50 protein-coding genes, 3 tRNA genes and 1 pseudogene are annotated in these 42,446 nt (G+C 56.1%); 18 read left to right on the forward strand and 36 right to left on the reverse strand.

Annotated elements, in window-relative coordinates; all coding sequences use genetic code 11:
• The 3 genes from VLY20_03445 to VLY20_03455 all read right to left on the reverse strand — a co-directional run.
• A partial coding sequence (locus VLY20_03445) for an SUMF1/EgtB/PvdO family nonheme iron enzyme (protein ID HUK55694.1) occupies positions 1–609 on the reverse strand: 609 nt, incomplete at its 3' end.
• A gap of 207 nt (positions 610–816) precedes the next feature.
• Positions 817–1,023: a hypothetical protein gene (locus VLY20_03450; protein HUK55695.1), complete on the reverse strand. Its 207-nt coding sequence runs from the start codon at positions 1,021–1,023 to the stop codon at positions 817–819.
• A gap of 94 nt (positions 1,024–1,117) precedes the next feature.
• Entirely contained in the window at positions 1,118–1,369 is a 252-nt protein-coding gene (locus tag VLY20_03455) for a hypothetical protein (protein ID HUK55696.1), read from the reverse strand.
• A 432-nt stretch (positions 1,370–1,801) separates the two neighbouring features.
• Here VLY20_03455 and VLY20_03460 point away from each other — a divergent pair, with 432 nt between their 5' ends.
• Positions 1,802–1,924, forward strand: a complete 123-nt coding sequence (locus VLY20_03460; protein ID HUK55697.1) for a hypothetical protein — start codon at positions 1,802–1,804, stop codon at positions 1,922–1,924.
• Between the two features lie 54 nt (positions 1,925–1,978).
• Here the strand turns inward: VLY20_03460 and VLY20_03465 are convergent, their stop codons facing one another.
• Entirely contained in the window at positions 1,979–2,884 is a 906-nt protein-coding gene (locus VLY20_03465; protein ID HUK55698.1) for an SUMF1/EgtB/PvdO family nonheme iron enzyme, read from the reverse strand.
• A gap of 102 nt (positions 2,885–2,986) precedes the next feature.
• On the opposite strand from VLY20_03465, the gene VLY20_03470 reads away from it, so the two are divergent.
• The gene (locus tag VLY20_03470) at positions 2,987–3,214 is read left to right on the forward strand and encodes a hypothetical protein (GenBank protein ID HUK55699.1); all 228 of its coding nucleotides are present in this window, start codon (positions 2,987–2,989) and stop codon (positions 3,212–3,214) included.
• Positions 3,215–3,238: 24 nt separating this feature from the next.
• Here VLY20_03470 and VLY20_03475 read toward each other — a convergent pair.
• The 5 genes from VLY20_03475 to VLY20_03495 all read right to left on the reverse strand — a co-directional run bounded on the left by VLY20_03475 (position 3,239) and on the right by VLY20_03495 (position 6,128).
• Positions 3,239–3,316 (reverse strand) — tRNA-Glu (locus VLY20_03475).
• Positions 3,317–3,449: 133 nt separating this feature from the next.
• Positions 3,450–3,525 (reverse strand) — tRNA-Lys (locus VLY20_03480).
• A 48-nt stretch (positions 3,526–3,573) separates the two neighbouring features.
• Complete coding sequence (locus tag VLY20_03485; GenBank protein ID HUK55700.1) at positions 3,574–4,881, reverse strand: adenylosuccinate synthase; 1,308 nt, start codon at positions 4,879–4,881, stop codon at positions 3,574–3,576.
• A 129-nt stretch (positions 4,882–5,010) separates the two neighbouring features.
• Positions 5,011–5,086: transfer RNA gene (locus VLY20_03490), tRNA-Ala, on the reverse strand.
• 232 nt (positions 5,087–5,318) lie between these two features.
• Positions 5,319–6,128 carry a carboxypeptidase-like regulatory domain-containing protein gene (locus tag VLY20_03495; GenBank protein HUK55701.1) on the reverse strand — a complete coding sequence of 270 codons (810 nt, stop codon included), beginning with the start codon at positions 6,126–6,128 and terminating at the stop codon, positions 5,319–5,321.
• Positions 6,129–6,531: 403 nt separating this feature from the next.
• Here VLY20_03495 and VLY20_03500 point away from each other — a divergent pair, with 403 nt between their 5' ends.
• Positions 6,532–7,167, forward strand: a complete 636-nt coding sequence (locus tag VLY20_03500; protein HUK55702.1) for a MarC family protein — start codon at positions 6,532–6,534, stop codon at positions 7,165–7,167.
• 65 nt (positions 7,168–7,232) lie between these two features.
• On the opposite strand, the gene folE is transcribed toward VLY20_03500, so the two are convergent.
• From folE to VLY20_03570, 14 genes and pseudogenes are all read right to left on the reverse strand, one after another.
• Entirely contained in the window at positions 7,233–7,850 is a 618-nt protein-coding gene (gene folE / locus VLY20_03505; GenBank protein HUK55703.1) for a GTP cyclohydrolase I FolE, read from the reverse strand.
• A gap of 84 nt (positions 7,851–7,934) precedes the next feature.
• Positions 7,935–8,240 carry a 2Fe-2S iron-sulfur cluster-binding protein gene (locus VLY20_03510; GenBank protein HUK55704.1) on the reverse strand — a complete coding sequence of 102 codons (306 nt, stop codon included), beginning with the start codon at positions 8,238–8,240 and terminating at the stop codon, positions 7,935–7,937.
• 27 nt (positions 8,241–8,267) lie between these two features.
• The gene (nuoF, locus tag VLY20_03515; GenBank protein ID HUK55705.1) at positions 8,268–9,542 is read right to left on the reverse strand and encodes an NADH-quinone oxidoreductase subunit NuoF; all 1,275 of its coding nucleotides are present in this window, start codon (positions 9,540–9,542) and stop codon (positions 8,268–8,270) included.
• Between the two features lie 98 nt (positions 9,543–9,640).
• Positions 9,641–10,135 (reverse strand): urate hydroxylase PuuD, encoded by a 495-nt coding sequence (locus tag VLY20_03520; GenBank protein ID HUK55706.1) that lies wholly within the window; start codon positions 10,133–10,135, stop codon positions 9,641–9,643.
• Between the two features lie 650 nt (positions 10,136–10,785).
• The gene (locus VLY20_03525) at positions 10,786–12,150 is read right to left on the reverse strand and encodes a sigma 54-interacting transcriptional regulator (protein ID HUK55707.1); all 1,365 of its coding nucleotides are present in this window, start codon (positions 12,148–12,150) and stop codon (positions 10,786–10,788) included.
• A gap of 54 nt (positions 12,151–12,204) precedes the next feature.
• Positions 12,205–13,146 (reverse strand): malate dehydrogenase, encoded by a 942-nt coding sequence (gene mdh / locus VLY20_03530; GenBank protein HUK55708.1) that lies wholly within the window; start codon positions 13,144–13,146, stop codon positions 12,205–12,207.
• Positions 13,147–13,362: 216 nt separating this feature from the next.
• Complete coding sequence (locus VLY20_03535) at positions 13,363–13,740, reverse strand: EAL domain-containing protein (GenBank protein HUK55709.1); 378 nt, start codon at positions 13,738–13,740, stop codon at positions 13,363–13,365.
• 11 nt (positions 13,741–13,751) lie between these two features.
• Positions 13,752–14,309 carry an EAL domain-containing protein gene (locus VLY20_03540; protein HUK55710.1) on the reverse strand — a complete coding sequence of 186 codons (558 nt, stop codon included), beginning with the start codon at positions 14,307–14,309 and terminating at the stop codon, positions 13,752–13,754.
• A 22-nt stretch (positions 14,310–14,331) separates the two neighbouring features.
• On the reverse strand, positions 14,332–15,225 hold the full coding sequence (locus VLY20_03545; GenBank protein HUK55711.1) for a diguanylate cyclase: 894 nt from the start codon (positions 15,223–15,225) through the stop codon (positions 14,332–14,334).
• Positions 15,226–15,228: 3 nt separating this feature from the next.
• Positions 15,229–15,738, reverse strand: coding sequence for an FIST C-terminal domain-containing protein (locus tag VLY20_03550; GenBank protein HUK55712.1), 510 nt, complete (start codon positions 15,736–15,738; stop codon positions 15,229–15,231).
• Positions 15,730–16,368, reverse strand: a pseudogene (locus tag VLY20_03555) (FIST N-terminal domain-containing protein). Before VLY20_03555 ends, VLY20_03550 begins: the two are co-directional and overlap by 9 nt.
• 278 nt (positions 16,369–16,646) lie before the next feature.
• The gene (locus VLY20_03560) at positions 16,647–17,324 is read right to left on the reverse strand and encodes a TVP38/TMEM64 family protein (GenBank protein ID HUK55713.1); all 678 of its coding nucleotides are present in this window, start codon (positions 17,322–17,324) and stop codon (positions 16,647–16,649) included.
• Positions 17,325–17,360: 36 nt separating this feature from the next.
• On the reverse strand, positions 17,361–17,789 hold the full coding sequence (locus tag VLY20_03565; GenBank protein HUK55714.1) for a plastocyanin/azurin family copper-binding protein: 429 nt from the start codon (positions 17,787–17,789) through the stop codon (positions 17,361–17,363).
• Positions 17,790–17,909: 120 nt separating this feature from the next.
• Positions 17,910–18,197 (reverse strand): hypothetical protein, encoded by a 288-nt coding sequence (locus tag VLY20_03570; protein HUK55715.1) that lies wholly within the window; start codon positions 18,195–18,197, stop codon positions 17,910–17,912.
• Positions 18,198–18,422: 225 nt separating this feature from the next.
• On the opposite strand from VLY20_03570, the gene VLY20_03575 reads away from it, so the two are divergent.
• Positions 18,423–19,280 (forward strand): fatty acid desaturase, encoded by an 858-nt coding sequence (locus VLY20_03575; protein HUK55716.1) that lies wholly within the window; start codon positions 18,423–18,425, stop codon positions 19,278–19,280.
• Between the two features lie 87 nt (positions 19,281–19,367).
• Here VLY20_03575 and VLY20_03580 read toward each other — a convergent pair whose 3' ends face one another.
• Positions 19,368–19,625, reverse strand: a complete 258-nt coding sequence (locus tag VLY20_03580) for a DUF1844 domain-containing protein (GenBank protein HUK55717.1) — start codon at positions 19,623–19,625, stop codon at positions 19,368–19,370.
• Positions 19,626–20,297: 672 nt separating this feature from the next.
• Here VLY20_03580 and VLY20_03585 point away from each other — a divergent pair.
• From VLY20_03585 to VLY20_03620, 8 genes are all read left to right on the forward strand, one after another.
• Complete coding sequence (locus VLY20_03585) at positions 20,298–20,597, forward strand: cytochrome c (GenBank protein HUK55718.1); 300 nt, start codon at positions 20,298–20,300, stop codon at positions 20,595–20,597.
• 14 nt (positions 20,598–20,611) lie between these two features.
• A complete protein-coding gene (locus VLY20_03590; protein ID HUK55719.1) occupies positions 20,612–22,279 on the forward strand; it encodes an FAD-dependent thymidylate synthase in 1,668 nt (555 codons plus the stop codon).
• Between the two features lie 22 nt (positions 22,280–22,301).
• A complete protein-coding gene (locus tag VLY20_03595; protein ID HUK55720.1) occupies positions 22,302–22,871 on the forward strand; it encodes a DUF1802 family protein in 570 nt (189 codons plus the stop codon).
• Between the two features lie 116 nt (positions 22,872–22,987).
• A complete protein-coding gene (locus VLY20_03600; GenBank protein ID HUK55721.1) occupies positions 22,988–23,581 on the forward strand; it encodes a TetR family transcriptional regulator C-terminal domain-containing protein in 594 nt (197 codons plus the stop codon).
• Positions 23,582–23,651: 70 nt separating this feature from the next.
• A complete protein-coding gene (locus VLY20_03605; GenBank protein HUK55722.1) occupies positions 23,652–23,858 on the forward strand; it encodes a hypothetical protein in 207 nt (68 codons plus the stop codon).
• A gap of 349 nt (positions 23,859–24,207) precedes the next feature.
• Positions 24,208–25,461: an NAD(P)/FAD-dependent oxidoreductase gene (locus VLY20_03610; protein HUK55723.1), complete on the forward strand. Its 1,254-nt coding sequence runs from the start codon at positions 24,208–24,210 to the stop codon at positions 25,459–25,461.
• Between the two features lie 58 nt (positions 25,462–25,519).
• Positions 25,520–26,674 (forward strand): citrate synthase, encoded by a 1,155-nt coding sequence (locus VLY20_03615; GenBank protein ID HUK55724.1) that lies wholly within the window; start codon positions 25,520–25,522, stop codon positions 26,672–26,674.
• Positions 26,675–26,687: 13 nt separating this feature from the next.
• Positions 26,688–27,173: a hypothetical protein gene (locus VLY20_03620; protein ID HUK55725.1), complete on the forward strand. Its 486-nt coding sequence runs from the start codon at positions 26,688–26,690 to the stop codon at positions 27,171–27,173.
• Between the two features lie 104 nt (positions 27,174–27,277).
• Here VLY20_03620 and VLY20_03625 read toward each other — a convergent pair whose 3' ends face one another.
• On the reverse strand, positions 27,278–27,493 hold the full coding sequence (locus VLY20_03625) for a cold-shock protein (GenBank protein ID HUK55726.1): 216 nt from the start codon (positions 27,491–27,493) through the stop codon (positions 27,278–27,280).
• A gap of 204 nt (positions 27,494–27,697) precedes the next feature.
• A complete protein-coding gene (locus VLY20_03630) occupies positions 27,698–29,203 on the reverse strand; it encodes a phosphatidylglycerol lysyltransferase domain-containing protein (protein ID HUK55727.1) in 1,506 nt (501 codons plus the stop codon).
• A 188-nt stretch (positions 29,204–29,391) separates the two neighbouring features.
• Here VLY20_03630 and VLY20_03635 point away from each other — a divergent pair, with 188 nt between their 5' ends.
• Positions 29,392–29,871 (forward strand): nuclear transport factor 2 family protein, encoded by a 480-nt coding sequence (locus VLY20_03635; GenBank protein ID HUK55728.1) that lies wholly within the window; start codon positions 29,392–29,394, stop codon positions 29,869–29,871.
• A gap of 10 nt (positions 29,872–29,881) precedes the next feature.
• Here VLY20_03635 and VLY20_03640 read toward each other — a convergent pair whose 3' ends face one another.
• From VLY20_03640 to VLY20_03655, 4 genes are all read right to left on the reverse strand, one after another.
• Positions 29,882–30,610: a YqgE/AlgH family protein gene (locus VLY20_03640; GenBank protein ID HUK55729.1), complete on the reverse strand. Its 729-nt coding sequence runs from the start codon at positions 30,608–30,610 to the stop codon at positions 29,882–29,884.
• Between the two features lie 8 nt (positions 30,611–30,618).
• Entirely contained in the window at positions 30,619–31,266 is a 648-nt protein-coding gene (locus VLY20_03645) for a dienelactone hydrolase family protein (protein ID HUK55730.1), read from the reverse strand.
• Between the two features lie 195 nt (positions 31,267–31,461).
• Positions 31,462–31,782 carry an RNA-binding protein gene (locus tag VLY20_03650; protein HUK55731.1) on the reverse strand — a complete coding sequence of 107 codons (321 nt, stop codon included), beginning with the start codon at positions 31,780–31,782 and terminating at the stop codon, positions 31,462–31,464.
• Positions 31,783–31,898: 116 nt separating this feature from the next.
• On the reverse strand, positions 31,899–32,498 hold the full coding sequence (locus tag VLY20_03655; protein ID HUK55732.1) for a DUF2231 domain-containing protein: 600 nt from the start codon (positions 32,496–32,498) through the stop codon (positions 31,899–31,901).
• A 123-nt stretch (positions 32,499–32,621) separates the two neighbouring features.
• Between VLY20_03655 and VLY20_03660 the strand changes: the two genes are divergently transcribed.
• Positions 32,622–33,269: a zinc ribbon domain-containing protein gene (locus VLY20_03660; protein HUK55733.1), complete on the forward strand. Its 648-nt coding sequence runs from the start codon at positions 32,622–32,624 to the stop codon at positions 33,267–33,269.
• Between the two features lie 94 nt (positions 33,270–33,363).
• Here VLY20_03660 and VLY20_03665 read toward each other — a convergent pair whose 3' ends face one another.
• The 6 genes from VLY20_03665 to VLY20_03690 form a co-directional block, all read right to left on the reverse strand.
• Positions 33,364–33,549 carry a hypothetical protein gene (locus tag VLY20_03665; GenBank protein ID HUK55734.1) on the reverse strand — a complete coding sequence of 62 codons (186 nt, stop codon included), beginning with the start codon at positions 33,547–33,549 and terminating at the stop codon, positions 33,364–33,366.
• 126 nt (positions 33,550–33,675) lie between these two features.
• Complete coding sequence (locus tag VLY20_03670; GenBank protein HUK55735.1) at positions 33,676–34,161, reverse strand: DUF1499 domain-containing protein; 486 nt, start codon at positions 34,159–34,161, stop codon at positions 33,676–33,678.
• Between the two features lie 67 nt (positions 34,162–34,228).
• A complete protein-coding gene (locus tag VLY20_03675) occupies positions 34,229–35,674 on the reverse strand; it encodes a pitrilysin family protein (GenBank protein ID HUK55736.1) in 1,446 nt (481 codons plus the stop codon).
• Positions 35,675–35,735: 61 nt separating this feature from the next.
• Positions 35,736–37,289, reverse strand: a complete 1,554-nt coding sequence (locus VLY20_03680) for a pitrilysin family protein (GenBank protein ID HUK55737.1) — start codon at positions 37,287–37,289, stop codon at positions 35,736–35,738.
• Position 37,290: 1 nt separating this feature from the next.
• The gene (locus tag VLY20_03685; protein ID HUK55738.1) at positions 37,291–37,938 is read right to left on the reverse strand and encodes an HAD-IA family hydrolase; all 648 of its coding nucleotides are present in this window, start codon (positions 37,936–37,938) and stop codon (positions 37,291–37,293) included.
• Positions 37,935–38,288: a hypothetical protein gene (locus VLY20_03690; protein ID HUK55739.1), complete on the reverse strand. Its 354-nt coding sequence runs from the start codon at positions 38,286–38,288 to the stop codon at positions 37,935–37,937. Before VLY20_03690 ends, VLY20_03685 begins: the two co-directional genes overlap by 4 nt.
• A gap of 85 nt (positions 38,289–38,373) precedes the next feature.
• Between VLY20_03690 and VLY20_03695 the strand changes: the two genes are divergently transcribed.
• From VLY20_03695 to VLY20_03710, 4 genes are all read left to right on the forward strand, one after another.
• Entirely contained in the window at positions 38,374–39,369 is a 996-nt protein-coding gene (locus VLY20_03695) for a ParB N-terminal domain-containing protein (protein HUK55740.1), read from the forward strand.
• Positions 39,370–39,391: 22 nt separating this feature from the next.
• Positions 39,392–40,474, forward strand: a complete 1,083-nt coding sequence (locus tag VLY20_03700; protein ID HUK55741.1) for an AI-2E family transporter — start codon at positions 39,392–39,394, stop codon at positions 40,472–40,474.
• 43 nt (positions 40,475–40,517) lie between these two features.
• Positions 40,518–41,258, forward strand: a complete 741-nt coding sequence (locus tag VLY20_03705; protein HUK55742.1) for an intradiol ring-cleavage dioxygenase — start codon at positions 40,518–40,520, stop codon at positions 41,256–41,258.
• Positions 41,259–41,414: 156 nt separating this feature from the next.
• The gene (locus tag VLY20_03710; GenBank protein HUK55743.1) at positions 41,415–42,320 is read left to right on the forward strand and encodes an NAD-dependent epimerase/dehydratase family protein; all 906 of its coding nucleotides are present in this window, start codon (positions 41,415–41,417) and stop codon (positions 42,318–42,320) included.
• The last annotated feature ends 126 nt before the right edge of the window (positions 42,321–42,446 follow it).

A 42,446-nucleotide genomic window follows, 5' to 3' on the forward strand; every position in this document is an offset into this window, starting at 1 on the left:
GAGGTTGGCGAATTCCGACCTTTCTTCATTTCCCCAAGGCCATTTTCGCTGGTCCGTTCCTTTGGCGGCCTTCTCCCATTCCGCCTCGGTCGGAAGGCGCTTCCCTTTCCATTGACAATACTCTACGGCGTCATCCCAGGACACTCCGACGACCGGGTTCGACGCCTTGATAAAAAGCGGTATGTCTTCCGTCACGCTGGCCGAAAGATACCCGGCCAGCCGGGGTTTCCGGTGCCCGGTGAGTCCGATGAATTGGTAAAACTGCGCAAATGTGACTTCGAACTTGTCGATCGAATACCCGTCTAAAAAAACCCTCCTAACAGGCTTTGCGTCATTGGATCCTTCGTTGCTTCCCATGAAAAATTCGCCCGCCGGAATGAAGACCATCGACTCCAGATCCGGATCGATCTTGGCCTGTTTCACTTCCGCTTCGGCCTTCTGCGATTCTTCCGCCACCTTGGCCAATTTCTTCGCCAACGGAGTGTAGCCCTGATCGGCGCCGGACACATCCGGCTCCGGCGGTCCCGTTTTCTCGCGGATGCCGATCTGGATAATCACCAGGATCGCGAAGACCACGGCCAAGTATAGGCCGATGAAGTATTTATTCATGATAAAGCTCGAACTCGGCGGCGGTTAAAATATCGGCGATCGGGCCATCCCCGGATGGCGGATGGTCGATTCCTTTTTGCTCGGAGTTGAAGCGGCGGAAAAAACGGAGATGATCTAAAACACATGTCCCAACGGGACATGGAAAGCGACACGAGCCTGAAATGACAAAGAAAGGGGGGTGGAGGCGAGTTTAACAATTCGAATTTTTCATCGCCGACGAGCCGTTACGGCGGCCTTGGGATCCGGCATGCCCACTTCACCGTTTGAACCCTCACTCGATGGCCATGCCGTGGATTCGGATCGCTTTTGGCGGCTGACCCTAGACCGGTACAGCATCTGTCCGACAAAGATTCCGGCCATAAACACGGCACCCGTGTAAAACAGGACATAGACGGCATAGAAGAAATGCTTCACTCCGCTCCCTCCCCCAACGCCCCCCGTTCGATTGTAACGGCCGATTTAAAACCGCAATTCACGATTCCGGCCATCCGGCACCCCGAAACCGGTCTCACCGTTTTAAGGTCAGTTCATTCGACTCGCTGACCTCCGCCGGGTCGGATTCGGATCCTCTCGCGGAAGCCGATGTCGCCTGCGCGGAATATCTCTGCTCCAGTCTTTCCCCGATGTACATGCCGATCATAAAAACGGCCCCCGTGTACACCAACACGTAAAGCGCATACAACTGTCCCACCAGCATGCCCGCCATGAAAACAGCGGCCGTGTAGACTCCGATGGATATCAATGAAAATAGACGCCGCATTGACAGAGGACTTTTTTCTAATATCCGAACGTCGTTTTTCTAGCCCGACGACGTGCGGAAGAACGGACCCAAAGGAATCACTCCGCCGGGGCTGTTTAAGCCCCCCGACGGCTTCTCCACGCGCGTTCCAGTTTTTCACCCATATACATCCCGGCCATGAAAACGGCGGCCGAGTACAGGGAAACAGAAAGGGCGTAAAAAAAGAAATGGACCATCTGAACTTTCTCCCTGATCGCGTATCGCGCTGACCCTACCTTGAGATTTTTAATTATAAAAGTTTTCCGGCCGTCGTGTCAAGCCTAAGCCGGGAGCCCCTGTCCGTTCATTTGCTTCAGATTTGCGGATAGCATGAGCCTCAGAAATCGCTTGACTTTTAGCAGATCCTTGATAAAATGGGTTCACTAATTTCAATGGGTCCTTTGGAATCGCGCCGTGGATACATCGGAACAGAAAAAAAGAAACACACCCACGTTTGACTTTATTGTCTTGCTGGGGATGGTGGCCAACCTTATCTTGGCCGTTTTCCTGATCCTTTACTACTTCGGTCTTCTCTAGTATATTTTCCGCTCATCATAATGCCGGGCGGGGCGGTGTCGGTCGTCCTGGATTTTACGGCCTTCCGGGAATGACATCTTTGGCGCAACGAAATCCAATCACCGCACTGGTCTGGTGCGGGGCCGCCATGAACCGCTTCGCGACTCTCGCATTGCCCGAAGAATCATTCCAGGAACCCCCGCGATACACCCTGAATTTTCCCGTCTCCGGTCCTTTTGGAGTTTTGAAAGGGGCGGTTTTATAATAGTCCGCATCATACCAATCGGCCACCCACTCTGCGGCATTGCCCGCCATATCGTATAAGCCATAGGGGCTCCGTCCCGCTTCAAACCGTCCCGGGGGGGCGAGGAATTTATAGCCGTCCTCTTCCCCCGTTAAATTGGCCGCCTTCTCGACGATATCATTTCCCCACGGCCATTGGAAACTTTCATCTCCCCCCGCCGCCTTCTCCCACTCGGCCTCGGTCGGCAACCGTTTCCCTGCCCATTGACAGTAATCTTTTGCGGCATTCCATGATATGCCCACCACGGGCAGCTCGGGCTTGGTGATTAAGGACAAATCGTCCTGAAAGACGGGAACCACGGGCTTGGGGTAATGGGTGTCCTCCGAGAATTTGGAGAATTGAGCTTGGGTAATCTCTTTCAGATCGATGTAAAAGGCCGGCAGGTAAACGGCATGCTGCGGCATTTCGTCCAGATCCCCGGTTGAAGCTTTGCTGCCCATTTGGAATGGTCCATCCGGAATTAAAACCATGACGGACCCATCCTCATCGGCGAGCGTTTTAAAACGGCTGAAATCCCGCGGGACGATTTGTTCTTCACTTGTCTGCGCGACTTGCACGTTCTGAGACTTGGAATCCAAGCGGCTGGTTTCCCATGCTTCATAGATGAAGACAACGATCATGAGAAAAAAAGCAGCGAAGGCGATAACCGTTCCGTAGTAAAACGCATCCTTCTTCATGCCTTATCCTTTCTTAATCCGACTATTCTCCACCCGTCGTTCGCCATGCTTTAAATCGTCAGCACTATAACCGACCATCGCCCGAAATGCAAGCCGGCCTGATTGCGTATCGAAGCGACCGATGAAGATGACCTGGGCCATTGGCAATACCGGGACTGGTCCGACGACGCCCGGATCGAGATCATGTCTATTACAGACGCCCCCGGAACTTCTCAGGAGCTGAAGGGGATAAAGCAGGTCATCCGAGGCATTGCGTTCGCCGATTCGGGGATTCCCCACGGGATCACCGGCCTGCATGCGATCACGGTGAAAGTGGTCCAACGGCCGTAAGTCCCGTCGACGGAAATAGGAAGGTGGTGTCCCCAAGGGGATTCGAACCCCTGTTACCGCCGTGAAAGGGCGATGTCCTAGGCCGGGCTAGACGATGGGGACACAAAATTAGATTGGGTTTCTAAATACTACGAGTCACCCGTTAAGCGAGGATCCGGCCTGGCCGGTCCAAGCGAGGGGCCTGGGGCACCGGACGACACTTCCTAACCTCTTTCGCACGGCCCCCCGGTTGTTATGGTGAGCCGCCCGGGATTCGAACCCGGGACACCCGCCTTAAAAGGGCGGTGCTCTACCAACTGAGCTAGCGGCTCTAATCGCATCAACAAAAAAGGAATACTAACAGACGCGTGGAAATCTTGTCAACGAAATTGGCCCTGAAGGGAGTACGGATCATCCAACAGAATGGCCTCTTCTCTTTTTGTTCCGGTCGAGATCAGGAAAATTCGGCATCCGATCAATTCTTCCAATCGCGATAAATAGTTCTTGGCCCGGACCGGCAATGGCTCGTAGCGCTGAATGCCCGTTGTCGAACATTGCCAGGCTGGCATCGTCTCATAGATCGGCTCGCAGGACTCCTGAATCGTCAAACTGCTGGGCATGTCATGATAGGTTATTCCACGGTACCGGTAACCCACACAGATGTTGATCTCTTTGCACGCATCCAGCACATCCAGTTTGGTAACCGCAACGCCGGTCAGTCCATTGACCCGTACCGCGTGCCGGACCAGAACCGCATCAAACCACCCGCAACGGCGGGCTCGACCGGTCGTCGCCCCAAATTCATGACCTCGTTCCTGAAGCTGAACGCCCGTATCATTCTTGAGCTCGGTTGGAAAAGGGCCGCTCCCAACCCGAGTCGTGTACGCTTTCACAACGCCGACCACCGCCGCGATGCGCGTCGGACCCACCCCCGTTCCCGTGCATGCCCCGCCGGCCGTGGCGCTGGAAGAGGTTACGAAAGGATACGTGCCGTGGTCCACGTCGAGATGGGTTCCCTGGGCGCCTTCGAACAAAACCCGTTTACCTTCATCGATCCATTGATTTAATAGCCAGATTGTATCGACAATGTACTCCCGAATTTCATCGGCGTATCCCATGTATTCCCGGTAGACCTTCTCCAAATCAAACCGTTCCACCTTATAGGTCTGCTCCAGCAGAAAATTCATTTCGATCAAATTTGCGGTCAGTTTTTCCCTGAAAAGATCCGGCTCCAACAGATCGCCGGCGCGGATACCGATGCGGGCCATTTTGTCGACGTAGGCCGGCCCTATTCCGCGGCCGGTGGTGCCGATCCGGCGGGCCCCTTTGAGTCTTTCGCTCTCCTTGTCAATCGCCTTATGGTAGGGCATGATAAGGTGCGCGTTGCTGCTCACGTGCAAGCGGCCGCGGACCGGAATCCCCCGTTTCTCCAAATGTCCGGCCTCTTCGATAAGGGCGGCCGGATCAACCACGACGCCGTTCCCGATCACGCACCGTTTCCTCGGATGAAGAATTCCGGACGGGATCAGATGGAGCACAAAGGTTTCCCGACCCAAGACTACGGTATGGCCCGCGTTGTGCCCCCCCTGATAGCGAACGACGCCGTCGGCCCGCTCCGAGAGCAGATCCACGATCTTTCCTTTTCCTTCATCCCCCCACTGGGTTCCAACCACAACCAACGCGGGCATCTCTCCCTCACACAAAAAAGCCCTGATCGTTGAGATCAGAGCTTTCAAACGAATGGCTCGCTGTGTCCAATCACGTTCAACTGTATCGTAGGCTCTTAGACCTGCTTTGTCAAGGAAGGAGTGGAATCGTGGTGGAGCTGGGGGGGATCGAACCCCCGACCTCCAGACTGCCAGTCTGGCACTCTCCCAACTGAGCTACAGCCCCACATAACTTAAATACGACCACGTCGATTTCCAACCGGCATAACCACCCGATCGCGCCCTCTTTTCCAGCCGGCTGAAAATTGCAATCCCAATTAACTCTATGACGATTGATTTAAAATTATCGTATCATTGTCCCACCTGGCTGTCAAGGCGGATGGAATCCAAAAAAACGGTCGCATCGCCCATGCGATGCGACCGTTGAATACTTCACCGTTTCAGAATTCAGACCCGCGTTATTTGGCGGCGAAGGCAAAATCGACCGTCGCTTTTCCCTTGGCCGGTACGGTTACCTTCATTTCCTGCCTCCCTAAGATCGGGTGGTAAGCATGAACTTCATAGGTGCCCGGCGGGATGTCATCAATGGTAAAGGTTCCATCCTCGTTGTCAATGGCATAATACGGGTTCGTCACGGGCTGGAAATAAACTTCCATGTAGTTGTGCTGGTCGCACTGTATCTTGACATCGCTCTCCTTCTTCCGAATGATCATCGGCTTCTTGATGACCTGTCCCTTCTCGGGAAGCGGAAGATTAAAGATGGTCGAGCTGCTGGCACCCACTATTTCGTAGGCATGGGGATTATGCAGCACGCCGGTGGCGGCCTTCGGATCTGTCGGGTCTGCATCTGTATTTAAGATCCGCATTTCAGCCTTTTTCACTACCACGCCCGTCAATGTGGAAGGGCCGCCTTGTACTTGAAACCGACAGATGTTTGTTTTTACATCGGTTCCATTAAATTTGAACGGTTTGCCTTTATCGATCTCTTCGATGTAGACCACAACGTCCCCCAAGGCCCCGTTCTTGACATTGACCTGCTGTACAAGGCGATGGCCTTTCCCGTCTGAATCGGCTTGTGCACAGAACTTGGGATTGGGGAATTTTGCAAAATCGAACTCCTTGGGTGCCGGAACGGCCCCCTTGAACGTCACCTTTCCGGTAATGGTTCCGCCATCGGGAACCGGAGCCTCGTCATAGGCCGAAACCATCGAGGTGCCGACCAAACCGACCGCACCCGCCGTCAGAATCGCAACGATAAACCCTTTCATCTTCTTATCTCCTTTCCTTTGTGTGAGCGGAGGGAAACTCCCCCTTCTCGTCCTGATTTAGAAAAGACCGAACTTATTGCACTGCACCACTTGTCCTTCTGGAGACCCGCTTTTTAATTAATGGATTATGATTACAGGGGGTTTCGACCCACGTTACGGTGGTCGTGCCTTTGAGAGGACTGACAGAACTCCAATGCGGAGGACCCTTTGATCGCTCTACCCTCGTGCCCCTGTAAAAACGGTAACGAAGTCTACGCCACAACATAAATCCTGTCAAGAAAAAATTTTACGCCTTACTTCTTGGGGTGTCAAGTTTAAAAACGCTCCGTCCCTTCGGTCCGGCTTGCAATGCGGACCGGAATCGATTATAAGAATGGACTAAACTTGAGAATCATTCCGAATCATGTCATCCATTTCGTCTTTTTTTATTACAGCGTTCATATCCTTGTTCGCAATCATCGACGCGACCGGAAATGTGCCCATGTTCCTTTCGATCACTCCCCACAACACCCCTGTCGAACGCGTGAAAATGGCGGGAAAGGCCGCGGTTTCGGTGTTCATCATCCTGACGGTTTTCGCACTCCTGGGCAATCGGATTTTTCAATTCTTCGGCATCACCATCGACGCTTTCCGCATCGCCGGCGGACTCATCCTGCTGAAGATTTCGCTGGACATGGTGGAGGCTAAAAGTCTCCGGACGCGCCACACACCCGAAGAAGATCAGGAAGGTCTGGCCAAAGAAGACGTCGCGATTATTCCGTTGGCCATGCCGATGCTAAGCGGCCCGGGTGCGATTTCGACCGTCATCGTCCTCACGGCTCAAGCCACCTCCGTTCCTCTGATGGGCGTTCTGCTGGCGGCAGTCGGGTTGAACGCCGGTTTCGTTTATTTGGTTCTGAGGAGCTCGACCCGTGTCGTTGCCCTTTTTAGAGAAACCGGCATGCGGATCTTGACACGGATCCTCGGCATCGTCTTAGCATCCATCGCCATCCAGTTTATCCTCACCGGACTCCGATCTTATATTTCGGCGGCTCGGTGAGGACGAGCGGGTCATCCAATAAAATACGAGGGGCAGGTCACGCAGGCAGGAACGTACCGATTCCGTTACGCGTTGTCGTCATGATGCCATAGCAAGGAATTCCTTTGGATCGGGTTTCGCCTGATCAACTCTAAAAATTCCTCACGCGTTTCTCGACGCGTTCGGAATCCACCCAGCATCGCACTGGTAATCGCCGTGGCATTCTGTTTCTCCACCCCCCGCATCAACATGCAAAGGTGCTGAGCCTCCATTACGACCGCCACCCCCTTCGGTTTGATTTTCTCCTGGATGATTTCCGCGATCTGCTGCGTCAGCCGTTCTTGAACCTGCAAACGTCGGCTAAAAACTTCCACGATCCTCGGCAGTTTGCTCAGACCGATCACCTTTTTATCCGGAAGGTAGGCGATATGGCACTTTCCAAAAAAAGGGACGAGATGATGTTCGCAAAGACTGAAGAAGTCGATGTCTTTGACGATCACCATCTCGTCGTACTTGATGGGGAAGAGCGCGCCGTTTAAGACCTCATCAATGTCCTGAGTGTAGCCCTTGGTTAAAAAATAAAACATCTTGGCCACCCGTTCCGGCGTCTTGATCAGCCCTTCGCGAACGGGATCTTCTCCAACCAGTATGAGTAATTGTTCTATGACATCCTGCAGGTGTTGCGTCTTTTCTTGGGCCTTCATGGCAATCTCTTCCGATCTTTTAATGCCTAGCCTCAAAACAAAAGCGGTAAATTTCAGTTCTCAGGCCAACGTACGGTCAACGTTTCACCGTTCACCTACTGGAGACTCCCCTGGAATTTGAACGGTGACGTCACCCAAGATCTTGGCCTGGCACGCCAATCGATGGGGAGGGAGCAACGCAGCCAAGTCCATCATGTCCTCTTCTTCAAATTCAATGCCGGTCAGGTTCTCGTGTCCTTCGACGACCACCACGCGACAGGTGCTGCAAGAGGCAAATCCGCCGCATTCGTGAGCCAGCGGAACACCCAGGAACTGGGCCGCTTCAAGCACCGACTTCTTCTCGGGAACGTCTCCGCTTCTTCCCGAAGGATGAAATGTGACTTTGGGCATAGGATCATTCCAACAGCGGCCGATGTCTCAGGACGCGACCTTCATCGTGCAGCGATGCGCTTTGATATGGGATTCAAACTCTTCCGGAAAATGGCGCAGGCTGCATTCCACCGCCACCGCGGCCCCTGTGATGACCGTGCAATCACCGCGGCCTTTGACAAACCCGCTGAGCTGTTGGAGAGACCGGAGATCTTCCGGTTTTCCGTGTCCCGCTTCAATTTTTTCAAGGATTTGATGAAGGTAATGAGTACCCATCTTACACGGAGGGCACTGACCGCAGCTTTCATCTCTGAAAAAGTTACAAAACTTCATGGTTTGTTCGACCATGCATTGGGTGTCGTCCAGCACAATGACACCCGCAGACCCCAGACCGGATCCAATCGCCTTGAGCGAGTCAAAATCCATCGAGACATCGAGGTCCTTTGGCGTTAGAAAAGCATGCGACGGCCCGCCCGGATAAACCGCCTTAAGCATCCTTCCGTCTTTTATTCCTCCGCCGAAGTCGTCGATGATTTTGCGGAGGGGAATACCAAGCGGAAGCTCGTATACACCGGGCCGGTTGACATCGCCGCTGATGGAGAACAGCATCGTTCCCGGACAGGTCTTGGTCCCGAACGACCGAAACCAGTCCGCGCCGTTGGAAACGATCGGCGGAACGTTCGAGAGTGTTTCGACATTGTTCACCACGGTCGGCTTACCGTATAATCCGTAGACGGTCGGATAAAAGGGAGGTTTGTGTTTGGGCTTTGCTTCGCGTCCCTGCATGCATTCCAGCATGGCGGTCTCTTCGCCGGCTACGTAGGTATCCGGCCCCAGAAAAATCTGGATGTCGCACGTAAATCCCTTTCCCAGGATGTTGCGTCCCAGCAATCCGTGCTTTTGCGCATCCAAGATCGCCTGTTTAACGAGCGCGATCTCTTCGGCGAAGGCCCCGTTCATAAACAGATGGGATTCCTTTGCCCCGACGGCGTAGGTCGCGATCGCGATGCCCTCTAGAAGTTGGTGGGGATTCAACCGAAGCAACAGACGATCTTTGTAGGTTCCGGGCTCATGTTCGCCCGCGTTGCAGGCCAGATAGCGTTCCAACCCCCGATGGGTCGCGACCATTTCCCATTTCTTCCCGGTTGGAAAACCGGCCCCTCCCCGTCCACGCAACCCCGAACGTTTGATCGTTTCAATGACATCGAGCGGCTGAGCCTGTCGGAGAACTTTCTCTAAAGCCTGGTACCCCCCCTTTTTTCGGTAAGTCTCCAGGTCGATCGTTCCCTGCGTTGTCTCTTTCAACAGAATCTGCTGCGTCACTTTTGTCTCCCGACCTCATCCGGACTGGCCTGAAATCACGCACCTGATGATCAAGGTTGTGGATCGAGGCCATATAGCGAGTTCATATTTGGTTTAGATTAAAGGTAATGGCTTAACGCCATAAAAAAAAGCATCGGGATGGAAAGATAGAAGTTGGCGCGAGAGGCCAGATAAGCCTTCCGAGCCATGGCTGCCATCTCGGCCGGTGGCGATTGTTGCTTGGCCGCCGCGTCGGCCGTCATCTGAATGATTCGTTTTTGATTCGGCCAGATGATCGCCCAGACGTTAAAGAGCATGATAATTCCCAGTGCCGCACCAATGCTGATGGAAACCTCCCAGGCCCCGCTGCCGCCGCCCCATTTCCTCATCAGGATTATAAGGCCGGCTAGAACCGTAACCGCCGCACTCCATCGAAACCACCATAAGGCGGGTGGCATCAACAGCGGCACAATCTTCCCCTTGGTCCCCGCATCGAGACTTTTCATGAAGTTGACATTCACCAGGTTGAAAAAATAAAGAAGACCAATCCATGTAATTCCGGCTAAAAAGTGAATCCAGCGGAACAGCAACTCGAACGGATCGACGCCCGGCATAATGCCTCCTTGGTTATAATCGTTGTAAACACAAGAATTAAATTGACTTTTTGTACAAATACCTTGTCGGATTTACAAAGAGTCAAACGTATAATAAAATACACCTCCTCATTTTATATTGTCAACTCAATAATCAGCACACGGATCGACGTGGTTTGGCTGAATTTTTTTCGGAAAGGTATGAGCTCGGGCGGCTCACAGGATTAGCAGAAGAAATATCCGGATGAGACGTCAGCGAAACACCAATCGCTTCCGCGTCTTGCTCCCGATCGGCGCAGGCCGATTTTTTCGATTGGCCAGGATCACAGGATCAATGATCTCACCGCAACCAAGGCACCGCCAGCCAAAAAAGAATAACGCCCCGGTATCATCCCGAAGGTCCTCAAAGGGTTCGCGAACCATGTAGCTTTCACAACGTGGACATTTCATGCCTTAAATCCCTCGCCTCCAATATTGAAACATTGTGTTTCATATTTGAATTATACAGATCAAGGGAAAGGGTTGTCAAGGCAAAATCGATCATGTCTTTCAAAAGAGAATCATGATAGACAGATTGTGATTTACACGGGCCCTTGCTTTACGATGTTATGAAAGGGCAGAAATAGGATGGTCAGCGGAACACTGCCTCAAGGTAATCTAATGAGGAGGGTTTATCCATTCGAGGATTTATTCGCAGAACAGCTTATTCCAAACTCCTTGATTTTCCTCCACAAAGTTGTCCGACTAATCTTGAGCTTTTCGGCTGCGGCCTGATAGTTCCAGTCGGTCTGTGATAGGGCCTTCAACACCAGTTGCCTCTCCAAGATCTTAAGAGGGTCTTCTTGCTTAATAGCCTGATCAATAAAATCGTCCTTCACATAAAACATGTCTCTAGGCAAATGAGACGGCAGGATTGTGCCGCCATGGCAAAGAACAACGGCATGCTCGATGATATTCTCGAGACCCTGTATGTTTTCAGGATAATCGTAATTAAGTAGTATTTCCATAGCAGCTGGGGCTACGGATTTGATTTTCTTTCCCAATAAAGTGTTAAACCGCTTTAGGAAATGTTCCACGAGAAGAGGGATATCGTCACGCCGCTCACGAAGGGGCGGCAGCACAATCGGAACCGACCGAAGCTGATCATAAAGCTCGCCTAGAAACTCACCCTCTTCAACGGCCGTTTTGATATCCCGGTGAGTGGCTGCTATGACTCGAATGTTTGTGCGAATTTTCCTATTATCTCCCACCCGAACAAACTGTTTTTCCTTCAAGAATTTCAACAATGCGACCTGCAATGTGGACCCGATGCACCCAATCTCATCAAGAAAAAGCGTGCCTCCGTCAGCCAGTTCCAGGCGGCCGGCTCGATTCGAAACCGCACCCGTAAAAGCGCCCTTGATATAACCGAATAACTCACACGCCAACATCGCATCGGTCAGACCATCGCAGTTGACTTTTACAAACGGCTTTTCACTGCGGGGACCGTTTTCGTGGATGGCGTGAGCCAAAAGCTCTCGACCGGTACCCAGTTCGCCCTCGATCAGCACACTGGATTCGCTTCGAGACATTTCGGGCAAAAGGGCACAGAGGCTCTGCATCCGGTGATTTTTGCCGATGATGTTTTCAAAGGAGTATTTCCCCCTCAAAGCTTCGTTTAAGGCTTCGATCTGTGATCGATCACGAATGATCTCTACCCCTCCGATCACCCGACCGCTTCTGTTCCTTAAAAGCACCGTGTTCGTGCTAATCGTCACCAGTTTTCCGTTCTTATTCCTTAAAACCGTCTCGTAATCGTGAATGTTTCGGCTGGTTGACAAGGTTTGCTCAAGAAGGCACTCATGATCACAGGCCGCGCATCGAACCACCTGGGCACAGGACATCTCTTTGGCCTCTTCCTTCGAGTAGCCCAGCAAGCGCTCGGCGGCCTTATTCAGGTATTTGATCTTTTTATCTAACCCGATGGTGACAACGCTGTCGTTCAATGAATCAAGAACCACCTCGGTGTCGATTCGTTTAGTATCCAGTGTTTTCATAGCTAGAAATGATTCTAACCCTCTGTTTCTCCTTAGTCAACATCGATCTTTCGATCAGCCGATCATACGGTCGACGTCCGCACAGAGTTCTTTTACGCCTTCGGACGACTTTCTTAATCCCGCGGTCTCTTCCGACGTAAGTTCAAACTCCACAATCGATTCGATACCCCCGTGGCCCAATTTGGCCGGTACTCCAACAAACAGGTTTTGAACACCGTATTCGCCTTTGCAGAGGGCCGCACAGGGAAGGATTTTTTTCTTGTCTTTCACAATCGACTCGACCATCTCGACAATCGCGGCGGAGGGAGCATAGTAGGCGCTTCCAGTCTTCAGCAGTTTGACGATTTCGGCTCCGCCGTCACGGGTTCGCTGAACAATCACATCCAGCCGTTCCTTCGGGATCAACTTCGTGACGGACACTCCGCCCACCGTTGTGTAACGGGGAAGAGGAATCATGCTGTCTCCATGCCCGCCCATTACAATCGCCCGGACCGTCTCGGACGAAACACGAAGCTCTTGGGCGATGAAGGTCGCCATGCGAGCCGAGTCCAATACACCAGCCATGCCGATAACCCGTTCCCGGGGGAATTGTGTCGTTTTGTAGGTCACGTACGCCATGGCATCCAAGGGATTGGAAACAACAATAATGACGGCCTCCGGCGAGTGAACGGCCACCTTCTGAGCAACGGTCTTGACGATCTTGGCATTGGTGGACAATAAATCGTCGCGACTCATCCCCGGCTTCCGGGGAACTCCGGAAGTGATGATGACCAGATCGGATCCTTCCAAATCGGCATAATTATCCGTTCCGCGAATTTGGGTGTCATAACCGTATATCGGTGCCGATTCGGCAAGATCCAAGGCCTTGCCTAAAGCCACATCTTTATTGATATCAACCAGAATCAATTCTTCAGCAAGCTCTTTCTCGATCAACCGCTGCGCCGTCGTTCCCCCAACATTACCCGCGCCAATGATTGTAATTTTTCTTCTCTTCATATCGGAGAGCTCCTCTGCATTTTTACCGACTTATTGTTACTTTGGGAATTTTGAAATACGATATCATACGGTGAAAGTGAGGTCAAGGAAGGTGGAATAACAAACACAAGAGAATGTCATCTTAACTGGACGGCCAGCCGATGGGAACCATTTCGGGCATCGGTTTTGGTCTCGACGGTCCGCATGTAATGCAACCAGGAAAACGGTGAGCGGTGATCACAGATGCCTTTCCTCGGCCAATAATCGAGTCGCCTGATCGGCCGGAAGTGGTTTACTAAACAGATACCCCTGTATTTCATGGCATCCCACGGAACGTAAAAATTTAAGTTGTTTCACCGTTTCCACACCTTCGGCAATCACCTTGAGGTTGAGGCTGTTGGCCAAGGTGATGATCGCTTTAACAATCGCCGCGTTATCTGGATCCGACGGTATATCGACAATAAAAGACCGGTCAATCTTCAAACTGTTGATCGGGAAACGCTTCAGATAACTCAACGAGGAATAGCCAGTTCCAAAATCATCAACCGCAATTTGAATGCCCATTTTTTGCAGTTGACGGAGCATCTCGATGGTTGTCTCCGCGTTTTCCAGCAAAACACTCTCCGTCAATTCCAACTCAAGATGATGGGCTCGAGGCCTGTTTCCTTCAAGACCCGGTTCACCACCTCCACCAGGTCTTGATGACGCAGTTGACGAGGAGATAAATTCACGGCCATGGGTATGGGACGGAACCCGTCCCCCTTCCAAATTTTGGCCTGCACACACGCCGTGCGAAGCACCCATTCTCCAAGGGGGATTATGACCTCCGTCTCCTCAGCCAAAGGAACAAATTCCGCCGGTGGAACTAATCCTAAATCGGGATGCTGCCACCGCACCAACGCTTCCATTCCGATGATTTGCCCAGTGGATAGGTTTACCATTGGCTGGTAGTGTAAAAGCATTTCCTGCTTTTCCAAAGCGCGCCGAAGGCTGCTCTCGAGCAGCAGGCGCTTTGTAGCCTTCGCGTTCATTTCAGGCGAAAAAAATTGGTAATTTTTACCCAATTCCTTAGCCCGGCTCATCGCCGTATCCGAATTCTTCAGCAAGGTCTCGACGTCTTCCCCGTCGTTCGGGTAAAAACTGATTCCGATGCTGGGATTTGCAAAGAGTTCGCGATTCTCCAACAGGAACGGTTTCTTAAAAACCTCAAGGATCTTTTGGGTAATTAATAATGAGCACATCCTGTCCCGCCGCGATATCCTCGAGAATGACCGCAAACTCGTTCCCTCCCAAACGAGCTACCGTATCGCCGTCCCGCACAGCGGTCATGAACCGCTCTGAAACAGCCTTCAACAACTGGTCGCCCGCGTTATGCCCGAGGGTGTCATTGATCAATTTAAAACGGTTGAGATTTAGAAGCAAAACAGCCACCAAACGCTTGCGCCAAAAGGTTCTTGCGATGGCTTGGGCCAGACGATCCAAGAAGAGGGTCCGATTGGGAAGACCCGTTAAGGCATCATAATTGACAGCCTGTTGAAGACGCGCCTCCGAACGCTTGTGCTCCGTAATATCCCGAACCAACGCAAATCCTCCGACGATGCCCCCCGCTTCGTTTAAAATGGGCCCAAAGTGAGCCTCCAAAAAACTAGGTTCCTCACCCATTCGGTGATACATCCTGTCTTTAACAACGCCGGCCTTCCCGAGGAGCGCCTCATAAATAAACCGGTCCTCACGGGTCTCTTTCAAGCCCGGAAACAGGTCCAAGGCATGTTTTCCCAAAACGTCCGTCTGCTTCAACCCGGTAATCCGTTCCAGAGCGGGGTTCCAAACGGTGAGGCACCCACCCCGATCGAAGGCAAGAATGCCATCCACGCTGCTGTTGATCAGCCTTTCAAACACCGTCCGCATTTCCGAATTGGCCTGCAGCAGTTCTTGTGAACTCAGATCCAAAGAGCGCTCCAACATCGCGCGATCGGCGTCAAATTGTTGATAGGCCTGATTGACGGCGCCAAGAAAATCTCGGCAGTTTTTCAACAAAGATTCGGAGTCGACGCGGTATTTTTTCAGTTGACGTTTCAGCAAGCTATGCAGCGGTTCCAAAAACTACCTCTCCGAAAAGGTGGTGATCGTCATGGTTTGATTATGCAATTCGCATTTCGCGTCCCGAGAAAACGGCGAGATTTCTCCGTAAGAATAAAACCCGGTGAGCACGGTTCGATCTCCGAGAATCTCCTGAACGCCCTCCACCTCTTCTTCAATTCTCTGTTTGAGAACTAGCCTGCGGCCGACGCAACTGATCAGAATCGCCAGATCCGGTGCGGATGAGCCAATGGCTTCGTGACTGATTTTGGCCGCACCCACCGCACCATCGATCAAGCGATCAAAATTCGCCTTCATCAGGCGAGCATAGGCTCCCTCCGGAACGTCCCCGGCAAACGTCATGCTCCTCTCCCTCTCATCAATGGATAAAATTGTGCGGACCACACCGGCGGTCCCCTCCTGAATCCTAAGACTTAAAGGATAGAGCAAACCGGTCGCGGGAAGCCCCTTGGCATGTTCGCCCAAGTAATTTCTATACAGGTCCAATGCCGATTTACCATCCAGCTCGTACAAAACATTGCCGCTGGAACGGGTGATCAATCGTTCAGGGCCAAAGGGGTCCCAACCTCCCATGGAACCGCAACCGACTTTCAATCGTTTTCCGTATAATCCGAGCACCCCGACAGTATTCGGCTTGGCCGGACTGTCGCAAAGGACAAGAGTTTCTTTGAATCGCTCCCCGTCTGCGGATAATCCCCCCGTGATCGAGACCCCTCACGGCAGATTTTTTGTCAGGCCTCTGACCAAATCACTTCCATTCACCGTCAGTCCATCGGATAGGACAAGGACGTGAACCAATTCGGCCGGATTCAGCGCTTGGCCTAGTCGTTCACCGGCTTCGAAACTGTTCTTTAATTTATTGATCGGGACGTGCGCTCCTTGGAGTCGGGAATAATCAAACTTCACAGCGGTGGCTACTACTGAATCATCGGAGACCTGGGTGCCGCAAATCTCACCGGCCGTTGAACAGCCGAAGACACGGGCATTGGGATAAGCCTTCTTGAACTCACCCAGCCAGTTTCTTTCTTTTAAAATGGACGTGCCCCCGAACAAGAGGACCAATTGGGCTGACGGACCCAATCGCCCGATCGCTCCCGAGTCCCACCCGACGCTTCTTATCCAGCGATTCTGTTCAATCACCATCGCCTATCTGCCTATCTCCTTGCCGATTTTTCAAACGGCGGGCGAGGTCTTTAGTCCCCCCAAAAAACCCCGAGCCCCGATTCAGTTTCGAATCGGCGCTCGGGTTCATGCAAAAGCGTTCTTGGGCTGGTATGCATGACTGTCCTTGTCATTGAAGAAAAGAACGGGCGGGTTGTGAAGCGTCAGCCTGGAAAATACTTGATTGATGTCATTCCTGTTGCGACAGCCCGTTAAATCAATGATACCATAAAAAAACAGGCCTGAAGGACAGTTAAGCCTTATGGGTTCGGCGAGTGGTCTTGCTTTTTCCACCGTTTATAGAGCATCGGAATGAGGCTCAGCAGAATCAACAGTCCAACGGCCAAAGCGAATCTCCAGGAATAGATATGGGTGAGCGTACTGCCCAAATAGACATAGGCAAAAGTCCCCGGAATAATGCCCAAGAAAGTTCCCAAGATGTAGTTCCGCGCACTGACCTTGGAAATGCCGGCAACGTAGTCCAGCGCATTGAACGGCACCAGCGGAATCAGCCGCAGGAAAAAGATCACCTGAAATCCGTGCGAGGCCGCCTGGGCATCCAGTGCTTCTATCGTTTTGAATTTTTCCTTAAGCATCCCCGATACAAAATCGCGGCCCAGAAAACGACCGACAAAGAAGGCAAGCGTCGCTCCGATCGTCGCCCCCAACACGGTCAGAATCGTACCCCACAACGGCCCAAAGGTCAATCCGCCCGAGATCGTGATGATCCATCCGGGAATGAAAAAGACCGGTGCAATGCTGTAAATTAAAACATACAGAATGGGGGCAAGATTTCCGACCGATTGGATCGTCTCACGGATTTGATCTGGGCTAAGATTCCGACCCACATCGGTCCATCGAAATAGCCCGATACAGACGATGATAAAAAATAAGAATCCAAAAAACTTCAGGGTCTGCCAGGAAAACCGCATGGGCATTTCAACCTTCTTCGGTTGTCTGCTTTCCTCGCAGGATTACGGCACCACGATGATTTCGCCCGACATGTGATGGAAAGGAAGGTGGCACATATACAGATATTCGCCAGGATTCGTAAAGGTTTTTCGGTATGTTTTCCGAGGAGGCAATTGCCCGACATCGATCACGCGCATTTCCGGTGAAAGCTCCTTGGGGTTGCAGGGATCACCTCCCCCGCTACTGACGAGAGTATGCGTTTCGTAATCCTGGTTGATCCACTCCACCGTTGTCCCGGATTTGACCGTCACAATCGGCGGATCATAGGCTTTGTCACACCGACTCTCTGCGTCCGTGACAATCCGAATCGTGACAACTTGAGGGTGGGCAGGCTGAACGGGTTCCGGCGGAGACTCGGCCGATCTTCCGATTTTCCATCCAACCAGAACGCCCAAGATTACAGCCCCTAGGACAAGAACATCTTTTTTCATCCAGACGATTCCCTGCAAATGTCCTGGCCAAATAAAAACTCATGTAGGGGGCCCGGATCTCTGCCCCTACATGAGTTGATGAAACAACAATGCTTCTTGCTAAAGCTCTGAACCGGAAGCTCAGGAGCGAACGTCAACCGCGACCATCCGCCCTTTCTCTTCTTTGTAACCGACCATCACACGGTCTTTGACCTTGAGGTTCTCGAGAATCGTGTCGGTCGCCGCAAAGGTCATCGGTTGATCCGTCTCGGCGTCTTCAATCGTAAAGGTCTTAGCCTTTGCATCAATCGCCGTGATGCTACCGACATGCCTGCCGGGTCCGGCCGATTTGCAAGCCCAACCGCTTGCTGCGGAACCCGCCAGAAACATGGTCAAGATCGCCATCATAAGAAAAGTTCGATTCTTCATGACACACCCCTCCTTTTTCTATATTATGGACATTATGCCTTAAATCGTTTGGGTTTTGCAACACCCCAAGCCCTGAAAACCTGATTGAGGATAGATTCATATTGAGACTTGACGGGAATTGCTTAAACTGATATAGTTGATCTGCAAATAACGGAAACCGCCCTTCGTGATGTTTCGGTTATGGGGGGCGGTTTCGTGTGTCTGGAATATATTGAGGAGACTGGAATGAATCGATCGCTTGCCGCAACAGAAACACTTGCGAGACCGACAGACTATCTCGCGATCACATTGTTTTCAATCACCGTACTTGTCGCTTTGGTCGGGGTCCCTATTTTTGGTTTCATACATGGTTTTACGGGTCTGGATTGGACCATGTTCGGGATCCTGTATATCGTAACCGGCCTGGGCATCACGGTAGGATACCATCGCCTGATTTCTCATCGGAGCTTTAATTGTCCGGATCCCGTGAAAATCATTCTTCTCATCGCCGGGGGGTGGGCGTTTCAGAATTCGGCCTTGAAGTGGTCGGCCGACCATGTGCGACATCATGCCAAGGTGGATCAAGAAGAAGATCCCTACAACGCCACCAAGGGCTTCTGGCACAGTCATGTCTTCTGGTTATTTATGAAAGACCCTTTTGCTGATGATAAATACACGACCCAATTCAAAAAAGATCGGTTGATCGTTTGGCAGGATGAATTCTATATTCCCATTCTCATTTCCGGCTTCGCACTGCCTTTTTTGGCGGGATTTTTACATGGAGGATGGATGGGTGGCCTGGGTTGCTTCCTTCTGGCGGGTGTGGGCAGGGCCTTTCTGGTGCTCAACTCAACGTTCTGCATCAACTCGATCTGTCATATGTGGGGGGATCAGCCCAACGGAACAAACAACAGCAGCCGGGATAGTTGGTGGATCTCTCTCATCACGTTTGGCGAAGGCTATCACAACTACCACCACACCTACCCCAAGGATTATCGCAACGGCCCCAAGTGGTATAATTTCGATCCGTCGAAATGGTTGATTTTCAGCCTGCGTACAGTGGGGCTGGCGGGCGATCTTTATCGGGCCTGTCCCAAATCATAATTCACGCATCTGCAGGTAAAAGCGGTTCCCCGTTCACATAACAAGAGTCCCTCTTTTTCAGCGGGCCTCGCTCATTAATCTTATCGGTTATGTTTTCTTTGAAACCTCGATAAATTTCAAGCGAAGGCTGTAGAGGGTTTGTTGAAGTAATTCGGACTCGCTTTTTGTCAGATTGCCCTTGGTCTTTTCCTCGAGCATTCCAAGCAAGTCAATCAGTTCCCGGGCTTGTACAAGATCAACCGGCGGGGTCGAACCTGGAATCGCGGGTACACCGGGAACCCGGGCCTGTCCTATGGCCATCAATGCGGAAGCCCCAACCGAAAGAATAAAAGAAGAGAAATCCAACCGACCGCCGGTTGGAGATCCCCGGGGATCCCTCGAGGGCCCGGCTCCAGATCTTGAATTTGTCTCTGCTTGAGCCCCGGAGTTTTCAACCCGTTCCCGTCGATCCGACACCGAAATAGACGGGTCCATTCTACCTCTTTCTTTCAGCGGCTTAGGCGGTTCGAGATGTTGAACCTCTAGTTCAGGGAGGGTCAGATCCAGGTCATGCAGGGGACGCGGCCTGTGCTTCCCTTCTTTCGGCGGGCCCGGTGCCGGTTTGGCGGATTGTTTGGTTGGGGCGGGATTGGGCAGAACCGGTTTTTCTTCCGTGACCGACAACGGTGTGGCGCACTGCGAACAAACGTCGCCGCTTCTTTCTTCGTGCCCGCATGCCGGACAGCGCATAACTCCTCACATTATCAGGACCAAGAACGTATGGATATTGATTTAAGTATACCTCGTTCCTATTCCTAGCGCAATTGTCCTAAACCCGAATGGGAAAACGTCCTTGACAGCCTGGAAGATGCCCGGTATCATGGGAATCCGAATTAACGGAAATTTCGATTCTTTAACCTCATCGATAAGAAACGGGGGGATTCGCTCCGGATGACTCGTTGGATAGCGGTATCCATCTTGGTCATCCTTTGGTTGCTGCCCGGTTGCAACACGGACGAACCAGGAAATCCCACGACCGTGATTAACGCTAAGGCGCCGGAAGAACACACAAATGGTGAAGCCGCCTTCAATCGGTACTGCGCAATGTGCCATGGGAAGGGGGCGACCGGAACGGACCATGGTCCGAGCTTCCTCAGCCGAATCTATGCGCCGGATCATCATGGCGATTCAGCCTTTCTTCTCGCGCCACGGATAGGTGTCCGGGCCCACCACTGGAGCTTCGGCGACATGCCGAAGATCCAGGCGGTGTCGGAGGCGGAACTGAAAGAGATTGTCGGCTACATCCGCTGGCTGCAGCGAGAAGCCGGAATCAAGTAAGAAGGGCTTCTGCCATGTCAAACGCATCCTTCTCATCCCAAGAACGCGAACGCCTCTTGCCATTTTTTACGAATCTCGATCGGGATACTTTTGGTCTTAAGCTCCCACAGGAAGTAGCCGGAGCGCTTTTTTCACGATACAGCCGGTCGTCCAAAGATCTCCGTCGGGTTTTCTTAGACGAATTTTTAGGCGAATTCGGAGCGTTCCATGCGCCGCCGGCACCTGACGATACTGACTCCCTGAAAAAAGCGCGCGCTTTTTACGATCGTGTCCTCGTCGGTTACGGAGACGATTCCGTCGCCCAATTGGGCGGAGCACACATCGCATGCGAAGGAATCTCCAACGTTGCGGCCAATCTGATCGAAGATGCACGGATCGGCCTCGCGCCACTGGAGAAGTCCACGCGGTATGTTCGATTCGATAAAAAAGATTCCGAAAACGAATATCTGTTCTACAAAGAACCCCGTATCATGGCCTCAAGGCATGCCTCAAGTTACCTTGAAGTGATGAATCTGCTCTTTCAGACCTACGCCCGGCAGATGGATCCCATGATCGATTTTATTACCCGGCGTCTGCCTATCACTGAAATGCCTTTTAAACATCCTCAAACAGGCGAGACGTTGACCTATACGGATATCGAACGCGAAGCCGAACTGAAAAAATGGGCTCAAACCGCCTACCGAGGCACGATCCGCGCGCATGCCTGCGATATTCTCCGGGGTTACCTTCCCGCCTCGACAAAAACCAACGTCGGGTTCTTCGGCACCGGGCAGGCGTTTGAGTACTTATTGACCAAATTTTATTCCCATCCCTTAACCGAGATGCGTCAGCTCGCCGAGCAGATGCACGCTGAATTAAATGGGATGATTCCTTCCTTTGTCAAACGGGCCCGCCCCAACAGCTACCTCCGTGAGACGCACCAAAATACACGTGCATCCGCTCAACAACAGACGATCGGTCTAGACAAGGCTCCATCCGATGCGGTCGTACTGGTGGACTACGATGCCGACGCAGAAGAAAAAATATTGTCGGCTATTCTTTACCCGCATGCCCGGCTTCCGATGACACAGCTCCGGGCCGAGATCAAGTCGTGGGACTTGGATCGTCGCTCACGGCTGCTGAATGCATATCTCGATCGCCGAAAGCACCGGCGGGATAAACCGGGACGGGCGCTGGAGCAGGCTTATTACACCTTTGACCTGCTCGGTAACCTTGGCATGTATCGGGATCTTCATCGGCACCGGATCCTGTCGCAGGAGCGTCAGGATTTCAGCACAGAGCACGGGTACGATACACCCGATGAGCTGGCCCAAATCGGATTTAAAAAGGACTTCGACCGGTGCATGATTCAGGCAGCCGATCTCTACGACCGGATTTACGCGGATCTTCCGCAGGAAGCCCAGTACATCGTACCGTTCGCCTACCGGGTCCGATGGTATATGAAGATGAATCTCCGGGAGTTGGTTCATATCGCCGAACTTCGCACAATGCCGCAGGGACATCCCGATTACCGATCCATGGTTCAGGAGATCTGCCGCAAGGTCGAATCCCTCCATCCGACCCTGCTGCGATACGCCACGTTTATTGACCGGAAGGAATACCGCATGGGACGGCTCCAGTCCGAGATGCGTACGGAATACAAAAAATCCATCCTCACCACGGATCCTCAATCCCAGCCTTAACGCCCGATCGAAGAAAAATTTGATGCAGGACACAAACCGCTTCGCGTTAAAAGAATGGGCCGTCGTTCTGAAGTCCTTATCGGAGGGACGACAAGTTCTGCTGCTGCGCAAGGGGGGTCTCATCGAAAAGAACAGGCGCTTTACGGTTCAGCACACCGAATTCTTTCTCTATCCGACCTATCTTCATCAACAACGCAAGGGCATTGTTCCGGCTTGGACTGCGAAGCTGGAGCAGATACTGGAATCCATGCCCCCGGAAGGTCAGGTGCCCTTGTCCCATTACGCCGTCGTACATCGGGCTTTCTGGATCGCCGATCCGGATCGGATTCAAACGCTGGCCGCTTTTCATATTCTGAACAACGAGGAAGTGCGGAAGCGTTTTTTCTACGGTCAGACCCCGGGACTCCATATGATTCTACTGCGCGTTTTTCAACTTCCCCAACCGTTCGGGTTGCCGATCCGCTCCCATTACGCCGGCTGCCGATCGTGGGTCGATCTCACACGGGAGCTGTCCACTTCCGGCTGCCGGCCCGTTCTTGACGACGAAGCCTTTGATCGAGAGGCCCGCCGCATCGCCGCCCTGGTTCAATAGCCCGTCAAGCCGGCAAACGCAACCTACTCAGTTATCAAAAAAGACTTGACACGGCTTGAGGCCGGTGCTAAAATTTGTCCAAAATAGACTAACCGGTCAGTTTTTTCTGTGTGGTTATGCCGAGCAAAGGCGAATTGACAAAACAAAAATTGCTTAGAACCGCGCGGGAGTTGTTTTATCTCAACGGATACACCAACACCAGCATCGATGAGATTTTGAAGTCCAGCAAGATCAAAAAAGGGAACCTGTATTTCCATTTCCGGAGCAAGGAAGAACTGGGATACGCGGTGATCGACAGCTACCTGGCAGAGGAGACCGAAGTGATCGACCGGTTCTTGGCCGGACCGGGCCGCCCGATGGAGCGGATCTACCGGCTGCTCGACTCCTCCAGCAAGCATCTCCGCAAGCAGGGCTGCCGCGGCGGTTGCCCCATTGGAAATTTTGCGCTGGAGATGTCGGATATTCACAACGGATTCCGGAAGAAGATCAACAAAGTCTTTGACGCTTGGTGCAACCGCCTGGAAAAACTCCTATCGGAAGCAAAACGGAACGGCGAGCTCCCGCCTTCCATCGACCCGAAAGCCCTGGCTTGCTTCATGGTCGCGGTTTGGGAGGGCGGGGCGATGTTGGTCAAGACCCGCAAAGATCCGCGGATCCTAGGCGATTGCATCAAAAGCTTGAAAGGAATCGTCGAGGCCTGCCGGGTATAAAATTTTTTACCGGTTTGATCAACCGACTGGTCGGTCAATTTTATTAAAACTCGAAGAAAGGAGGTCTTCGATGCGTTGCCCTCGTTGCAGTGGTTTGATGGTCGAGGATTGGTTTCAGGATATTCGAGATGACACGGGGCGTCTGAATTTTGAAGGTCTGCGTTGTCTGATCTGCGGCGAAGTCGTCGATCCCGTCATTCTTCACAACCGCCGGATCGGACCGGAAGGCACCCCGGCGCGACGGCGCAGGCGCTTGAACCCGGCGGGGGTTTCATAATGCCCCATGGAAGGCCGGGAACCCGCCTGCAAACTCTTTATCCGATCGTTGTATTCGGCGTCGTCTTGTTTTATATCGGCACCGCGATACTGATCTTTTTGTACACCCTAATGATCCGGCTGGTTCCGGTCAAGATTCCGACAAGCGACGTCTCACCGGATCGAATCAAGCACGGGCGGCCATAAAACACGGGCCAACCATCGGGACGGTTCGCAGACCATCCGGGCCGCCATCCACCGATTGGAACCCTGCGATTGATTTTCGGAACCAAACCCATTATAGTGTCGGACATCCGCGCCGTTTGGAGGCGATCCCCCTCAAACCACACCCCGAAGCTAGAAGCGGTTCCATGAATCAAGGTCCCCGGATAATCGATTCAAGCGAAACAGCCGATGCGGTTATCGTGGGGGGGGGTATGGGCGGTCTGCTGTTGGCCCTGATTCTGGCCCGCGGCGGCCGGACCGTGATCATCGTCGAGCGCCAGCCCAAGCTCCTTCCTATTGCCCGCGGGGAACTTCTCCAGCCGAACGGTCTCCGGATCTTGGATCGGCTCGGATTGTTGGATAAGCTCAAGTCGCTTCCGGCCTATCCGGTCCACCGGTTTCATTTCCACCGCATCGGCGGCAGAAAGCTTTGCACTGTCGATTACCAGACGCTCCCTCCCCCTTGGAATTATGCACTGATCACGCGGCCGCATCATCTGCTGAACCTTCTTTTGGACCAACTTGAACAGGCCGGCCGCGCCCGCCTCCTGACCGAAACCGACTTCCAAGAACTGCTGTTCGAGCATGATACGGTCGTCGGCATCCGGGCCGAGCAGAACGGCCGAACCCTTGAACTCCGCACGCCGCTCGTGATCGGATCGGATGGGGCCTATTCCAAGGTCCGACGGGCGATGGGAATTCGATCCCATTTGCATGCGTATCGAGAAGGTTACCTTACCATGGTTGTTCCGAGCCCGCCGGGGTTCTCCAACGATGCGCGGTACTACGTCGGACGCGGCCAGATCCTCGGACTGTTCCCCGTGTCGGGCAGCGAACTGTATCTTTTTTACATGATCGATGCCGCCGATCGTGAAGCGATCAAGCAGCGCCGTGTCGAAACGGTGACCGCGGCGATTGCCAAGATCGACTCCGCATTGACCGAACCTCTGCGATCCGTCACCGCATGGGATCAGGTAGGATACATGCCCTGCGTACGGGTCCGGGCGAAGCGCTGGACGGCCGACGGCGTCGCGCTGATCGGGGATGCCGCGCACGCCATGAATCCTCATGTTGCTCAAGGCCGCAATCAGGCCATGGAAGATGCGGCGGTCTTGGCCGAGGTGATCCAGGAAAGCTTCACCCCGGGAGGGTTCCCCAAGGCGAGGCTGAACCGTTATGAGCTAGAACGGCGGCCGTCGGTGGAGCGTCTTCAACGAATGGGCGATGAACTCACCCTGTTATGGAACACAGCCTTGCCGCCCCTGACATGGCTTCGGGACCGGATTTTCGAGGGAATGGAGCGCCATCCCGATGTGCGGGATCGGGTCCTCAAGACGATCTCCGGGCTGGAGATCCGGCCCATGGGGATGGTCAACCGTCTTCGCGTTTTCCTGCCCTAACGATCCCCATCGCGGTTGCTTTTATCGGCTCTTGCGGATAGAATTATCCAAAAAGGAGATGCCGATGCCCGATTATTCCCCCGGTTTAGCCGGGGTTCCCGCGGCGAAATCCAGGATCAGTTACCTTGACGGCCAAAAGGGGATTCTTGAATACCGGGGATTTCGGATCGAGGCCCTGGCCGAAAAGAGCCACTTTATCGAAACCGCCTATCTTCTTCTCTTCGGCCGCCTGCCCGCCCCGCCCGAACTGGATCGTTTCGGCACGGACCTCCGTTCCCACCGGCGGATCAAGTACCGGATCACGGACCTGATGAAATGCCTTCCGGAGCATGGACATCCCATGGACGCTCTGCAGGCCGCGGTGGCGGCGCTCGGAATGTTTTACCCGGCTAAAAATGTTCAGGACCCGCAGGTTCAATACGATTCGGCGGTGCGCCTGATCTCAAAATTTCCAATTATCGTCGCGGCCCATGCCCGGATGCGCCACGGGGACGATCCGATTCCGCCCCGCGCGGATTTGAGCCACGCGGCTAATTTTTTATACATGCTGACCGGTAAAGAACCGGAACCCATGATGGCCGAAATTCTGGACACCTGTTTGATCCTGCATGCCGAGCACACCATGAACGCCTCGACCTTCAGCGGCCTTGTCGCGGCCTCCACATTGGCCGACGCTTACACCGTCGTTTCTTCCGCCATCGGGACCCTTTCCGGCCCGCTTCACGGGGGGGCCAACGAGCAGGTGCTGGACATGCTTCGCGAAATCGGGTCGGTGGCCAATGTCCGGCCGTACATCGAAAAGAAACTCGCGGCCAAACAGAAGATCATGGGCCTTGGACACCGGGAATACAAGGTGAAGGACCCCCGGGCTGTAATATTGCAAGCGCTGGTGCAGAAGATGTTCGCCCGCTACGGCCAATCGCCCCTTTACGAGATCGCACAGGAGACCGAGCGGGTCGGAACGGAACTGCTCGCAAGCAAGGGCATTCACGCTAATGTTGACTTCTATTCCGGAATTGTGTATGAGAAGATGGGGATCGACAAAGACCTCTTCACGCCGGTCTTCGCCCTGGCGCGGGTCGTCGGTTGGCTGGCCCACTGGATCGAACAACTGAAGGACAACCATATTTTTCGTCCGACCGAAATTTACGAAGGCGCGCATGAGCAGACGTATCTTCCATTGAATCAGCGATCTTCATCACCCCGACTCTGAGAAAGGAGGCAGCATGCCCAAGAAAACCCGGAAATCCAAACCGAAAAAGATTAAAAAGATCGCCCGCAAACCGTCCAGGAAATCCGCAAAGAAATCGGTCAGGAAGAAGGTAACCCGGAAGCGCACGACCCGAAGAAGCAGCAAATCGGCCCGCCGACCCGCCGCAGCCAAAGCGATTACACCCGTAAAAACCCCCCGGACACCGGTGAAGCGGAAAACCGCTCCGACCGTTCCTCCGATGATCGCGGAAGAGCGTGTCGGCCTGGTGACGCATTACTACTCCCATTTGAGCGTCGCGGTCATCAAACTGGATCAAGGGGCTCTCCAGGTGGGCGACACCATTCACATCAAAGGCCACACGACCGATTTTCAACAGCGCGTGGAGTCGATGCAGGTCGAATACCAACCCATTCCGAGAGCCCAGGCGGGCGAAGAATTCGGACTGAAGGTCACGGACCATGTTCGTGAACATGACGCCGTCTATAAAATAAGAAGGTAAGCCGCCCGGCATCATCAAAAACCCTTGATCTACGATCCCCTGCGGCCGCTTGAAACAAAAGGCCCCCTGTCTCGTAAGACAGGGGGCTTTTTTACAGGCTTGCCTTATCTCGATTGGGCCGACAGCCGAACCACGTTCGATGCCTGCGGGCCTTTCGGACCCTGGGTCACTTCAAACTCGACCGCTTCACCTTCGTCAAGCGACTTGTATCCGTCGCCTTGGATCGCGGAGAAGTGCACAAACACATCTTTGCCGTCCTCCTGAGACAGGAATCCATAACCCTTGCTGGCGTTAAACCACTTCACAGTGCCTTTTGCCATTCTTTTTTCACCCCTTTCTTATGTATGAATGAGATTATCGTTTGAGGTTTCTCTGAAGGTATGGACAATCAGGAATCCCCGCTTGGAGCCGTCCGCGGGTCACAAAAAAACCGCAGAGCCTTGCTTCAGCCTCTGCGGTTCGGTAAATCCCTACAAAAACTCGCTCACAAAGCGTCATAACATTACCATACCGGAAAACGCTTGTCAAGTTTTTTTAATGGACCGCGCCGGCCGCGTTGCGATATAAGAGGTCAGGACTTTCGAGGGATGGTAGGAAAGCTTGGCCGCACGGAGACGCTCGAGGCCGGAGTCGTCCATCGCATGGATCGTCGAAAAGCCCGACATCTCCCGGCAGAACTCGCGGAAGAGATAGGCCGACAGACCGGCGACCTCCCGATCGGCCACTTCGAGCAGCACGCAAAAGATATCCGGCCGGAATCGGAACCCAAACGTGTAGCCGACGATCCGCCCGCCCCGCCGCGCCACGCGCCCCGTAAGGCCCAAGCCCACGGATTCTTCCAACGCCCGTCGATGGGCCGACGCGGCGTCCTCCAGCATCATTCGGTCCTCCTCCTGATTTCCGGACGACCGGCCGGATTCGGCATGTTGTCTCTTCCATCGGGAAAACAGGTCCAGACAGTCGTCCCGATCGGATGATCGGTACGGCTCAATCCGGACGGGATCTTTGCGGTGCTCCCGCACGAAGCGGTTGCAGGCCCAGCGTTTGGTTTTGTAGCGATCGCCCGCCAGTCGGACCAGCGCCTCGCGGTCATACAGGTACTCCTGTTCCTTCGGCTTGACGACAAGGCCCATCGATTCGAACGCCGGAACCTGTCCCGCATCGAGATTTTCAATGCGGGATATCGCCGGATGGGAATTTATCGCGTCCATCCGGTCAAAACATTGTCGAACGGCTTCATGGGTCAGGGTCTCCCCGATCGGCGGCAGGGGCATGAAAAGACCGTCGACATACCGCGCGAAGAGGCAGAACTGCCGCCCGATGATCGCCCAGTAATACCGGAGATGGTCTTTCCAGACCGTCAGCGCGGGCCAGGAATAACTCGACAGCTCCGTCGGGGTCCATCTCATGGCCGACTCAAACAGCGGGCGGTCCGCGTCGGTCAACGGGGTCAACCCGACCGACTCGGGGTTAACCCGCGCGCCGTGTGCGGCCGGTCGACCCGTCAAGGCCTCGCTCAGACGGGCCAGCGGCGTCAGGATCATCACGTCCTCCTGGTAGGCCCCGATCAGTCCCGGGTGCGCCCGAAGCGTTTTGATCGTTTCGTCCGTCTCCAGTCGAACGGCCATGGATCGGCCGTACTCAAACGGCCCCGCGGCAAAGAACGTCTCTACAATAAAAGGGCATTTGCGGTCGAACCCCAGGAGCACCGTCCGCTTGGAGGGATCCCACATCAAGGCCAGTGGAAAGAGTTGGCAGTCCAATGGACGGTCGTCGTAGATTCGGCACCCGTTTACGGCCGGATCAAAGGCGGGACAGATGTAGCCCTCGCCGCGCGGATGGGGAAGCAGCTCGATCCGGCCGCCTTTCGGATCGTCGAATCGTTCCGGCGGGATGCCTCGTTCGACGGCTCGGCGGATTTCCTCCGCGGTAAAATACGGCGCCAGCGGGCTGTCCTTCTCGGGAAAGCGGCAGCAGACATCACAGGCCAGGCAGCGGGAATTGGGAACCAGTTGGGGAAATGGATTCATGGAACGTCGGAGGTTCATCCTACGCGGTCGCGGCGACGGAGTCAAGCGCCGCCGACCGTCCGCCGGGCGGGGGCGACAGGAGGGCTTTTGGGAAAGGGCCGTCTTCGTGTATAATGAACCCGATTCCCAAAAGGTCCCGCAGGGTCGGATGAAAAAACCTTAAAGCCAACTTTAAAAAGGAGATACCGGTGCCGTACTCAAACATTGGACGATGGATTGTATGCATAGCCCTCTGTATCCCGCTCGGCGAAAGTCCCCTGCGGGCCGCCGACCCGGACGCGTCCAAGGACGCGGCGTTTGTGAAGATTCTCGAGGGCGCCTACCAGGCTTCCTGCGACAACGTCGATCGCCTCCACGATTACTATCGGGCGGACGCGCAAATCATCCACGACGGCCGCCTCACGACGCTCGACGAAACGATCAAGGAAATTAAAGAGTCCATTCAACCGCTTCAGGATCTGCACTGCAGCTACCAACCCCGGGTGCGCGGGAGCCGGATCAGCGGCGACATGGCCTATCTGGTCGTCCACGAATCGATCCGCCTTAAGGCCGGCTCGGTCGAGCCGGAGGAGATCGAACAAATCTGCAACTATGTCTTCCTCAAAGAGGGGTCGCAATGGAAGATCGCGGTGGACCATTGTTCCACCATCCCGGGAGAAGCCGTATGAGCGGCCGGTATTATTGTTGACCGCCCGGGGAAAGCGTCCGAACCGAACCGCGACGGCCTAACCCGCCGTCCGGATACGGATCCGGGAGGCGGATCTGGATTTTCTCCCGACCCTCAAAGAAGGCCGGCCAGATCTTCGACGGGTCCTCCGCAAAAACGGCTCCCGGATCCGCATCCATGATCACCCAGTCCCCGCGCACGAACTCGGCGTCCAACTGCATCGGCGCCCACCCGGAGTAACCGGCATAGACCCGGACCGTTCTGTCCGGGTCCGGCTTTTCAAGCGCATCGGTCAGGAGCTTTCGGCTGGCCGTGAAGTAAATGTTGCCGAGGATTTTCTGCGCCCCCTCCAGCGGCGAGTCGGAACGGAGCAGCACCAGCACCATGTCCATGTTGACCGGCCCCCCGAAATAAATGGGCTTCGATAATTTCCGGATCCCTTTCATATCCGGAAGGGCCTTGTCGAGCGGGACGTCGGTGGGACGATTGATGATCACCCCCGAGGCCCCCTCGGGACCGTAGGTCGCCAGAAGAATCACGGAATGGAGAAAGTTCGGATCGTGCAGACGGGGAGACGAGAACAGGAAGATCCCCGGCCGCAGGGTCTCCGCGGTTCGAGCCGGTTCGAATGCTTGGGCGGGAATCGCCGGCGCCGTCCCGACAAGGATCAGCAACGCGGCAAGGACGCATCGCGGATGAGCGTCGACGGACCGGAGACTGAAAAAGAAGGGGAAACTCATCGGGAACGTCAGGACCGGCCGTTTCGGGGTTCGGTCTCAAAAATCAGGTTTATAAATTTCCGGATCTCGGACAACGCCTCCGGAATCACCTCATGGCCCATGAGGTATTCCCGGAGCCGGACCGAGAAGCCTTCCGCGCGCAAGGCCGCCTCGGCCTCCCGCGCGCCCTCGACCGGCAGCACCTCGTCGTTCTTGCCGTGAGTCAGCAGGATCGGCAGACCGGACGCGGCCGGAGATTTCTCGGCCGTCAGCGTTTCGGGCCGGGCCAGGTATCCGCTCATCGCGACGATCCCGGCGATCCGCCTCGGATAGCGGACGCCCACGTCGAGGCTCATCACCGCCCCCTGCGAAAACCCCGCCAGCGCGATGCGTCTCGACGGGATTTTCTGCCGCTCCAACCATTCGATCAGTTCAAATAGAAGTGTCCGGCTCTCAAGAAGGCCGCGCGGATGATGGGGCGGAATCTCATACCAGGCCCGTCCTCCCCAGATGACCGGCAGCTCCATCGGCCCGTCCGGAAAGATCCACCGCATTCCGTCGAGCGCGATCGCATCGGCCAGGGGGGCCAGATCCTCGCCCCGGACACCCCGGCCGTGCAAGGCCACGATACAGCCGATGGGCATCCCGACCGGCCGGAGTTCGGTGAAATTTAACATAGGGCCTTGGGCCGCTTGCACCGGACGAACCGAAGAACCGTTGGTCCTGGGATCGACGCGCCGATTTTTCGGTTCAGGGGGCCGGGACGAAAGGGATGGAGGATTCCGAAAACGAGGGACATTGAGGCGAGCCTGCCGGCCGAAGACGGAACAAGCCCGGAACGGATCGCCGGGCGGGACAATCCCGGAAGTGGATCATCTCCCCCGGCCGCCGCGGCCGCCGCCGTATCCCCCACCGCCATATCCCCCGCCTCTGGGTTCCCGTTTCTGCTGGGGACGGGCTTCGCTGACGATCAGGCTTCTATCCATAAAACTCTTCCCGTTAAGCATCTCGATGGCTTTTTGAGCGTCTTCGGAAGAACCCATCTCCACAAACCCGAACCCGCGCGGACGCCCCGTCTGACCATCGGTGATGACCTTGACGGAAGCCACCGTTCCCGCGGTGGCGAACAAATCGCTGATCTCTTTTTCTGTCGCTTGATACGAAAGATTACCGACGTAAAGCTTCGCGCCCATCTGATTCTCCTTTGATCCCGCTGCGGATACTCCGAAGGTCCTTCGGCCATCGGACGTTTAACAACCGCCAGCTACTATGATATATACGAAAGACATTGTCAAGTGGAAAACGGCGCTCATTTCCGTCCGTCAGGACCGGTCGAAGGCGCCGCCGTTTCGGGGGAAGACATCGCCGTTCCCGCCGGCTTCCGGACCCCGGCGCCGTACCGATAAACCAGGTCGCCGCCGAAGTAACCGGTGGTCGCCAGCAGGAGAAGTCCCGCCACGGCCAAAGTGAGATAAATCGTTTGAACCCGAACAGACCAGCGATCCCGGACCCATCGGCGGAAGATCAGCAGGACCCCGAAGAGGATCAGCGTCGCCACGGCGAAGGACTCATGCCGGTCGATCGCGTCTTCCGGCACCCCGGCCGCCTTCACCGAGTCTTCGGCCCACCACCCGAACCCGGAGGCCACGATGCCGCCGACGAAGCCGAAGATCAGCAACCATAAACCGAACTGGCGGTAGGATTCGCGCGGGAAAAGAAACCCCCAAAACTCGAAGAAGACGGCCGTAAAGAGGAGGGCGATCGGAAAATGAACGAGTATCGGATGAAGGGGGTGGTCGATCACGCGGATCTCCATCGGGGATTGATTGAATCGTATCTCGGAATTCATATCGATCGAAGCTTTCGCCGCGGTCGATCCGCCGATCAAAACATGCTTGGCGATTCTCATCCTAAAACAAAACCGTCGCAAAGTCAACCGTACCCGATCCGATCCCTTTGGAGAGCGGCCGGCGGCGCGCTTTCCGTTTGCTTTTTAAGCGGCCGCGCGTTAAAATGGGCATCGAGTCCGTCCATGTTGATCTGTCCGAACTGCAAAAAAAAATATCGCTCCAATATTTTGGTCTGTCCAAACTGCAAGTGGGAACTGTTGCCCCCCTCCGTGATCAAACTTCAGACCGACCATCCCGATTTGAAACCGGCCCCGGGTTCCAAGAAGCAGGCCCTGGCCAGGAAGCCGACGCGCCCGGTGCAAACCGAGGCCTACGTCGAGCTGATCCGTGGCAACCCGATCGAGGTGAAAGAGACCCGACGCCTCCTGGAAAAAGAAGGGGTGGCGTGCCGGATTGAAAGCGACGAGACGGCGCCGCTGCCCTACACCCTGGACGGAGAAAACCCGATGGGAAGCTCCCAGGCCATGGTGGTCCGGGTTCCCGTGTCCCAGATCGAAAAGGCCCGGGCGCTGTTGGACTGGGAAAACCAAAAAGAAGAGCCTCATCCCGCGATGGACAAGGCCCTTGCCGAAGATCAGGAAGACGTGCTGGTCTGTCCGGCCTGCGAGTCCGAGGTCATTCCGGAAGAAGGGACCTGTCCTGAATGCGGATGGGAGTTCGATCTGGGCGACGAAACGGATGAAGAGGAATATTTCTGTTCCTCCTGCGGCGAATCCTGCGATCCGGACGATCCCGTCTGCCCGAACTGCGGCGCCCACTTCGATCATTGAAGCGGTCGACGCGACGGGCCGACCCGGCGGGAAACCCGCCGTCCCCCACCGGCCCGTCCGCCCGGTTTGAGGGGAGTCGAAGACCGCAAAAGGATTACGGCTCGAGGTCGCGCGACTTCACGGTTTTTCGCCCGTCCGCCTTGGCCTTCTCGATCGCGTCCAGGCAGAGTTTCTCAACCCGCTGGCTCAGCACCTCCAGAATTTCGGCCGACGTATTGAACCCGGACTTTTCCCGCACAAATTTCTTCACCTTCGATGCCACCACCAAAATATCCGCCATGCGTCTCTCCTTTCGGTATGAGTTTTTCGGATTGAATTTCTCCGACTGCGTTTCGGAGCGATGAAACAAAGCGGTCTTTATTATAGCCATCCCTCTTTTCGCGTCAAGCATTATTATGACCGGGGCTTAAGAACGCCCGCCGAGCTGCCGCTCCAGCGCTTCGTAGAACGTGAGGATATGGACGCGGTTGGCCCCGAGATCCCCGACGCCGATTCGCGAAGCGGAGTAAACGTAGACCTCGACCTCGCCTTGCGGCGAGCCGGTCACCAGAACGGACAGATCGTCCCGGAACCGCCAGATCAAGCTCGACACCTCGGCCTGATAGGCGCCCACGTCCCCTTCCGCGCGGATCATTTTCCACCGGGGGAGGGACCGGATCGTCCGCTCCACCGCCGTCTTCACCGTCTCCTCCGGCAGCCGGTAATGCCGGATGCGAAGCTCGGGGAGGAGCGGATCCGCGGTCGTTTCGGCCGTGTTGTAGCGCAAATAAATCGAGAGGCGCTTCATGAAACCCGGCGGATCCGACAGCATCGGTCGGTTCATGACGATCGCGACGACGGCCGCCGCCACGGGCAGAATCAGGACCAGCCCCACGAGAAGCTTGGACCGCATGCTATGCGCCCTCTTGGTTGGAGCCGCTTCGGCCGCGGCGGCACGAACCCGCCGCCGGGACCAGAGATCAATGCGGCGGCGCGGCTCCCACCGGTTCCGGAGTCGACCCCCCGGACGGCTCCAAAGGAATCACGTTCACGGCCCCGAGGCTTGAAAGCGGCCGATCGAAGCGGTCCGAGCGTCCGACCGCCAGAATGATCAAGGCGTCCGGCCGGAGATGCTTTTGGGCCACCTTCAATATCTCCTCGCGCGTCACCCGGACGACGCCGTCCCGAAATCGTTCCAAATAGTCCGCCGGCAGCCCGTAATATTCCAGCGAGGCCTGCCGGTTGGCGATCTCCGCGCTGTTCGAGAAAGAAAACACGAAGGAGTTCAGGAAGGCGTCCTTCGCGAGCCGGAGCTCTTCTTCGGTGACCGGCTCCGTCCGGATCCGTCGGATCTGCTGCTCGACGGCCGAAATCGCCTGATACGTGGATTCCGCCTTGGTTTCCCCGTAGGCCACGAACAGGCCCCGTTCCAGATTTCCGGGCGTAAACGTACTGCCGACCGAATACGCCAGGCCCTCCTGGGTGCGGACCTTCCGGAACAAGCGGCTTCGGAATCCTCCGCCGCCCAAAACATCGTCCAGCAACGACACCGCGATGTAATCCGGATCGTCCCGCCGGATGCCCAGATGCCCGATGCGAAGGTGCGTTTGGGAAAGATCCTTCTCGATCAAATTGACGGACGGCCTGAACGGGTCGCGGACGGGCGGCAGGGCGGGGCGGTCGGTCGGGCCCGTCGGCCAATCGGCGAACGCCTTTCGGATCTTTTCGATCATTTCTTTTTTATCAAAATCGCCCGACAGCGACAGGATGACCGCGTTGGGATGATAATCGCGCGCGTGAAACGCGACCAGGTCGTCCCGCGTGATCCGGCCGATCGTCTCGACCGTGCTTTCCCGCGCCAGGGGATGATCCGCCCCGTAAACCAGCTGGGTAAACCGCCGGCCGGCGATGCCGGCCGGGTTGTCGTTTCGACGGCGGATGGCCTCCAACGCCTGCCGTTTGGCCAGGTCCAGCTTGTCCTGCGGGAAGGCCGGATGCATCAACATATCGGCGAAGAGGGCCACGCCCCGGTCCAGGTCCTTCTTCAGGACGTCCAACGACGCAACGCCGGCGTCCGGGCCGATGGAGCTGCCCAGCGACGCCGCCATGAATTCGAGCTCCTCGTCCAGGGCGTCGCCCGAGATCGAGGCGGTGCCCCCGCTCCGCATCACGATCCCGGTCAGACCGGCCAGGCCGATCCTGTCCGAGGGTTCGTAAACGCCGCCGGTCCGGATCATCGCCTGGATCTGGACCCGCGGAAGTTCGTGGTCCTCCAGAAGGTAGAGCACCATCCCGTTCTCCAGCGCGACCCGTTCGGCCTTGGGCGGATGAAAGGAGACCGGCGGAAAGACCATCGTGCGGGGATCGGCGGCGAGGGCCGAGAAAACAGCCATGAAGAACAGAAGACCGGTGAGAAGGACCGCCATAGGGGCACGGCGCGCCGTGCCACTGCGATCCGATAAACATCCGGATCTTTTCAGCGGCCTCCTACTCATTGCCCTTTTTCACCAGCGTCGCCACGGTCCGATTGCTCTTGACAAAATACCGCCGCGCGACGCGCAACACGTCCTCGGCCGTCACCCGGGCGATCGCATCGCGGTTTTCCAGAAGATACCGCCACGTTCCGGCGATGGCCTGCGCCGCGCCGAGTTGCGAGGCCAGCCCGCTGTCCGAGTCGAGGGAGCGGATCAGATCGGCGTCGAGATTGTTTAAGACTTTTTGGAGTTCGCGGGGCTGCACGGGCTCCGTCTTCAGACGGCCAAGCTCGGCGTCGATCGCGGTTTCCAGTTCCCCGGTGGCGTGGGGCGCGCGGGGGACCGCCTGGATCATGAACAGGCTGGGATAGCGCGCGCCCGGCACATCGGCGCCCGTCGAGACGGAGACGGCGAGTTGTTTCTCCTTGACCAGCGTTTTATAAAGCCGGGAGGACCGGCCGCCCGACAACAATGAATCGATCACGTCGAACACGGGATCGTCGGGGTCGTCCAGGGCCGGCCGGTGGTATCCGATCAGAACGGACGGCTCGGCGTCGAACTCGACCTCCACCCTCCGCTCGCCGGCCTGCTTCGGCTCGACCGTGACGACGGACGGCGGCGGGGGCTGCGCCGGGATCGACCCGAAATAGGTCTGGACCAGACGGATCGTCGACGCGGGATCGATGTCGCCCACGATCGCGATCACGGCGGTCCCGGGCCCGTAGTAGGTCCGGAAGAAGGCCTCGGTCTGCGCGCGGCTGAGGGCCTGCACATCGGAGGTCCAGCCGATCACCGGCATGCCGTAGGGATGCGCGGTGAAGGCCGCCGCCAAAAAAGCCTCGTACAGGCGGCCGGCGGGCGAGTTGTCGTAGCGCAGCCTCCGCTCCTCGAGCACGACCTCCTTCTCCTTGTAAAACTCGCGCAGCACGGAGTGGGCCATCCGGTCGGACTCGATCGCGGCCCAGAGCTCCAGGCGGTTGGACGGCAGACTCACGACGTAGCGCGTCATGTCCTTCCCGGTCGTCGCGTTGAGGCCCACCGCGCCGTTTCGCTCATAGATCTCGCCGATCTCGTTCGGGATCACGTACAGCTCGCTCTCCCGCTCCAGGTCATGAAATCGCTTCTCGTCATCGGCCAGCCGGTCCGGGTCCGCCCGAAGCCCCTTCCCCCGTTCCGCGCGGAGATCGCTCCAGGCCCGGTCCAGCCGCTTCAAAACGACGGCCTCCTTCGCGTAGTTCTTCGTGCCCAGCGTTCGCGTCCCTTTGAAGGCCATGTGCTCGTACAGATGCGCCACGCCCGTGATCCCGGGCCGCTCGTTCACCCCGCCGACCTTGAAGGCAATCATGCAGGAAACGACCGGCGCCTCGTGCCGCTCGACCATCACGAGCTCGAGGCCGTTCGAAAAGCGGTGCTCCACCACGCGCCCGGCCAGATCGACTTCGGCCGGCCGGACCGACGCCGCGGTAGGGATGTCCTCCGCGGAACGAACCGGCGCGAGGCTTCCCTGCGATAAGAACAGGGAAAGGACAAGAACAAGCGGCAGCGAGCGCCCGGGGACCTTACGCATCCTAGACCACCACCCGCATCAGATCGTCCACCGTCTCGCAAAAAAAATCCGGCCCGGCCCGTCGGAGCTCGTCCGGATCGCCCAGCCCGTACCCGACCGCGCAGACCGCGATCCCGGCCGCGCGCGAGGCGTGGATGTCGTGAAGCCCGTCGCCGATCATGACGGTCCGCTTCGGATCGGCCGACAATTTTTCCAGGACCGTCAGGAGCATCTTCGGATCGGGCTTGAGCGGCAGGCCGTTGTCGCCGCCGAGGATCAGATCGAAGCGGTTCCGGATCTTCAGGCCGGCGGCGATCGGGTCGGCGTAGGCCTGCGGCTTGTTCGTGACGACCGCCATTTTCTTGGACCGGAAATGATCCAGCACGCCGTCGATGCCCGGGTAGAGCTTCGTGGTGTCGAGGAGGTGGGTCATATAATGGCCGCGGAAGATCCGCATGGCCTCGCGGAACCGCTCGCCCTCCGCCTCGCCCACCGCCTGCTGGATCAAGCGGCGGACGCCGCTGCCGATGTAGGTATAGATCACGCCGGGCGCTTCCTCGGGCAGACCCAGTTCCTTGAGCGTCAGGTTCACGGAGGTCGCGATGTCGTCCTTCGTGTCGGCCAGCGTTCCGTCCAGGTCGAATATGAGCAGCTCGGCTTTAAACGTCATCCCGTTTTCTTAAAGAGGTCGTCCAGCTTCTTCCGGACCGTCTCGGCGCCCCCGCCGGCGGCGGGCCGGCCGGTCGCCTCGGCGAAAACGAAATAGTCGCAGAAGTTGGCCTTCGCTTTATCGGCCACCCACTCGGCCTGGGTCTCGCGGCATTGGTTGTGAACCGTCCGGTCGTGAAACCGGCAGTTCCTGCAACAATGAAGATCGACGCGACAGTTCGGGCAGACCGCCGTCCGTGAAAGCGGCTTCCCGACCGCAACCGGCCTCCGGCAGGCATGGCATACCGTCATGGAGAAAATGATACGGGAAAGGCCGAAAAACCGCAAGCGTTTTTTCGGTCCGCGGCGCATTCCTTCATTGATTTATCGAGCCAGAATTGGTATGATCCGGCCATCGTTCTCCCCTTCCGCCGACTGAACCGAGACCGAGGTTCCCGTGGCCGAATCGAAAACCAAAACGACGCGCAAACCCGGCGCCGGAAGACGGCGCAAGAAACCGGGCGGCGTTTCGACGGGACTTTCCGCGCCCGACCTGCTGGCCGCCGCGCCGCCGGCGAACGTCGCCGAGCTGCACCGGCTTATCGAGGCCGACGGCGGGAAAACGCTCGCGACCTATCGCGAACCCTACGGCGGAAACTGGCTGGCGCTGGCCGCGCTGCCGATCGAGAGCGTCGAGCCGACGCCCTACCAGCGGAACCTCTCCGAGACGCATGTCCGGAAACTGGAGAACGTCATCGGAAAGATCGGCCGCTTCCTCGACCCGATCATCGCGGTCCGGAACGATGCCGGCGGGACGGTGAAGTACTGGACGCCGAACGGCCATCACCGGCTCTCGGCGATGCGGACGCTCGGCGCGAAGAGCATCGTCGCGATCGTCGTGCCGGAGCCCAAGGCGGCCTACCAGATCCTCGCGCTCAACACCGAGAAGGCGCACAACCTTCGCGAGAAATCGCTGGAGGTCGTCCGGATGTACAAGGAACTGGCCCGATTCGACGACATTCACGAGGAGGCCTACGCGCTCGAATTCGAAGAGCCGGGCTTCATCACGCTGGGTTTCTGCTACGAAGACCGGCCGCGCTTCTCGGGCGGCGCGTACAACCCGATCCTCCGGCGGGTGGAACAGTTCTTGACGAAACCGATCCGCGAGGCGATGGAGATTCGGAAGGACCGCGCGACGCGGTTGCTCGCGCTGGACGACGCGGTGACGAAGCAGGTCGAGGCCCTGAAATCCCGGGGCCTGGCCAGCCCGTATCTCAAAAGCTTCGTCGTCGCGCGGATCAACCCGATCCGCTTCCGGCCCAAGGACGCCGAGCCGCTCGGCTTCGATGAAGTGATCGACCGCATGACCAAGACCGTCGTCAAATTCGAGCCCTCGAAGATCACCATGGACGACCTCGCCCGCTCCGGCAGCACGGGGGATGAATCCGAATGAACGAAATGAACGATACGATGCGATGAGCTCCCCGCCCCGCTTGAACCTGCCCCTATGGGCGGGCATGGTCGGCGCCGCCGGACTGGCCTGGCTGCTTTACGAAATCTTCCGGCCGCTCTTCGCGCCCGTGATCTGGGCGATGATCATCACCCACCTCTTCTGGCCGGTCCATCGGCGCTTGATCCGTCGGATCCCCCGCTGGCCGAACTTCGAGGCCGGTCTGGTCTCCGTCATCGCGGTGTGCATCCTCGTTCTCCCGGGGCTCGTGCTGTCGTCGCTCGTGGTGAGCGACGCCGTGGCCGTCTACCGCCGCCTGGAGTCCGAGATTCAAAGCGGCCAGGCGACCTGGTTGACCGCGCTTCAGTCGCATCCGGCCGTCCTTTGGATGCTCGACTGGGTTCGCCGACAGCAGTCCGCCCCGGACCGGAACCTCCAAGCGACCCTTCTCAGCAACGCTAGGGAGGCCAGCCTCTTTCTCGCGTCGCAGCTCTCCAGCATTCTGGGGAACGTCGTCTCGTTTTTGCTCCACACGGGCGTCAGCCTCTTTACGGCGTTCTTCCTGTTTCGAAACGGGGCCGGCTGGCTGGGCTGGGCGCGACAGATCACGCCGATCAAACACGAGATCCAGGAATTGGTCCTGGGCCAGGTCGATCAGACCGTCAAGGCGATTCTGTACGGCAACATCATCGTGGCGATCGCCCAGGGTTTCCTCGGCGGCGTCGGGTTCTGGATCGCCGGCATCCCCTCGGCCGTGATGTGGGCCGCCGTGATGGGCTTCCTTTCGCTGATTCCGATCGTGGGGTCGTTCCTGGTCTGGCTTCCGGCGGCGCTCATCCTCCTGCTCCAGGGGGATGCGCCCCATGGGATTTTTCTCGCGGTGTGGGGCGCGGTGATCGTCGGCCTGTCGGACCACCTGCTCCGTCCCCTGATCATCGGATCCCGGACGCGTCTTTCGACCTTCATGATCTTCATCAGCCTGCTCGGCGGCGTGCAGGCCTTCGGAATGCTGGGAATCGTGCTCGGTCCCATGGTCGTCGTGATCACGCTCGCGCTGCTCGAAGCCTACGAGCAGTCTCTAAAAGTCGAACTCCCGACGGGATCGTAATCGTAAAGAGACGAATGATCTTCATGTTTACGGAGGCACGCGCATGAATCGAAACCTGAGCCGACGGGAAGCGCTCGGCCTGATGGGCGCCGCGGCCGCGCTGCTGGCGGGTTGCGGACCCGGGTCGTCAAGTCCACGATGGCTGAGGAGGTTGTGGTCCCGAAACACGGCCGTGACGGCGAAACCGCCCTGTATCGTCAGGCCGGAGCAGACGGAGGGTCCTTATTTCGTGGACGAGCGGATCAACCGTTCCGACATCCGGTCGGACCCCTCGGACGGTTCGGTGAAGGAAGGCCTTCCGCTCCGGCTGGCGCTTCGCGTCCATGAAATCCGCGGAGAGGACTGCGCGCCGATCCCCGGCGCCATGGTCGATGTCTGGCACTGCGACGCGCTCGGCGTTTATGGGGACGTTCGGGACCGGTCCTTCGACACGCGGGGGAAGAAGTTCCTGCGCGGCTATCAGATCACCGACGCCGACGGGACGGCCCGCTTTCTGACGATCTATCCCGGTTGGTATCCAGGCCGCGCCGTCCATATCCATTTCAAGATCCGCACGAAACCCGAGTCCCGGCGGGGCTACGCGTTTACGTCGCAGATCTATTTCGACGACGCGCTCACCGACCGGATCCACTCGCAGGCTCCCTATGCCGCCAAGGGAGAAGGACGATTGAGGAATCAAGAAGACGGGATTTTTCAAGACGGGGGAGAGGAGCTGATCCTTCAGCCGGTCCAACAGCAGGAAGGCTACGCGGGAACCTTCGATATCGGGCTAGTACTGGGCTGAATCACCGGTGGCCAGGCCGCCTTATTTCTTACCAGTTGTCCAATGATCTTGGACTAAGAACATGTTTGTTTAATTTGTAATACAGATTCACCCCTCCCCCGCGCTGGCCGACGGATTGGGGCTTAATGTTAAATTAAGGTAATGCGTGAGTCGGAGATGAACGTCGTAACGGGCGGGCTTAGTTATATCGGCAAATACATCACGCGACGGCTTGTAGCAAATGAAAGGCAGGTCCGCATCTTAACGGGCCATTTAAACCGTCCAAATCCCTTTGGCAATCAAGTCTCGATTCTCCCCATCAACTTTGACAACGATCAGGAACTCATCAAAAATCTTCAAGGGGCCGAGACGCTTTATAACACCTACTGGGTGCGCTTTGATCATGGCAACGTCTCTTTTAATAAAGCGGTCGAGAATACGAAGCGTCTGATCAGGGCGGCCGAAGCCGCCGGCGTTCGGAAGCTCGTCCATCTGAGCGTCTCGAATCCATCTGAAGATTCGCCCTATCCCTATTTCCGAGGAAAAGCGATTCTGGAAAAGATCATCGCACAGTCCAAGCTACCCTACGCGATCATCCGGCCGACCTTGGTCTACGGCGGAGAAGAAGAAATCTTGGTTAGCAATATCACGTGGCTCCTCCGGCGTTTTCCGATATTCGCCGTCCCGTCACGTGGCACCTATCGCGTTCAGCCGATCTTCGTGGATGACCTGGCCGAGATGGCCGTCAATGCTGTACAGAATGCGAACAACAAAATCATCGACGCGGCCGATCCGGAGACATTTACATTTGAGGAAATGATCCGGTTGATCAAAAATAAAATCAAGAGTAGATCTATTCTATTTCACGCGAGCCCCGGCCTCTCGCTTTTTCTCCTAAAGATTGTCGGGATCATGATGAACGATGTCGTTTTAACACCGGACGAACTGGGTGCTTTGATGGACAATCTTCTCGTATCCAAGAACCCGCCGGCCGGGAAAACTCGATTGAGCGACTGGCTGGATCGCAACGGAGATAAATTAGACCGGCGATACGCCAATGAGATGATCCGGCATTTTCGTTAACCCCCTCCTCCGCGCCGGCCGAGGGATAGATGATATTGAAAAGAAGCCGAGGAAAGGAGTAGATTGGAAACAAGAGGCCCGTATGGAACGATCCGCTCAATTGAACTTTATTCAACAACAGGGCTT

It is taken from the genome of Nitrospiria bacterium, from assembly GCA_035517655.1.
GTDB lineage: Bacteria > Nitrospirota > Nitrospiria > JACQBZ01 > JACQBZ01 > JACQBZ01.

What these genes read in the sequence shown, in the direction of transcription:
- VLY20_03455 (HUK55696.1), bottom strand. Translation starts at nt 1,369, where the DNA reads ATGCGGCGTCTATTTTCATTGATATCCATCGGAGTCTACACGGCCGCT.
- VLY20_03465 (HUK55698.1), bottom strand. Translation starts at nt 2,884, where the DNA reads ATGAAGAAGGATGCGTTTTACTACGGAACGGTTATCGCCTTCGCTGCT.
- VLY20_03485 (HUK55700.1), bottom strand. Translation starts at nt 4,881, where the DNA reads ATGCCCGCGTTGGTTGTGGTTGGAACCCAGTGGGGGGATGAAGGAAAA.
- VLY20_03495 (HUK55701.1), bottom strand. Translation starts at nt 6,128, where the DNA reads ATGAAAGGGTTTATCGTTGCGATTCTGACGGCGGGTGCGGTCGGTTTG.
- VLY20_03500 (HUK55702.1), top strand. Translation starts at nt 6,532, where the DNA reads ATGTCATCCATTTCGTCTTTTTTTATTACAGCGTTCATATCCTTGTTC.
- folE (HUK55703.1), bottom strand. Translation starts at nt 7,850, where the DNA reads ATGAAGGCCCAAGAAAAGACGCAACACCTGCAGGATGTCATAGAACAA.
- VLY20_03510 (HUK55704.1), bottom strand. Translation starts at nt 8,240, where the DNA reads ATGCCCAAAGTCACATTTCATCCTTCGGGAAGAAGCGGAGACGTTCCC.
- VLY20_03520 (HUK55706.1), bottom strand. Translation starts at nt 10,135, where the DNA reads ATGCCGGGCGTCGATCCGTTCGAGTTGCTGTTCCGCTGGATTCACTTT.
- VLY20_03525 (HUK55707.1), bottom strand. Translation starts at nt 12,150, where the DNA reads ATGAAAACACTGGATACTAAACGAATCGACACCGAGGTGGTTCTTGAT.
- mdh (HUK55708.1), bottom strand. Translation starts at nt 13,146, where the DNA reads ATGAAGAGAAGAAAAATTACAATCATTGGCGCGGGTAATGTTGGGGGA.
- VLY20_03560 (HUK55713.1), bottom strand. Translation starts at nt 17,324, where the DNA reads ATGCCCATGCGGTTTTCCTGGCAGACCCTGAAGTTTTTTGGATTCTTA.
- VLY20_03565 (HUK55714.1), bottom strand. Translation starts at nt 17,789, where the DNA reads ATGAAAAAAGATGTTCTTGTCCTAGGGGCTGTAATCTTGGGCGTTCTG.
- VLY20_03570 (HUK55715.1), bottom strand. Translation starts at nt 18,197, where the DNA reads ATGAAGAATCGAACTTTTCTTATGATGGCGATCTTGACCATGTTTCTG.
- VLY20_03575 (HUK55716.1), top strand. Translation starts at nt 18,423, where the DNA reads ATGAATCGATCGCTTGCCGCAACAGAAACACTTGCGAGACCGACAGAC.
- VLY20_03590 (HUK55719.1), top strand. Translation starts at nt 20,612, where the DNA reads ATGTCAAACGCATCCTTCTCATCCCAAGAACGCGAACGCCTCTTGCCA.
- VLY20_03595 (HUK55720.1), top strand. Translation starts at nt 22,302, where the DNA reads ATGCAGGACACAAACCGCTTCGCGTTAAAAGAATGGGCCGTCGTTCTG.
- VLY20_03600 (HUK55721.1), top strand. Translation starts at nt 22,988, where the DNA reads ATGCCGAGCAAAGGCGAATTGACAAAACAAAAATTGCTTAGAACCGCG.
- VLY20_03605 (HUK55722.1), top strand. Translation starts at nt 23,652, where the DNA reads ATGCGTTGCCCTCGTTGCAGTGGTTTGATGGTCGAGGATTGGTTTCAG.
- VLY20_03610 (HUK55723.1), top strand. Translation starts at nt 24,208, where the DNA reads ATGAATCAAGGTCCCCGGATAATCGATTCAAGCGAAACAGCCGATGCG.
- VLY20_03615 (HUK55724.1), top strand. Translation starts at nt 25,520, where the DNA reads ATGCCGATGCCCGATTATTCCCCCGGTTTAGCCGGGGTTCCCGCGGCG.
- VLY20_03620 (HUK55725.1), top strand. Translation starts at nt 26,688, where the DNA reads ATGCCCAAGAAAACCCGGAAATCCAAACCGAAAAAGATTAAAAAGATC.
- VLY20_03625 (HUK55726.1), bottom strand. Translation starts at nt 27,493, where the DNA reads ATGGCAAAAGGCACTGTGAAGTGGTTTAACGCCAGCAAGGGTTATGGA.
- VLY20_03630 (HUK55727.1), bottom strand. Translation starts at nt 29,203, where the DNA reads ATGAATCCATTTCCCCAACTGGTTCCCAATTCCCGCTGCCTGGCCTGT.
- VLY20_03640 (HUK55729.1), bottom strand. Translation starts at nt 30,610, where the DNA reads ATGAGTTTCCCCTTCTTTTTCAGTCTCCGGTCCGTCGACGCTCATCCG.
- VLY20_03645 (HUK55730.1), bottom strand. Translation starts at nt 31,266, where the DNA reads ATGTTAAATTTCACCGAACTCCGGCCGGTCGGGATGCCCATCGGCTGT.
- VLY20_03650 (HUK55731.1), bottom strand. Translation starts at nt 31,782, where the DNA reads ATGGGCGCGAAGCTTTACGTCGGTAATCTTTCGTATCAAGCGACAGAA.
- VLY20_03655 (HUK55732.1), bottom strand. Translation starts at nt 32,498, where the DNA reads ATGAGAATCGCCAAGCATGTTTTGATCGGCGGATCGACCGCGGCGAAA.
- VLY20_03660 (HUK55733.1), top strand. Translation starts at nt 32,622, where the DNA reads ATGTTGATCTGTCCGAACTGCAAAAAAAAATATCGCTCCAATATTTTG.
- VLY20_03665 (HUK55734.1), bottom strand. Translation starts at nt 33,549, where the DNA reads ATGGCGGATATTTTGGTGGTGGCATCGAAGGTGAAGAAATTTGTGCGG.
- VLY20_03670 (HUK55735.1), bottom strand. Translation starts at nt 34,161, where the DNA reads ATGCGGTCCAAGCTTCTCGTGGGGCTGGTCCTGATTCTGCCCGTGGCG.
- VLY20_03675 (HUK55736.1), bottom strand. Translation starts at nt 35,674, where the DNA reads ATGGCGGTCCTTCTCACCGGTCTTCTGTTCTTCATGGCTGTTTTCTCG.
- VLY20_03680 (HUK55737.1), bottom strand. Translation starts at nt 37,289, where the DNA reads ATGCGTAAGGTCCCCGGGCGCTCGCTGCCGCTTGTTCTTGTCCTTTCC.
- VLY20_03685 (HUK55738.1), bottom strand. Translation starts at nt 37,938, where the DNA reads ATGACGTTTAAAGCCGAGCTGCTCATATTCGACCTGGACGGAACGCTG.
- VLY20_03690 (HUK55739.1), bottom strand. Translation starts at nt 38,288, where the DNA reads ATGCGCCGCGGACCGAAAAAACGCTTGCGGTTTTTCGGCCTTTCCCGT.
- VLY20_03700 (HUK55741.1), top strand. Translation starts at nt 39,392, where the DNA reads ATGAGCTCCCCGCCCCGCTTGAACCTGCCCCTATGGGCGGGCATGGTC.
- VLY20_03705 (HUK55742.1), top strand. Translation starts at nt 40,518, where the DNA reads ATGAATCGAAACCTGAGCCGACGGGAAGCGCTCGGCCTGATGGGCGCC.
- VLY20_03710 (HUK55743.1), top strand. Translation starts at nt 41,415, where the DNA reads ATGAACGTCGTAACGGGCGGGCTTAGTTATATCGGCAAATACATCACG.